This is a genomic window from Sulfuricella sp., from assembly GCF_035531155.1.
Lineage (GTDB): Bacteria > Pseudomonadota > Gammaproteobacteria > Burkholderiales > Sulfuricellaceae > Sulfuricella.
In genome coordinates this window covers 171,767-229,437 of the sequence record NZ_DATKTK010000056.1, presented here as the reverse complement: position 1 = coordinate 229,437, position 57,671 = coordinate 171,767, and the positions used below count along the sequence as shown (strand labels likewise).

At 59.8% G+C, this 57,671-nt stretch carries 53 protein-coding genes and 1 tRNA gene (2 of these 54 running past the window's edge); 24 read left to right on the top strand and 30 right to left on the bottom strand.

All coding sequences use genetic code 11. The features are described from left to right. The 10 genes from nuoG to tpiA form a co-directional block, all read right to left on the bottom strand. Positions 1-1,281: the 5' portion of an NADH-quinone oxidoreductase subunit NuoG gene (nuoG, locus tag VMV64_RS13465; protein WP_325331167.1), read on the bottom strand. The gene continues 1,011 nt to the left of window position 1, outside the view; only the first 1,281 of its 2,292 coding nucleotides appear in the window; it begins with the start codon at positions 1,279-1,281; the stop codon falls past the left edge of the window. 4 nt (positions 1,282-1,285) lie between these two features. Next, positions 1,286-2,551 (bottom strand): NADH-quinone oxidoreductase subunit NuoF, encoded by a 1,266-nt coding sequence (gene nuoF, locus VMV64_RS13460; protein WP_325331165.1) that lies wholly within the window; start codon positions 2,549-2,551, stop codon positions 1,286-1,288. Positions 2,552-2,553: 2 nt separating this feature from the next. After that, the gene (gene nuoE / locus VMV64_RS13455; protein WP_325331163.1) at positions 2,554-3,027 is read right to left on the bottom strand and encodes an NADH-quinone oxidoreductase subunit NuoE; all 474 of its coding nucleotides are present in this window, start codon (positions 3,025-3,027) and stop codon (positions 2,554-2,556) included. Between the two features lie 94 nt (positions 3,028-3,121). Beyond that, entirely contained in the window at positions 3,122-4,381 is a 1,260-nt protein-coding gene (locus VMV64_RS13450; RefSeq protein WP_325331161.1) for an NADH-quinone oxidoreductase subunit D, read from the bottom strand. Continuing rightward, positions 4,374-4,961: an NADH-quinone oxidoreductase subunit C gene (locus tag VMV64_RS13445; RefSeq protein ID WP_325331159.1), complete on the bottom strand. Its 588-nt coding sequence runs from the start codon at positions 4,959-4,961 to the stop codon at positions 4,374-4,376. The genes VMV64_RS13450 and VMV64_RS13445 overlap by 8 nt, the downstream gene beginning before the upstream one ends. Before the next feature lie 6 nt (positions 4,962-4,967). Continuing rightward, complete coding sequence (locus tag VMV64_RS13440; RefSeq protein WP_325331157.1) at positions 4,968-5,444, bottom strand: NADH-quinone oxidoreductase subunit B family protein; 477 nt, start codon at positions 5,442-5,444, stop codon at positions 4,968-4,970. Positions 5,445-5,563: 119 nt separating this feature from the next. Further along, positions 5,564-5,920, bottom strand: a complete 357-nt coding sequence (locus VMV64_RS13435; protein ID WP_325331155.1) for an NADH-quinone oxidoreductase subunit A — start codon at positions 5,918-5,920, stop codon at positions 5,564-5,566. Between the two features lie 133 nt (positions 5,921-6,053). After that, a tRNA-Leu gene (locus VMV64_RS13430) sits at positions 6,054-6,138 on the bottom strand. 16 nt (positions 6,139-6,154) lie between these two features. Then, positions 6,155-6,523 carry a preprotein translocase subunit SecG gene (gene secG / locus VMV64_RS13425; RefSeq protein ID WP_325331153.1) on the bottom strand — a complete coding sequence of 123 codons (369 nt, stop codon included), beginning with the start codon at positions 6,521-6,523 and terminating at the stop codon, positions 6,155-6,157. A 17-nt stretch (positions 6,524-6,540) separates the two neighbouring features. Continuing rightward, entirely contained in the window at positions 6,541-7,296 is a 756-nt protein-coding gene (gene tpiA, locus VMV64_RS13420) for a triose-phosphate isomerase (protein WP_325331150.1), read from the bottom strand. Between the two features lie 348 nt (positions 7,297-7,644). On the opposite strand from tpiA, the gene VMV64_RS13415 reads away from it, so the two are divergent. From VMV64_RS13415 to pstB, 8 genes are all read left to right on the top strand, one after another. Then, positions 7,645-10,587, top strand: coding sequence for a chemotaxis protein CheB (locus VMV64_RS13415; RefSeq protein ID WP_325331148.1), 2,943 nt, complete (start codon positions 7,645-7,647; stop codon positions 10,585-10,587). Next, positions 10,587-12,254 carry a PAS domain-containing protein gene (locus VMV64_RS13410; RefSeq protein WP_325331146.1) on the top strand — a complete coding sequence of 556 codons (1,668 nt, stop codon included), beginning with the start codon at positions 10,587-10,589 and terminating at the stop codon, positions 12,252-12,254. Before VMV64_RS13415 ends, VMV64_RS13410 begins: the two co-directional genes overlap by 1 nt. After that, positions 12,251-12,910, top strand: coding sequence for a response regulator transcription factor (locus tag VMV64_RS13405; protein WP_325331144.1), 660 nt, complete (start codon positions 12,251-12,253; stop codon positions 12,908-12,910). The genes VMV64_RS13410 and VMV64_RS13405 overlap by 4 nt, the downstream gene beginning before the upstream one ends. A 329-nt stretch (positions 12,911-13,239) precedes the next feature. Beyond that, on the top strand, positions 13,240-14,286 hold the full coding sequence (gene pstS, locus VMV64_RS13400; protein WP_325331142.1) for a phosphate ABC transporter substrate-binding protein PstS: 1,047 nt from the start codon (positions 13,240-13,242) through the stop codon (positions 14,284-14,286). A gap of 319 nt (positions 14,287-14,605) precedes the next feature. Then, positions 14,606-14,842, top strand: coding sequence for a hypothetical protein (locus tag VMV64_RS13395; protein ID WP_325331140.1), 237 nt, complete (start codon positions 14,606-14,608; stop codon positions 14,840-14,842). 137 nt (positions 14,843-14,979) lie between these two features. Continuing rightward, the gene (gene pstC, locus VMV64_RS13390) at positions 14,980-15,939 is read left to right on the top strand and encodes a phosphate ABC transporter permease subunit PstC (protein ID WP_325331138.1); all 960 of its coding nucleotides are present in this window, start codon (positions 14,980-14,982) and stop codon (positions 15,937-15,939) included. Positions 15,940-15,949: 10 nt separating this feature from the next. Then, positions 15,950-16,795, top strand: coding sequence for a phosphate ABC transporter permease PstA (pstA, locus tag VMV64_RS13385; protein ID WP_325331502.1), 846 nt, complete (start codon positions 15,950-15,952; stop codon positions 16,793-16,795). A gap of 274 nt (positions 16,796-17,069) precedes the next feature. After that, positions 17,070-17,843 carry a phosphate ABC transporter ATP-binding protein PstB gene (gene pstB, locus VMV64_RS13380; protein WP_325331136.1) on the top strand — a complete coding sequence of 258 codons (774 nt, stop codon included), beginning with the start codon at positions 17,070-17,072 and terminating at the stop codon, positions 17,841-17,843. A gap of 212 nt (positions 17,844-18,055) precedes the next feature. Here the strand turns inward: pstB and glmM are convergent, their stop codons facing one another. From glmM to rlmE, 4 genes are all read right to left on the bottom strand, one after another. After that, positions 18,056-19,414 (bottom strand): phosphoglucosamine mutase, encoded by a 1,359-nt coding sequence (gene glmM, locus VMV64_RS13375; RefSeq protein WP_325331134.1) that lies wholly within the window; start codon positions 19,412-19,414, stop codon positions 18,056-18,058. 175 nt (positions 19,415-19,589) lie between these two features. Then, positions 19,590-20,408, bottom strand: coding sequence for a dihydropteroate synthase (gene folP / locus VMV64_RS13370; protein WP_325331500.1), 819 nt, complete (start codon positions 20,406-20,408; stop codon positions 19,590-19,592). A gap of 70 nt (positions 20,409-20,478) precedes the next feature. Beyond that, the gene (gene ftsH / locus VMV64_RS13365) at positions 20,479-22,371 is read right to left on the bottom strand and encodes an ATP-dependent zinc metalloprotease FtsH (protein WP_325331132.1); all 1,893 of its coding nucleotides are present in this window, start codon (positions 22,369-22,371) and stop codon (positions 20,479-20,481) included. A 44-nt stretch (positions 22,372-22,415) separates the two neighbouring features. Next, positions 22,416-23,042: a 23S rRNA (uridine(2552)-2'-O)-methyltransferase RlmE gene (gene rlmE / locus VMV64_RS13360; RefSeq protein WP_325331130.1), complete on the bottom strand. Its 627-nt coding sequence runs from the start codon at positions 23,040-23,042 to the stop codon at positions 22,416-22,418. A gap of 35 nt (positions 23,043-23,077) precedes the next feature. On the opposite strand from rlmE, the gene VMV64_RS13355 reads away from it, so the two are divergent. After that, the gene (locus VMV64_RS13355) at positions 23,078-23,380 is read left to right on the top strand and encodes a YhbY family RNA-binding protein (protein ID WP_325331128.1); all 303 of its coding nucleotides are present in this window, start codon (positions 23,078-23,080) and stop codon (positions 23,378-23,380) included. A gap of 70 nt (positions 23,381-23,450) precedes the next feature. Here the strand turns inward: VMV64_RS13355 and VMV64_RS13350 are convergent, their stop codons facing one another. From VMV64_RS13350 to VMV64_RS13325, 6 genes are all read right to left on the bottom strand, one after another. Continuing rightward, positions 23,451-23,906 (bottom strand): DUF4149 domain-containing protein, encoded by a 456-nt coding sequence (locus tag VMV64_RS13350; protein WP_325331126.1) that lies wholly within the window; start codon positions 23,904-23,906, stop codon positions 23,451-23,453. Further along, positions 23,906-24,382, bottom strand: coding sequence for a transcription elongation factor GreA (gene greA, locus VMV64_RS13345; RefSeq protein WP_325331124.1), 477 nt, complete (start codon positions 24,380-24,382; stop codon positions 23,906-23,908). Before greA ends, VMV64_RS13350 begins: the two co-directional genes overlap by 1 nt. A gap of 53 nt (positions 24,383-24,435) precedes the next feature. Continuing rightward, the gene (gene carB, locus VMV64_RS13340; RefSeq protein WP_325331122.1) at positions 24,436-27,642 is read right to left on the bottom strand and encodes a carbamoyl-phosphate synthase large subunit; all 3,207 of its coding nucleotides are present in this window, start codon (positions 27,640-27,642) and stop codon (positions 24,436-24,438) included. Positions 27,643-27,663: 21 nt separating this feature from the next. Continuing rightward, positions 27,664-28,794 carry a glutamine-hydrolyzing carbamoyl-phosphate synthase small subunit gene (gene carA, locus VMV64_RS13335; RefSeq protein WP_325331120.1) on the bottom strand — a complete coding sequence of 377 codons (1,131 nt, stop codon included), beginning with the start codon at positions 28,792-28,794 and terminating at the stop codon, positions 27,664-27,666. A 101-nt stretch (positions 28,795-28,895) separates the two neighbouring features. Next, complete coding sequence (gene dapB / locus VMV64_RS13330) at positions 28,896-29,702, bottom strand: 4-hydroxy-tetrahydrodipicolinate reductase (protein WP_325331117.1); 807 nt, start codon at positions 29,700-29,702, stop codon at positions 28,896-28,898. Between the two features lie 2 nt (positions 29,703-29,704). After that, positions 29,705-30,187, bottom strand: coding sequence for an outer membrane protein assembly factor BamE (locus VMV64_RS13325; RefSeq protein WP_325331115.1), 483 nt, complete (start codon positions 30,185-30,187; stop codon positions 29,705-29,707). 293 nt (positions 30,188-30,480) lie between these two features. Here VMV64_RS13325 and fur point away from each other — a divergent pair, with 293 nt between their 5' ends. From fur to VMV64_RS13310, 3 genes are all read left to right on the top strand, one after another. Beyond that, entirely contained in the window at positions 30,481-30,906 is a 426-nt protein-coding gene (gene fur / locus VMV64_RS13320; protein ID WP_325331113.1) for a ferric iron uptake transcriptional regulator, read from the top strand. Between the two features lie 114 nt (positions 30,907-31,020). Beyond that, entirely contained in the window at positions 31,021-31,614 is a 594-nt protein-coding gene (locus VMV64_RS13315) for a cytochrome c oxidase subunit 3 family protein (RefSeq protein WP_325331111.1), read from the top strand. Between the two features lie 13 nt (positions 31,615-31,627). Next, positions 31,628-31,912 carry a cytochrome C oxidase subunit IV family protein gene (locus tag VMV64_RS13310; protein WP_325331109.1) on the top strand — a complete coding sequence of 95 codons (285 nt, stop codon included), beginning with the start codon at positions 31,628-31,630 and terminating at the stop codon, positions 31,910-31,912. Between the two features lie 121 nt (positions 31,913-32,033). Here the strand turns inward: VMV64_RS13310 and VMV64_RS13305 are convergent, their stop codons facing one another. The 4 genes from VMV64_RS13305 to VMV64_RS13290 form a co-directional block, all read right to left on the bottom strand. Then, positions 32,034-32,429, bottom strand: a complete 396-nt coding sequence (locus VMV64_RS13305) for a hypothetical protein (protein ID WP_325331107.1) — start codon at positions 32,427-32,429, stop codon at positions 32,034-32,036. Between the two features lie 66 nt (positions 32,430-32,495). Continuing rightward, on the bottom strand, positions 32,496-33,047 hold the full coding sequence (locus tag VMV64_RS13300; RefSeq protein ID WP_325331105.1) for an REP-associated tyrosine transposase: 552 nt from the start codon (positions 33,045-33,047) through the stop codon (positions 32,496-32,498). Positions 33,048-33,087: 40 nt separating this feature from the next. Continuing rightward, complete coding sequence (recN, locus tag VMV64_RS13295; RefSeq protein WP_325331103.1) at positions 33,088-34,740, bottom strand: DNA repair protein RecN; 1,653 nt, start codon at positions 34,738-34,740, stop codon at positions 33,088-33,090. Between the two features lie 37 nt (positions 34,741-34,777). After that, positions 34,778-35,650 carry an NAD kinase gene (locus VMV64_RS13290; protein ID WP_325331101.1) on the bottom strand — a complete coding sequence of 291 codons (873 nt, stop codon included), beginning with the start codon at positions 35,648-35,650 and terminating at the stop codon, positions 34,778-34,780. Between the two features lie 254 nt (positions 35,651-35,904). On the opposite strand from VMV64_RS13290, the gene hrcA reads away from it, so the two are divergent. The 5 genes from hrcA to dnaJ all read left to right on the top strand — a co-directional run bounded on the left by hrcA (position 35,905) and on the right by dnaJ (position 42,053). Continuing rightward, positions 35,905-36,924, top strand: coding sequence for a heat-inducible transcriptional repressor HrcA (hrcA, locus tag VMV64_RS13285; protein WP_325331099.1), 1,020 nt, complete (start codon positions 35,905-35,907; stop codon positions 36,922-36,924). 13 nt (positions 36,925-36,937) lie between these two features. Continuing rightward, complete coding sequence (hemH, locus tag VMV64_RS13280) at positions 36,938-38,029, top strand: ferrochelatase (RefSeq protein WP_325331097.1); 1,092 nt, start codon at positions 36,938-36,940, stop codon at positions 38,027-38,029. Positions 38,030-38,271: 242 nt separating this feature from the next. Next, complete coding sequence (gene grpE, locus VMV64_RS13275) at positions 38,272-38,856, top strand: nucleotide exchange factor GrpE (protein ID WP_325331095.1); 585 nt, start codon at positions 38,272-38,274, stop codon at positions 38,854-38,856. A gap of 68 nt (positions 38,857-38,924) precedes the next feature. After that, positions 38,925-40,841 (top strand): molecular chaperone DnaK, encoded by a 1,917-nt coding sequence (gene dnaK, locus VMV64_RS13270; protein WP_325331093.1) that lies wholly within the window; start codon positions 38,925-38,927, stop codon positions 40,839-40,841. Positions 40,842-40,922: 81 nt separating this feature from the next. After that, complete coding sequence (gene dnaJ, locus VMV64_RS13265) at positions 40,923-42,053, top strand: molecular chaperone DnaJ (protein WP_325331091.1); 1,131 nt, start codon at positions 40,923-40,925, stop codon at positions 42,051-42,053. Positions 42,054-42,167: 114 nt separating this feature from the next. Here the strand turns inward: dnaJ and cysS are convergent, their stop codons facing one another. Then, positions 42,168-43,550 carry a cysteine--tRNA ligase gene (gene cysS / locus VMV64_RS13260; protein ID WP_325331089.1) on the bottom strand — a complete coding sequence of 461 codons (1,383 nt, stop codon included), beginning with the start codon at positions 43,548-43,550 and terminating at the stop codon, positions 42,168-42,170. Between the two features lie 88 nt (positions 43,551-43,638). Beyond that, positions 43,639-45,315, bottom strand: a complete 1,677-nt coding sequence (locus VMV64_RS13255) for a glutamine--tRNA ligase/YqeY domain fusion protein (RefSeq protein WP_325331087.1) — start codon at positions 45,313-45,315, stop codon at positions 43,639-43,641. A 104-nt stretch (positions 45,316-45,419) separates the two neighbouring features. Here VMV64_RS13255 and VMV64_RS13250 point away from each other — a divergent pair, with 104 nt between their 5' ends. From VMV64_RS13250 to VMV64_RS13220, 7 genes are all read left to right on the top strand, one after another. Further along, positions 45,420-46,517 carry a tetratricopeptide repeat protein gene (locus VMV64_RS13250; RefSeq protein ID WP_325331085.1) on the top strand — a complete coding sequence of 366 codons (1,098 nt, stop codon included), beginning with the start codon at positions 45,420-45,422 and terminating at the stop codon, positions 46,515-46,517. A gap of 51 nt (positions 46,518-46,568) precedes the next feature. Then, positions 46,569-47,810 carry a L,D-transpeptidase family protein gene (locus VMV64_RS13245; protein WP_325331498.1) on the top strand — a complete coding sequence of 414 codons (1,242 nt, stop codon included), beginning with the start codon at positions 46,569-46,571 and terminating at the stop codon, positions 47,808-47,810. Next, positions 47,807-48,469 (top strand): peptidylprolyl isomerase, encoded by a 663-nt coding sequence (locus VMV64_RS13240; protein ID WP_325331083.1) that lies wholly within the window; start codon positions 47,807-47,809, stop codon positions 48,467-48,469. Before VMV64_RS13245 ends, VMV64_RS13240 begins: the two co-directional genes overlap by 4 nt. Beyond that, on the top strand, positions 48,462-48,953 hold the full coding sequence (locus VMV64_RS13235) for a peptidylprolyl isomerase (RefSeq protein ID WP_325331081.1): 492 nt from the start codon (positions 48,462-48,464) through the stop codon (positions 48,951-48,953). The genes VMV64_RS13240 and VMV64_RS13235 overlap by 8 nt, the downstream gene beginning before the upstream one ends. A 63-nt stretch (positions 48,954-49,016) precedes the next feature. Beyond that, positions 49,017-49,760 carry a UDP-2,3-diacylglucosamine diphosphatase gene (locus VMV64_RS13230; RefSeq protein ID WP_325331496.1) on the top strand — a complete coding sequence of 248 codons (744 nt, stop codon included), beginning with the start codon at positions 49,017-49,019 and terminating at the stop codon, positions 49,758-49,760. Beyond that, positions 49,757-50,875 carry a 3-deoxy-7-phosphoheptulonate synthase gene (locus tag VMV64_RS13225; RefSeq protein WP_325331079.1) on the top strand — a complete coding sequence of 373 codons (1,119 nt, stop codon included), beginning with the start codon at positions 49,757-49,759 and terminating at the stop codon, positions 50,873-50,875. Before VMV64_RS13230 ends, VMV64_RS13225 begins: the two co-directional genes overlap by 4 nt. Before the next feature lie 6 nt (positions 50,876-50,881). Next, a complete protein-coding gene (locus tag VMV64_RS13220; protein ID WP_325331077.1) occupies positions 50,882-51,409 on the top strand; it encodes a hypothetical protein in 528 nt (175 codons plus the stop codon). Positions 51,410-52,113: 704 nt separating this feature from the next. Here the strand turns inward: VMV64_RS13220 and VMV64_RS13215 are convergent. From VMV64_RS13215 to VMV64_RS13200, 4 genes are all read right to left on the bottom strand, one after another. Further along, positions 52,114-54,615, bottom strand: coding sequence for an EAL domain-containing protein (locus VMV64_RS13215; RefSeq protein WP_325331075.1), 2,502 nt, complete (start codon positions 54,613-54,615; stop codon positions 52,114-52,116). 8 nt (positions 54,616-54,623) lie between these two features. Beyond that, positions 54,624-55,796 (bottom strand): O-succinylhomoserine sulfhydrylase, encoded by a 1,173-nt coding sequence (locus tag VMV64_RS13210; protein WP_325331073.1) that lies wholly within the window; start codon positions 55,794-55,796, stop codon positions 54,624-54,626. Further along, complete coding sequence (gene purF, locus VMV64_RS13205; protein ID WP_325331071.1) at positions 55,793-57,313, bottom strand: amidophosphoribosyltransferase; 1,521 nt, start codon at positions 57,311-57,313, stop codon at positions 55,793-55,795. Before purF ends, VMV64_RS13210 begins: the two co-directional genes overlap by 4 nt. A 250-nt stretch (positions 57,314-57,563) precedes the next feature. Then, positions 57,564-57,671 carry the 3' end of a CvpA family protein gene (locus VMV64_RS13200; RefSeq protein ID WP_325331069.1) on the bottom strand. Its footprint extends 384 nt past the window's final position, so 108 of the gene's 492 nt are visible here — the last part of the coding sequence; its start codon lies off the right edge, out of view; its stop codon occupies positions 57,564-57,566.

Below are 57,671 nucleotides of genomic sequence, written 5' to 3'. Positions count from 1 at the left end.
CATCGCATCGGGCGCGACGATCGCCTGGTTGGCGACACGGCACAGCAGGTCGTCATCGACCGGGTTGATCAGGTTCAATTCGGCGCCGCGCTTGACGGCCTGGCGCAGGCGATGCGCCAGCAACGGATGGTCGGCGCGCAGCGTGCTGCCGACGATCAGGACGCTATTCAGTTGATCCAGCTCGGCAATGCTCATGCCCAGCCAAGGTGTGCCCTGCATATGGGCATCAGCGCTGAAATCGGACTGGCGCAGGCGGTGATCGACATTGCCGCTGCCGATGCCGCGCAGCAATTTCTGCAGCAGGTAGAGTTCTTCCAGGGTGGCATGCGGCGAAGCCAACGCGCCGACCTGGTCCTCGCCCTGTTCGTCGCGGACGCGCATGACTCCGGCAACCACGAATTCCAGCGCCTCGGACCAGTCGCACTCGCGCCACTCGCCGTTGCGCTTGATCATCGGGCGCTGCAACCGGTCTTCAGCGTTCAAACCCTCGTAGGCGAAACGGTCCTTGTCCGACAGCCAGCACTCGTTGATCTCTTCATTATCGCGCGGCAGCACGCGGAAAACGCGGTTGTTCCTGGTCTGCACGCTGAGATTGGCGCCCAGGCCATCGTGAGGGCTGACGGAGGGGCGCGTGGTCAGTTCCCAGGCCCGCGCACTATAGCGGAACGGCTTGCTGGTCAACGCGCCGACCGGGCACAGGTCAATGATATTGCCGGACAGTTCGGAATTGATCGAACGCTCGATAAAGGTGGTGATTTCGGCGTGCTCACCGCGGCCGATCTGACCCATCTCCATCATCCCGCCAATTTCCTGGCCGAAGCGCACGCAACGGGTACAGTTGATGCAGCGCGTCATGTCGGTGGTAATCAGGGGACCGATGTTCTTGTTGAACACCACGCGCTTTTCCTCGGCGTAGCGCGAGGCACTCGCGCCGTAGCCCACCGCCAGATCCTGCAATTCGCATTCGCCGCCCTGATCGCAGATCGGGCAGTCGAGTGGATGGTTGATCAGGAGGAACTCCATCACCGCCTTCTGCGCCTTGATCGCGGTCTCGGAGCGTGTCATCACCTTCATGCCCTCGGTCACCGGGGTGGCACAGGCCGGCATCGGCTTCGGCGCCTTCTCGACCTGAACCAGGCACATCCGGCAGTTGGCGGCGACGGAAAGCTTCTTGTGGTAGCAGAAGCGCGGAATATAGATGCCCGCCGCATCGGCCACATCCATGATGGTGCTGCCCGGTTCGACCGTTAGCTGTTTGCCGTCTATTTCGATGTTTAGCATATTCTTAAACCATGCACTTCTTGTGCTGGATGTGGTACTCGAATTCGTTGCGGAAATGCTTGAGCATGCCCTGCACCGGCATCGCCGCGGCGTCGCCCAACGCGCAAATGGTACGACCCATGATGTTGCCGGCAACCGAGTCGAGCAGATCGAGATCTTCCGGCCGTCCCTGGCCGTGCTCGATGCGGTGGATCACGCGGTACAGCCAGCCGGTGCCCTCGCGGCAGGGCGTGCACTGGCCGCAGGATTCCTCGAAATAGAAGTAGGACAGCCGCTCCAGCGCGCGCACCATGCACACCGTGTCATCCATCACGATCACCGAACCCGCGCCGAGATAGGAGCCGGCCTTGGCGATGGAATCGTAGTCCATGGTCAGGTCCATCATGATTTCGCCCGGCAGGACCGGCACCGAGGACCCGCCCGGAATCACCGCCTTGAGCTTGCGTCCGTCCTTCACCCCGCCCGCCATTGCGAGCAGTTCGCTGAATGGCGTGCCCATGCCGATTTCAAAGTTGCCCGGATTATTGACATGGCCGGAAACGGAAAAAATCTTGGTTCCGCCGTTGTTGGGCTTGCCCAGTTCGAGGAATTTCTGGCCGCCATGCTTGATGATGTAGGGAATCGAGGCCAGGGTCTCGGTGTTGTTGATCGTGGTCGGCTTGCCATACAGACCGAAGCTCGCCGGGAACGGCGGCTTGAAGCGCGGCTGTCCTTTCTTGCCCTCGATCGATTCGAGCAGCGCGGTTTCCTCGCCGCAGATGTAGGCGCCATAGCCTTGATGGGCGTGGATATCGAAATCGAAGCCGCTGCCGAGAATGTTCTTGCCGAGCAGACCGGCGGCGCGCGCCTCGTCCAGGGCCGCTTCGAAGCGCTCGTACTCCGCCCAGATCTCGCCGTGGATGTAGTTGTAGCCCGTCTTCGCACCCAGCGTGTAGCCGCCGATGATCATGCCCTCGATCAACTCGTGCGGGTTGAGGCGAAGGATGTCTCTATCCTTGAAGGTGCCCGGCTCGCCCTCGTCGCTGTTGCACACCAGATACTTGTCGCCGGGATAGTTCTTCGGCATGAAACTCCACTTCAGGCCGGTGGGGAAGCCCGCGCCGCCGCGGCCGCGCAGCGCCGAAAGCTTGACCTGCTCGATGATCGCCTCGGGAGTCATCTTTTCAGCCAGCACCTTCTTCAGCGCATCGTAGCCGCCGACTGCAAGATAATTCTCCAGCTTCCAGGATTCCGGCAGGTGGATGGAGTGGAATATCACTTTATCGCTCATGGCTACTCCAGCCCCGCCAGAATGCGGTCGGCCTCTTCGGGCGTCAGCCTGGCGCACAGTCGCACATTATTGACGGTGGCCACCGGTCCGTCGCCGCAGGCGCCCATGCACTCGCCCTCCCTGAGGGTGAACTTGCCGTCCGGCGTGGTTTCGCCGAAGCCGATGCCGAGCTTGCGTTGCAGATGCTCGACCGCCGATTCCGCGCCCATCAGGGTGCAGGGCAGGTTGGTGCAGACCGTGATCTTGTACTTGCCGACCGGTTGCAGGTTGTACATGTTGTAGAAGGTCGCCACTTCCTGTGCCGCGATCGGCGGCATGCCCAGATAGCCGGCGATGAATTCGATGGTTTCCGGCGCGAGCCAGCCCTTCTCGTCCTGAGCGATGCGCAGCGCCGCCATCACCGCCGACTGCTTCTGCCCGGACGGATACTTGGCGATCTCGCGATCGATTTTCTTGAGTGATTCAGGTGAAAGCATATTCAAAACCCACCGCAAAGGCGCAAAGGCGCAGAGAAACTGCAAAGAATCCCTAAAAACCTTTGCGTCTTTGCGCCTTTGCGGTTCAAGTCATTCATCGGTCAATCTCGCCAAACACGATATCAAAGGTGCCCATCAGCGCCACCACGTCGGCAATCATGTGACCGCGCGCCATTTCATCCATCGCCGACATGTGGGAGAAGCCCGGGGCGCGGATCTTGAGGCGGTAGGGCTTGTTGGCGCCGTCGGAAACCATGTAGATGCCGAATTCGCCCTTGGGGTGCTCCACTGCCGCATAGCACTCCCCCTCGGGCACATGCATGCCCTCGGTGAACAGCTTGAAGTGGTGGATCAGCTCTTCCATGTTCTGCTTCATTCCCTCCCGCGCAGGCGGCGCCACCTTGTGGTTGTCGGTGATCACCGGCCCGGGATTGACGCGCAGCCAGTCCACGCACTGCTTGATGATGCGGTTGGACTGGCGCATTTCTTCCATGCGCACCAGATAGCGGTCGTAGCAGTCGCCCTCGACGCCAACCGGGATGTCGAAATCCATCCTGTCATAAACTTCGTAGGGCTGCTTCTTGCGCAAGTCCCACGCCAACCCCGATCCGCGCAGCATCGGGCCAGTCAGTCCCAGCGCCAGGGCGCGTTCCGGCGTAATCACGCCGATGCCGACGGTGCGCTGCTTCCAGATGCGGTTGTCGGTGAGCAGGGTTTCGTACTCGTCGACGCAACCGGGGAAGCGGTTGGTGAAATCCTCGATGAAATCCAGCATCGAGCCGTGACGGTTGGCATTCATGCCCTCCACCTGCTTTGCGTTGTGGACCGTCATTTTCGCCGTTTCATACAGCGGCATGCTGTCGGGCAGATCGCGGTACACTCCGCCCGGGCGGTAGTAGGCGGCGTGCAGGCGCGCTCCGGAGGCCGCCTCGTAGACGTCCATCAGGTCTTCGCGCTCGCGGAAGGTGTAGAGGAAGATGGTCATCGCGCCGATGTCCAGACCGTGCGCGCCCAGCCACAACAAGTGGTTGAGGATGCGGGTGATCTCGTCGAACATGACGCGGATGTACTGGGCGCGGATCGGTACTTCGATGCCGAGCAGCTTTTCGGTCGCCATCACGTAGGCGTGCTCGTTGCACATCATCGACACGTAATCGAGGCGATCCATGTAGGGCATCGCCTGGAGGAAAGTCTTGTGCTCGGCGAGCTTCTCGGTGGCGCGGTGCAGCAAGCCGATGTGCGGATCGGCGCGCTTCACCACCTCGCCATCCAGCTCCAGCACCATGCGCAGCACGCCGTGCGCCGCTGGATGCTGTGGACCGAAATTCAGGGTGTAATTGCGGATATCAGCCACCGTAATTCTCCTCGCGCACGATGCGTGGCGTCAGCTCGCGCGGCTCGATACTCACCGGCTGATAGATCACGCGGCGCTGCTCCGGGTCGTAGCGCATCTCGACGTTGCCGGAAAGCGGGAAATCCTTGCGGAAGGGATGGCCGATGAAGCCGTAATCGCTAAGGATGCGGCGCAGGTCGGGGTGGCCGGTGAAAATAATACCGAACAGGTCGAAGGCCTCGCGCTCGAACCAGTTGGCGCCCGGCCAGATCTCGGAGGCCGAATCCACCACCGGGAAATCATCGTCACTGGCAAACATTTTTATTCGCACCCGGCAGTTGTTGCTGACCGAAAGCAGGTGCACCACCACGCAAAAACGCCGGCCCTGCCAGCGGCCATCGCCATAGGTGCTGTAATCCACGCCACACAGGTCGGTGAGCTGCTCGAAACGCAATTCGGGATGGTCGCGCAGGGCGCGCGCCGCTTCCAGCCAGTGTTCCGGCCTGATTTCAATCGCCAGTTGACCGACATGCTCGGAAAAACCGACCACCTTGTCGGCCAGCACGGCTTGCAGATTTTGCTTGAGTGTTTCCAGTTTCATCGACGTTTAGCGGGCAATGGTATGGGTGCGCTTGATCTTCTTCTGCAACTGGATCAGGCCATAGAGCAGGGCTTCCGCGGTGGGCGGGCAACCGGGCACGTAAACGTCCACCGGCACGATACGGTCGCAGCCGCGCACCACCGAGTAGGAATAATGGTAATAGCCGCCGCCGTTGGCGCAGGAACCCATCGACAACACCCAGCGCGGCTCGGCCATCTGGTCGTAGACCTTGCGCAATGCGGGCGCCATCTTGTTGGTCAGGGTGCCGGCCACGATCATCACGTCGGACTGGCGCGGACTGGGGCGAAACACGATGCCGAAGCGGTCCAGGTCGTAGCGCGAAGCGCCCGCCTGCATCATCTCCACGGCACAGCAGGCGAGGCCGAAAGTCATCGGCCACATCGAACCGGTACTGGCCCAGTTGAATACCGTATCGAGCGAAGTGGTGACGAACCCCTTCTCAAGGACGCCTTCAATGCCCATGCGTCACCTCCATTACCATCCGGCTACCGTGCAGAACACCGTGCCAGTTCAGGCATTCAACGGCAATCGCGGCCGGTCGCATCCCCGCTGCGCGGGGCCCCTGCTTCCTGCTCATGCCGTTATTCCCATTCCAACGCCCCTTTCATCCACTCGTAAACGAAGCCGACCACCAGGATGGCAAGGAAAATCATCATGGCGAAGAAACCGAACAGGCCGATTTCCTGCAGCACCACCGCCCAGGGAAAGAGGAAAGCGATTTCAAGGTCGAACAGGATGAACAGAATGGCGACCAGATAGTAGCGCACATCAAATTTCATGCGCGCATCTTCGAAGGCCTCGAAGCCGCATTCGTAGGGGGAGTTTTTTTTGTCGTCGGGACGATGCGGCGCGAGAAGGCCACCCATTGCCATCGGCATGACCCCAACCGCGAGGCCTACCATGACAAACAGCAAGATCGGAAAATAATTTTCCAGCATGCGGCCCCTTTCCCTCTGAGCTAGGCTGGCGCCCCATAATGGCAAACGACCAAGCGTTACATCAGTTATTCATTATTTACTGATTTTATTATAACCCTCCTCAACCAAAAGGCGAGCTATTTTTCAGAATATCTGGTGCCGATGAGCAGACTCGAACTGCTACGGCTTGCGCCACCGCCCCCTCAAGACGGCGTGTCTACCAATTTCACCACATCGGCATTCAAAAACAGGGTGTTACTTAGGGATTTCTCCCGCCTTCGATCCGGCAGCACCACCTTGGGCCGGAACAACTGGCACTACTTGCTTGGCAGCATCAGCTGGAACGGCGGGCTGTGCCAGGCTATGCGACTCCATCACGCCCACCGGCTTGCTCTTGTGGCTGGAAAAATAGGTCAATCCCAAGCTGGTCAAAAAGAAAACCGTGGCAAAAATCGCCGTAGCGCGGCTCAGGAAATTTGCCGATCCGGTGGAACCGAACAGACTGCCGGATGCGCCGCTACCGAAGGCAGCACCCATATCCGCACCCTTGCCGTGCTGCATCAGCACCAAGCCGATCGTACCCAGCGCCGCAATAATATGTATAACCCAAACCAGTGTTTCCATTGTTACCCTCTTACAGTTTAGCGCTTTGCCGCATGGCAGATCGCCAGGAATTCCTGCGCATCCAGGGAGGCGCCGCCAATCAGGCCGCCGTCGATATCCGGCATGCCGAACAACTCGGCCGCATTCGACCCTTTGACGCTACCCCCGTACTGAATGACCAGTCCGTCAGCAACATCCTTGTTTTGGGACGCAATCTTGCCCCGAATAAAGGCATGCACCGCCTGCGCCTGCTCCGGCGAGGCAGTCTTGCCGGTGCCGATTGCCCAGACCGGTTCATAGGCCACTACCGCTTTAGACAATGCGGCCACGCCGAATTTCCCGGTCACTGCATCGAGCTGGCGCGCCACCACCGCCTCGGTTATGCCGGATTCGCGCTCCTGCAGGGTTTCGCCCACGCACAGGATCGGGGTCAGGCCGGCCTTCTGCGCCGCCTCGAATTTCAGCGCCACCGTGGCGTCGTCCTCGCCGTAAATGGCGCGACGTTCGGAATGACCCACCAGCACGTACTTGCAGCCGAAATCCAGCAGCATCGCAGAGGAAACCTCGCCGGTAAAGGCGCCCTTGTCGTGCTGACTCAGGTTCTGCGCACCCCAGGCAATCGCGGTATCCTGCAACAAGGATTGTGCCTGAAACAGATACGGATAAGGCACGCACACCGCGCAACCCATACCCTGCACGCCGGCCATGCCAGCGATAACAGCCTCCAGCAGCGCCTTGTTCTGCGCCAGGCCGCCGTTCATTTTCCAGTTACCCGCAACCAACTTTCCCCGCATGGCTGTTTTTCTCGTTTTTGCAAAGCGGCTAATGATACTGTTTCAGGCCAGCCCGGTCAATCCTGGTTACGCGACCGCAACGCGGCATCCGCCGCGCAATGCACTACGAGTTCTTGTTATTTTCCCGGTAGAGAAGTAATGTTCAGTCAAACCGTACAATAACCTTGGAAAGAGCGGTTTATCCACGTATGAACACGGATGTACACGGATTATCAATGGTTACATAAAGTGTATAGCCCACCCTCGGGTAGCCAACGGCTTATGCTCAACCATTTGTTTTATCTGTGTTAATCTGTGTTCATCCGTGGATAATAGCGGTTTTTAGGGTAACTCAACCGAACCCGGACCATGCCCAAAAAATCCAATTCTCAACCCCATTCCGCCGAACAGGAGTTGGGCGACAAGCAGCCCGACGCTGCGGAACAAACATTTCCGGTGGTGGGCGTCGGCGCCTCGGCCGGCGGCCTGGACGCCTTCACCAAACTACTGAAGAACCTGCCCGCCGACACCGGCATGGCCTTCGTCCTGGTGCAGCATCTCGACCCCAAGCATGTGAGCCTGCTGCCCGAGTTGCTCGCCCGCGCCACCGCCATGCCGGTAGTTGAAATTAGCGACGGCACTCGGATAGCCCCCAACCACGTTTACGTGATGCCGCCCAATTACAGCCTGGCCATGCTGCACGGCGTGCTGCACCTGATGCCGCGACCGGACGGATATGGCAAGCACCTGCCGATCGACGATTTTCTGCGCTCCCTGGTGGAAGACCGGCAGAGCAACGCGATCGGGGTCATCCTGTCGGGCACGGCGTCGGACGGGACGCTCGGCATGAAGGCGATCAAGGCTGAAGGCGGCATTACCTTTGCCCAGAGCGAAGATTCCGCCGAATACGATGGCATGCCGCACAGCGCCATTGCGGCCGGCCATGTCGATTTCGTCCTGACGCCGGAAGAGATCGGCAAGGAACTGGTGCGAATCGCGCGCCACCCCTACCTGCGCCCTGAGGAATCCGGCCCCAGGGGAGAATTGCTGTCCGAGGGCGGCGACAACCTGAACAAGATTTTCGTGCTGCTGCGCTCGCGCACCGGCAACGACTTCACCTATTACAAGCACAGCACCATCCGGCGCCGCATCAAACGGCGCATGGTGCTGCACCAGCTGGAAAAAATGGAGGATTACGTCAAGTACCTGCAGAAGCAGCCGGGCGAGCTGGACGCCCTGTTTCAGGACATGCTGATCAACGTCACCAGTTTTTTCCGCGATCCCGACACCTTCGAGGCGCTGCAGCAGGAAGTCTTCCCCATCCTCATGGAAAAACGCTCCGTCGAGCAGCCGCTGCGCATCTGGGTGCCGGGCTGCTCCACCGGCGAGGAGGTCTATTCGGTGGCGATCGCGCTGCTCGAATTCCTGGGCGACCGCGCCAGCAACATCCCGATCCAGATATTCGCCTCCGACATCAACGACAAGGCCATCGACAAGGCGCGCCAGGGCGTCTATCCGGAAAGCATCCGCGACGACATTGCGCCGGGACGATTGCAGCGCTTTTTCATCAAGACCCCGGGCGGCTACCAGATCAGCAAGATCATCCGCGACATCTGCGTGTTCGCGGTGCAAAACGTGATCAAGGACCCCCCCTTCTCCCGTCTCGATCTGATCTGCTGCCGCAACCTGATGATCTATCTCGGCGCGGTACTGCAAAAGAAGGTGCTGCACACCTTCCACTATGCCCTGCGGCCGGGTCGTTTCCTGATGCTCGGCACCTCGGAGACCATCGGCAGTTTCGCCGACCTGTTTGCCACGGTGGACAAGAAGAACAAGATTTACACCAAGAAATCGGTGGACACTCTGCCGGGCTATGATTTCACCACCCTGCCCCACGCCGCCGCTATGCCTGCCGCCGACCAGACAACCCCGGCGCGTGCGCTGTCCGCACTCGATCTCCAGCAAGAAGCCGAACGCCTGATCCTGACCGCCTACGGCCCGCCGGGCGTAATCATCAACCAGGAAATGCAGATTCTCCATTTCCGCGGCCAGACCGGCCCCTATATCGAGCCCTCTCCCGGCAGCGCCAGCCTCAACCTGCTCAAGATGGCGCGGCAGGACCTGGTCATGGAGCTGCGCACGGTGGTGCGCCAGGCCATCAAGGAGCGCAACAAGGCGCGCAAAGAGGGCGTGCGCATCCGCAACGAAGGCGGCTACCGGATAGTGAATCTGCAGGTGCTGCCGCTGTCGGGAGAGGAGTCCGCCGAGCCGCACTACCTGGTGCTGTTCGAGCCCGGCAGCGAGGCGCCTGCCACAGCGCACCCGGACGCGGAGGCCCCCGATGCCACAGACCTGCGCATCCAGACGCTGGAGCACGAACTGCTCACCAGCCGGGAATACATGCAATCGATCATCGAGGAGCAGGAAGCGACCAACGAGGAACTGCAATCCGCCAACGAGGAAATCCAGTCCGCCAACGAGGAGTTGCAAAGCACCAATGAGGAGCTGGAAACCGCCAAGGAAGAGCTGCAATTCATCAACGATGAACTGGCCACGATCAACGAGGAGCACGAGAACCGCAACCTGGAGCTGACGAGTTCCAACAACGACCTCGCCAACCTGCTGGCGAGCGTGGAGCTGGCGATCGTGATCCTGAGCGATGACCTGCTCATCCGGCGCTTCACGCCGACCGCAAAATCGCTGTTGAACCTGATCGACGCCGACATCGGGCGGCCGATCGGCAACATCCGGCCCAACGTCAGCATCCCCGATCTGGAAGAACGGGTGCGGGAAGTGATCGAGACCATCGTAGCCCAGTCGATCGAGGTGCAGGATAGTGAAGGTCGCTATTATACCCTGAGCATCCGGCCCTACAAGACGCTGGACAACCGCATCGAGGGAGTGGTGATGTCGTTCATCAACATCGACAGCACCAAGGAGGCTGAACGGCTGCACCAGATTCTGCAGCAGGAACGACGCCTGGCCGCCGTGGTGCGCGACTCCAACGACGCGGTCACGGTGCAGGACTTTGCCGGCCGCATCCTGGCCTGGAACCGGCGTGCGCAGGAAATGTACGGCTATACTGAAGAGGAGGTACTTGAGTTCAACGCCGGCGCGTTGATCCCAGAAAAAGCACAGGAGGAAACGCGCGGCATGATCGAGCGGCTCAAGCGTGGCGAACATGTGCCGCCCTGCGAAACCCGCCGCCGTACCAAGGATGGCCGCGAGATCAGGATTTGGCTGACGACCTCGGCATTGCTGGACGAATCCGGCAATCCTGCTGCCATCGCCACCACCGAAAAGGAAATATGATGGCCGACGACGAAAGACAGCGAAGCGACGACCATGTGGCGCTGAGCAAATCGCAACTGCTCGACAAGATCGATCAGCTTCAGGTAGATTCGAAGACCAGCCTCGATCAGAGCAAAACGCACCTGCTGCACGAGCTGCAGATCCACCAGATCGAACTGGAAATGCAGAACCGCGAGATGAGGGAAGCGCAGCAGCGGCTGGAAGAAGCACGCGACCGCTATGCCGACCTGTACGATTTCGCCCCGATGGGTTACCTCACTCTGGAAGAGACCGGGCGCATCCTGGAAATCAACCTGACCGGGGCGGCGATGTTGGGCGACGAGCGCGCCAACATCATCGGCACACCCTTTTCCGCCCGCCTGGCCCTCAATGACAGCCAGCTGTTCTTTCTCTACTTGAATCGGGTATTTCGTTCTACCGGCACTAGCAATATCGTCACCGAGCTGAAAATCCAGCGCGGCGGCGTCGAGCACGACGTCCGCCTGGAAAGCGCCCCCATGACGGGCACTGCCGGCCAGAGCCGCACCTGCCGCATGGTAATGACCGACATCAGCGAACAGAAGCGCACGACGGGGGCGCTGCAACAGACTCGCTCGGCGCAGGAGGCGCTGCTCAACACGATTCCGGCCATGACGTACTTCAAGGATACGGATCTGCGCTTCACCGCTGTCAGCCAAGTGTTTGCGGATTTCTTCGGCCGCCCGGCGGCGGACATTCTGGGCAAGACGAGTTTCGACCTGACCCCGCGCGAGCAGGCCGAGGTGTTCCAGCGGATTGACCGCTCCGTACTACTTTCCGGCAAGCCGCTCAGGAATAGGGAACGAACGGTGTCCGATGCCAGGGGCAATCTGTTCTTCCTCTCCACCTCGCTCGCCCCTTATTTCGGCCCGGACGGTAAGACGGCCGGCCTGGTGGGAGTCAGTGTCGACGTCACTGCAATCAGGGAAGCGGAACAGCGCTCGCAAGACCTGCTGCGGCAGAACCGCCTGCTCACGCAGCGCCTGTTCAGCCTGCAGGAATCGGAACGGCGCCACCTTGCCCGGGAACTGCACGATGAGCTCGGCCAATGGCTGACTGCGATCCAGGCAGAAGCCGGGGCGATTTGCAGCAGTTCCGGCGCCGAACGGGAACCGGAAATTTATGCCAACGCCCAGGCCATCGGCAAGAGCGCTACCGAGGTCCAAAGCGTGATTCGCCGAATATTGCGCCGCCTGCGCCCCAGCCTGCTCGACGAGCTCGGCCTGACTGAAAGCCTGCAGGAGCTGGCAATACAGTGGCGCCAGCACCACCCGAAAATTGTTTGCGATCTGGAACTGGATGGCAATCTCGATGACTTGCCGGAATCCCTCAATATCACCCTGTACCGCATCGTGCAGGAAGCGCTCACCAACATCGCCAACCATGCCCAGGCCAGCCATGTTAAGGTGTGGCTGCGCCGCGTACCGGGCGAAGCATCCGCCCCGGAGCATCTGCTGTTGACGGTGCAGGATGACGGCAAAGGCATGGACCCCAGGCTGCCGCTCAAGGGCCTGGGAATGCTGGGAATACGGGAACGGGTCATCACGTCAGGGGGTGAATTCATGTCACACAGCGCGCCGGGGCAAGGGGTATGCATCGATATTCGGCTACCGGTTGCGCAGGAGATGATAGAAAGAAGAAAAACATGAATAACAAGGCCACGCCCCCGAAATCGATCACGGTCATGCTGGTGGACGACCACCCCGTGGTGCGGGACGGCTATCGCCATCTGCTGGAAAACACACCGGATATCCGGGTAGTCGCGGAAGCCAACGACGGCGAAGAGGCCTGCGCGCTTTATGCGCAATACACGCCCGACGTGGTGGTCCTCGACCTCAGCATGCCCGGCATCGGCGGCCTGGAAACCCTGCGCCGCATCAAGGCCAAAGATCCGGCAGTAAATATGCTGGTATTCAGCATGCATGACAGCGAAACCCTGGTGCTGCGCTCGCTGGAGGCAGGTGCCACCGGCTACCTCACCAAGCAGGGCGGCGTGGCACAAATGGTGGAAGCGGTACGCCTGGTGGCGCAGGGAAAATTGTTCGTCGATTCGAAGTATGTCCCGGACCTGATGCACCACCGCCTTTTTTCCACGGAAGACCCCTTACAAGCGCTTTCCACACGCGAATTTCAAATTTTCCAGCTGTTGGCGGAAGGGCATTCGGTATCCGACATCGCCGTCATGCTTTCGATCAGCCCCAAAACCGTCGGGGTACACCACGCCCATATCATGCGAAAACTCAGACTGCAAAACGCCGCCCAGCTTGTCCGGCTGGCGATCCGTTGCAACGTCGTCAAACCCTGACATCGGACCGCAGTTTTTAAAAAGCATATGAACCGCAAAGGCGCAAAGAACGCAAAGGAAAAACAATGCGCTATCAGAATCTGCCTAGTCACCAGATAGGCGAATACCAGATGGATTTTATGCCCTTGTTTTGCGAGTTGGGCAATAAAGCCGCCCATCCCTGCGAAGCCCATTGCTTTGCGCCTTCGCGTCTTTGCGGTTAATGAACTGCCTTTTTTGGTTAAACGGTTTGCTGTCCGTAATAATTCTGTAATATTTCCCCTCTATCATGGCGATCAGCCAACAGGGTAAACGCCCTGTTTTCTTTGAACCGACTTAGGAGAACATCGATGAAATTCAAACTTGGCCTGAAACTGGCCGCCTCCGCGACACTGGCCCTGGGTTTGAGCTCTGCTGCCTTTGCCGTCGACATTACCGGCGCCGGCGCTACCTTCCCCTACCCGATTTACGCCAAATGGGCGGAGGCCTACAAAGCCAAAACCGGTACCAGCTTCAACTACCAGTCCATCGGCTCGGGCGGCGGCATCAAGCAGATTCAGGCCAAGACCGTGGATTTCGGCGCTTCCGACAAGCCGCTCAAACCCGAAGAACTGGACAAGAACGGCCTGATGCAATTCCCGGCGGTAATGGGTGGCGTCGTACCGGTCATCAACCTGGCCGGCACTACGGCCGGACAAATCAAGCTGAACGGCACGGTGCTGGCCGACATCTTCCTGGGCAAGATCAAGAAGTGGAACGACCCCACCATCGTCGCACTGAACAAGGACGCCAAGCTGCCTGACGATGCGATTACCGTGGTGCACCGTTCCGATGGTTCCGGCACCACCTTCATCTTCACCAACTACCTGTCCAAAGTCAGCCCGGAATGGAAGACCAAAGTAGGCGAGGAAGCCTCGGTTGCCTGGCCGGCCGGCGTAGGCGGCAAAGGCAATGAGGGCGTGGCGTCATACGTGAAGCAGATCAAGGGCTCGATCGGTTACGTCGAATTCGCCTACGCCCTGCAGAGCAAAATGACCTATACCCAGCTGCAGAACAGGGACGGCCAGTTCGTCAAACCCGACGAGGAGTCCTTCAAGGCCGCCGCCGCCAATGCCCACTGGGATAAGGCACCGGGCTTCTACGAAATCCTCACCGACGAACCCGGCAAGCAAAGCTGGCCGATCACCGGCGCCACCTTCATCCTGATGCACAAGGTTCAGGGCAAGCCGGAAAACGCCGCGGAAGTCCTGAAATTCTTCGACTGGGCCTACACCAATGGCGGCAAGATGGCGCTGGACATGGACTACATCCCGATGCCCGACAGCGTCGTGAAATTGGTCAAGGGCGCATGGAAAGCCCAGATCAAGGATGCCAGCGGCAAGGCAATCTGGAACTGATTTTAAGTGTCCTGACAATCAAACCCCGCGGGAACGCGGGGTTTTTTTGTGAGGACATTCAAGCCACCAAGTCACTCCATTTTCGAGGAGCCAAGATAAATATCCATGAAATAATCCACACCCAACTCGAAGCAACGATTGCCGGCTTGTCCCGCGCCCGTGACAGCATCGCCAACATGAAACCCGACGAGACTCGGGAAATTGGCCGGCAAATCGAGTCAGCCGCTTTCTACCTGGAGGATATCCAGTATAATTGGGCATTCTTGGAGTGTAGCCGTGACGCCCGGCCCATACTCACCAAGCCCACTTCGGAGGCTTTATGAATAACCTGAAGAAAATCGAGAAACGCATTCTGAAAACCCCGGACGAGCCCGCTTCGCAGGTTTTCAGGGAACTGGTCAAGGCACTCGACCAGAAGGAAAATTTCAACTTAACGACGATTTACGATCTCGATTATGATGACTTCCAGTTGGTGCTGGATGTTTTGAAAGATTGGCGACTTGATCGCTACGCGAAAACCCGGAAGCGCCTGAAAGCGCTTCCTGATATACAGTAAGAATCACTGGCGCCCGGACTGAATATTGCCTCAACACTCTCCCTGGAGAATGCCGGGTTTAGCGACTAGAGAAGATGCCGTAGCATACCGGACGCGCAAAACGGCCAGGTATCCTGAACCTGTTATAATTTATCCCCATGTCCAAATTATTCTCCGACACACGCCTGAAGCGACAGCATCTGCTGGACCTGGCCTTCCGCAACACCACGCGATTATTCGCCTTTCTGGTGTTCGCCATCCTTGCCGGGATCGTAGTATCTCTGCTGATAGGCAGCCTTCCCGCCATCAAGGCGTTCGGCTCCAAATTTCTGGTCAGCTCGGAATGGAACCCGGTGACGGAGCAATTCGGTGCACTGGTACCGATCGTCGGCACCCTGGCTACCTCGATTATCGCCCTGCTGATCGGCATCCCGGCCAGCTTCGGTATTGCCCTGTTCATCACCGAGATGTCGCCGCGCTGGCTCAAACGCCCGCTCGGCATCGCGGTGGAACTGCTGGCCGGCATCCCGAGCATCATCTATGGCATGTGGGGCCTGTTCGTCTTCGCCCCGGCCTTCGCTCAAACAGAACCCTGGCTCACCGAGCATCTCGGCAATGCAGCCCTGATCGGCCCGCTATTCCAGGGGCCGCCGATGGGCATCGGCATGCTCACTGCCGGCCTGATCCTGGCGATCATGGTGATCCCCTTCATTGCTTCGGTGATGCGCGACGTGTTCGAGATCGTGCCGCCGATGCTCAAGGAATCGGCTTACGGCCTCGGCGCTACCACCTGGGAAGTAGTCTGGCACGTGGTTCTCCCCTACACCAAGATCGGCGTGGTCGGCAGTATCATGCTCGGCCTCGGCCGCGCGCTGGGCGAAACCATGGCGGTGACCTTCGTCATCGGTAACGCCCATGAGCTCAGCGCTTCCCTGCTGATGCCGGGCAACAGCATTTCATCGGCACTCGCCAACGAATTCACCGAGGCGGTCGGGCCTCTTTACACCTCGGCATTAATCGAACTGGGCCTGATCCTGTTCCTGATCACCTTCATCGTGCTCTCGCTCTCCAAGCTGCTGCTGATGCAGCTGACCAAGCGCGAAGGCAAGCAGTCCTAGGATCTTCATGATGCTCTCCCTCTACGCACGCAGACGCCTGATCAACAACTTCAATCTGACCATTTCCCTGCTCGCCATGGTATTCGGGCTGTTCTGGCTGGTCTGGATACTCTGGACGCTGGTCGCGCAAGGCTTTCACGGCCTGAGTATCGCCATGTTCACCCAGATGACACCGCCGCCGGGCAGCGACGGCGGTTTGCTCAACGCCATCGCCGGCAGTTTCGTGATGACCATGGTCGCCGCACTGATCGGCACTCCGATCGGCATACTCGCCGGCACCTATCTGGCGGAATTCGGCCAGAGAGGCTGGCTCGCACCGACCACGCGCTTCGTCAACGACATCCTGCTGTCAGCGCCATCCATCGTGATCGGCCTGTTCGTCTATGAAATCTATGTGGTGAGCGTAGGCCATTTCTCCGGCTGGGCGGGCTCGCTCGCGCTGGCCCTGATCGTCATCCCGGTGGTGGTGCGGACCACCGAGAACATGCTGCGGCTGGTGCCGAACAGTCTGCGCGAGGCAGCGGCCGCCCTGGGTGCGCCGCAATGGAAAGTAATCATGCTGGTCACCCTGCGGGCATCCACAAGCGGCATCCTGACCGGCATCCTGCTGGCGGTGGCGCGCATCAGCGGTGAAACTGCGCCGCTGCTGTTCACCGCCCTGAACAATCAGTTCTGGAGCAGCAACATGAACCAGCCGATGGCCAACCTGCCGGTGGTGATCTTCCAGTTCGCCATGAGCCCCTATGAGGATTGGCGGCGACTGGCCTGGGCAGGTGCCTTGCTGATCACTTTCATGGTACTGACACTAAATATTCTGGCGCGCATTTTTTTCCGCCAGAAGGCCCCATCGCATTGAACCTAGAAACCTCAGTTGACCGCTAGCCCTGATATTTAACAGAATGATTCAAATAAACTTTTTCATAATTCACCGTTTTACCCGGTTGGTGGATTCGCTACGGGATGGATTGCACGGTTTTTGCGGCGCATGGCGGCGTTGCAACTTCTTGGAATGGAACGACCATTCCCGCGTCGTTGCGCCTTGCCCTGCCCCCCAAAAAACCGCACACTCCACCCCCTCCAACTGAGGTTTCTAGGTTGAACGCCGCTTAACCGGTTAACAGGACCCGATAATGAACGAAGCCGTGATTACCAACCCCAAGATCATCCTCAAGGACCTGAATTTTTATTACGGCCATTACCACGCCCTGAAATCCGTCAACCTGAGCATTCCGGAAAAGAAAGTCACCGCCTTCATCGGTCCGTCCGGCTGCGGCAAATCCACCCTGCTGCGCACCTTCAACCGCATGTACGAGCTTTACCCCAAGCAGAAAGCCACGGGTGAAATCATTCTGGATGGCGAGAATATCCTCGATGCCCAGCAGGACCTGAACAGACTGCGTGCCAAGGTGGGCATGGTGTTCCAGAAACCAACGCCGTTCCCGATGTCGATTTTCGACAACATCACCTTCGGCGTGAAGCTCTATGAAAGTCTAAGCAGGCGCGACATGACGGATCGCGTCGAATGGGCGCTGCGCAAGGCCGCGCTGTGGAACGAGGTCAAGGACAAACTCAAGCAGAATGGCAACAGCCTGTCCGGCGGACAGCAGCAGCGGCTGTGCATCGCCCGGGCCATCGCCGTGAAACCCGAAGTGGTGTTGCTCGACGAACCGGCCTCGGCGCTGGACCCGATCTCCACTGCCCACATCGAAGAGCTGATCCACGAGCTGAAGAAGGACTACACGATCATCATCGTCACCCACAACATGCAGCAGGCGGCACGCGTCTCCGACTACACCGCTTACATGTATCTGGGCGAACTGATCGAGTTCGGCAATACCGACATGATCTTCACCACGCCGAAAAAGACCGCGACGGAAGACTACATTACAGGCAAGTTTGGCTGATCAAAACCTGGCCACAATAATGTAGGTTGGGTTAGGCGCAACATTTTGCGCCGTAACCCACCAGAAGTAGGCGCCTCTAGGCGACAAACCCAATCTTCCTTCTAAACATCGGTATCGCCTAGAGGCGCCTACTTTTGGTTGGGTTTGTTGGGTTACGCGATAAAGCCGCTAACCCAACCTACACTACATATACTGCGGTTTGATACCTAAGCCTACCCCGCTGCCTGGCGCACCGTATCGGCGATCGCTTCGGCCCAGTGCCGGACCTTTTGACCGGACTTGCCTTCCACCATCACCCGCAGCAGCGGCTCAGTGCCCGAGGCGCGCAGCAGCACCCGCCCGGCGCCGTCCAGTTCCTGTTCAGCCTCCGCCAGTCTCGCCTGAACCTGTGGGCTTTCTCGGAAATCGAAATCTTTGCTCACCGGCACATTGATCAGCACCTGCGGATATAGCGTGAGCTCACGGGTGAAATCGCCCAGCGTACTCCCCGCCATGCGCAGCGCCAGCAGCACCTGCAGCGCGGAAACGATGCCATCGCCGGTGCTGTGCCGGTCCAGGCAGAGAATATGGCCGGAGCCCTCTCCGCCCACCTGCCAGCCACGTTCATTGAGCATCTCCAGCACGTAGCGGTCGCCCACCTTGGCGCGGGCAAAGGAGATTTTCAACTTCTCCAGGGCATGCTCCATGCCGAGGTTGGTCATCAGGGTACCCACCACGCCGCCCTTGAGCTGGCCGTGCTTGTGACGGTGCTTGGCAATCACGTAAAGCAGCTGGTCGCCATCGAAAACTTCGCCCGCTTCGTCCACCATGATAAGGCGGTCGCCGTCGCCGTCAAGGGCGATACCGAGGTCGGCCTGGTGCTGCTTCACCGCCGCCTGCAAGGCCTGCGGGCAGGTAGCGCCGCATTCGAGGTTGATGTTGAGGCCGTCGGGCTGATTACCGATGGCCACCACTTCCGCTCCCAGCTCATGGAACACCGGCGGCGCGACGTGATAAGTGGCGCCGTGGGCGCAATCCACAACGATCTTCAGCCCACGCAAATCGAGCTCGTTGGGAAAGGTGCTCTTGCAGAATTCGATGTAACGCCCGGCCGCATCGTTGATCCGGCGCGCCTTGCCCAGTTTCTCCGATGGCATGGTTTGCATCGGCTCTTCCAGCGCCTTCTCGATGGCGCGCTCGGTCTGGTCCGGCAGCTTGGTGCCGGCCGCCGAAAAGAACTTGATACCGTTATCCTCGAACGGGTTGTGCGAGGCACTGATAACGATTCCTGCCTGGGCGCGCAGGGCGCGGGTGAGATAGGCCACCGCCGGGGTCGGCATCGGTCCGGTCAGCAGCACGTCCACCCCGGCTGCGGAAAGCCCTGCCTGCAGGGCGGATTCCAGCATGTAGCCGGAGATGCGGGTGTCCTTGCCGATGACCACTGCTGGATGATCGCCCTGCGGCAGTCTCCTCTCCTGAGCCGCCAGCACCTTGCCGGCCGCATAGCCCAGACGCATCACAAAATCCGGGGTGATCGGCGCTTCGCCGACCTTGCCGCGCACGCCATCGGTGCCGAAATATTTTCTAGTCATTGTTTTCCTTGATGCTAAAAACGGCGATTAACCACGAATGACACGAATGTTCACGAATGAACACGAATAGTTAAAGAAAACAGCGTTTCAAGCTGACTGGCTATTAGCCATATGTATCGCCGATTATTCGTGAACATTCGTGTGTCATTCGTGCATATTCGTGGTTAATCACTTTTTACAGGTTGATGGCATTCACGATCTGCAAGGCTTCTTTGCTGGCCTTTACATCGTGCACTCGGATAATTCTAGCACCCTTCATTGCCGCAATCACTGCCGCGGCGACGCTGGGAATCAGCCGCGCATCCACATCCAGACCGGTGATCTGGCCGAGCATGGACTTGCGCGACAGGCCTGCCAGCAGCGGTACCCCCAGTGCCTGGAAGCGGTCGAGCTGATGCAGCAGGGTGACATTATGTTCCAGCGACTTGCCGAAGCCGAAGCCGGGATCGACCACCAGTCGCTCGCGGCCGATGCCGGCGGCCTGTGCCGCGGCCATTCTCGCGGCCAGAAAAGCCATGACATCCGCCACGACATCCCCGTAGCGGGGAGCAAGCTGCATGGTTTGCGGCGTGCCCTGCTTGTGCATCAGGCAAACGGCCGCATTCGAGCCAGCCACCGCTTCCAGCGCGCCTTCTCCTTGCAGTGCATTGATGTCGTTGATCATGTCCGCACCGGCATCGATGGCCGCGCGCATCACCTCGGTTTTGCAGGTATCCACCGACAGCGGCACGTTGCTGCCCTGCAACGCCTCGATTAGCGGCAGCACCCGCCGCAGCTCCTCGTCGATACCGACGGGCTGCGCGCCGGGGCGCGACGATTCGCCGCCGATATCGAGGATGTCCGCCCCCTCCTCCAGCAGCCGAAAGGCGTGTTCGATCCCGGCAGCGGCGGAACCATGGCGACCGCCATCGGAGAACGAGTCGGGCGTGACGTTGACGATGCCCATGATCAACGGGCGATTGAGAGGTAGGGTGAAACGGCCGCAGCGGAGCATTCGGGTAATGTGAAATGGGTGATGAGTGATGGGTTTTTCATTCCCCATCACTCATCACCCATTACCGCTTTCAGGTTTCCTGAGCCGGATGGGGGGTAGGTGTTGCCGGTGCAGTCGGCGCACTATCCGAAGGCGGATTCGGCTTGCTCTGGCTCGGCTTGGGCGGACGCGGCGCCTTGCCTTCCATGATGTCGTTGATCTGGTCGGCATCGATGGTTTCCCATTCCAGCAGCGTCTTCGCCATCAACTCGATCTTGTCGCGGTTTTCCTCGATCAGGCGGCGCGCCAAGGCGTACTGTTGATCGATGATGCGGCGGATTTCGACGTCCACCTTCTGCATGGTGGCCTCGGATACGTTCTTGTGGGTGGTGACGGAACGACCAAGAAACACCTCGCCATCATTCTCACCATAGACCATCGGCCCCAAGGCATCGCTCATCCCCCACTGCGTCACCATGCGCCGTGCCATTTCGGTGGCGCGCTCGAAATCATTGGAAGCGCCGGTCGTCATCTGCCCCATAAACACTTCTTCGGCAATGCGACCGCCAAACAGCACCGCGATATTTTGCAAAATGGTTTCGCGGTCCATGCTGTAGCGGTCTTCCGTCGGCAGCTGCATGGTCACGCCCAAGGCGCGGCCGCGCGGGATGATGGTGACCTTGTGTACCGGATCGGTCTTCGGCAACAGCCTCGCCACCACCGTGTGCCCGGCCTCGTGATAAGCCGTGTTCTTGCGCTCGTGCTCGGGCATGACGATGGAGCGGCGCTCGGCGCCCATGATGATCTTGTCCTTGGCGCGCTCGAAGTCTTCCATGTCGACCAGGCGCTTGTTGCTGCGTGCAGCGAACAGCGCCGCCTCATTCACCAGGTTGGCCAGATCCGCGCCCGACATGCCGGGCGTGCCGCGTGCCAGGATATCCGCCTTCACGTCCGGCGCCATCGGCACCTTGCGCATATGCACCATGAGAATCTGCTCGCGGCCGCGAATATCCGGCAGCGGCACTACCACCTGGCGGTCGAAGCGACCGGGGCGCAGCAGCGCCGGGTCGAGTACGTCGGGACGGTTGGTGGCAGCGACCACGATCACGCCGGAGGTGCCCTCGAAGCCGTCCATTTCCACCAGCAGCTGGTTCAGGGTCTGCTCGCGCTCATCGTTGCCGCCGCCCAGGCCGGCACCGCGCTGGCGGCCGACCGCGTCGATCTCGTCGATGAAGATGATGCAGGGGGCATTTTTCTTGGCCTGCTCGAACATGTCGCGCACCCGGGCTGCGCCGACGCCGACGAACATTTCGACAAAGTCGGAGCCGGAAATGCTGAAGAACGGCACTTTGGCCTCGCCGGCAATCGCCCTGGCCAGCAGGGTTTTGCCGGTACCGGGGTTGCCGACCATCAGCACCCCTTTGGGAATCCGCCCGCCCAGTTTCTGGAACTTGCTCGGGTCGCGCAGGAATTCCACCAGTTCGGACACTTCTTCCTTGGCTTCGTCGCATCCGGCGACATCGGCAAAGGTCACGGTGTTGGTGGTCTCATCCAGCATGCGCGCCTTGCTCTTGCCGAACGAAAACGCGCCGCCCTTGCCGCCGCCCTGCATCTGGCGCATGAAGAACACCCACACGCCAATCAGGAGCAGCATCGGGAACCAGGAAATGAACAGGTTCATCAGGAAAGAGGGTTCTTCTTCCGGTTTGGCTTCCACCACAACGCCATTCTTGAGCAGGTCGCTCACCATCCAGGGGTCGGATGGCGCATAAGTGGTGAAGCGCTTGCCGTCGGACCTCACGCCCTTCAGCACATGACCCTCGATCGATACCTTGGCGATCTGCCCCTGCTTCACTTCTTCGAGAAACTGGGAGTATTCCAGTGGTGCCTGGACAGCCTGGCGCTGGCCGAATTGATTGAACACCATCATCAGCACCAGCGCGATCACCAGCCAGACTGCAATATTTTTCATCAGATTATTCAAAACCGCTCCTCAAGCCCACAATATGCAAGTAAATTCTAAACCCTTTATTCGGCTCGTGTCAGATCTTTTGCGAGCAGAAAGGTTTCATTGGTTCGACCGCGCGATGCTTTCGGCTTGCGCGTCGCTACCTGCCTGAAATGTCCGCGCATTGTCCGAATATACTCATCGAAGCCATCGCCCTGGAATACTTTGACCAGGAAACTGCCGCCCGGTTTCAAATGCTGCAAGGCAAACTCCAGCGCCAGCTCGGCAAGGTGCATCGCCCGTGCCTGGTCAACGAGCCCAACACCACTGAGATTGGGGGCCATATCGGAAATAACAAGGTCCACCGGACGGCCATCCAGCGCCTTGACCAACTCGGCCAGCACCGCATCTTCGCGGAAATCACCCTGGATAAAAGTCACGCCAGCCAGAGGCACCATTTCCAGAAGGTCGAGAGCGATCACCTTCCCCTGGCCAGCCAGCTTCTGCGCCACCACCTGCGACCACCCCCCAGGCGTTGCGCCCAGGTCAACCACCCTCATGCCGGGCTTGAGCAAGTGGTCGCGCTCGATAATTTCCAGTAGTTTATACGAGGCGCGCGAACGGTAACCTTCGTGCTTCGCCAGTTGGACGTAGGGGTCGGTAACGTGCTCCATCATCCAGGCCTTGCTGGTTTTAGTGCGCTTCATCGGGTAAACTGCGAACCTTTCCAAGGATGCTAAATATGATGCTATCACTCACTCCGGAGCAAAGGCGCTTTCTTCGCGCCCAGGCTCACAACCTGAATCCCGTGGTGATGATCGGCGACGCCGGCCTCACCGAGGCGGTAATGAAAGAAATCGAGCGCAGCATCGCCAGCCATGAGCTGGTCAAGATAAAATCGCACAGCCGCGACAAGGCGACGCGCGACAGCCAGATCACGGAAATCTGTGAAACCTTGAGCGCCGCATCGGTACAGCACATCGGCAAGGTTCTGATCGTTTACAAGCCGGCCGAAAAACCCAAGCTGGTACTGCCTAAAGAGTAATGAGGGAAGGGTAATTAGTAATGGGTTTTCTCATCACCCATTTCCCATCACTCATCACCAATAACAGGCCCTAACTCCGGCGCGGCGCCAGGACCAGAACCAGGCCGAGCAGGCTTTCGATCAGGTAACCGATGCTGGATATCCCGTGCCAGCGGGCGAAGCGATCGCGGAACACGCTTTCCATCACTTCTTTCGGCAACGCCTGCTCTTTCAGGCCCGCCAGTATCGGCTGGATGCCGAAGTGAATGGCTGCGGTGAGCAGCAACATCACCAGCACAGCCCAGAAAAACCCCTGCTTCAACGCACTGCCACCAAACACCGCCAGGCGGTGTATCAACAGGTAAACACCGCATCCCATGCCGACATAGGCGATCCAGGTGAACATCTTGCCCGCCAGCATGCCTGCCAGCATTTTGTCGCCCAGCGACGCAAACAGCAACGGTGCGGCCAGGTAACCGATGGCCCACAGGCCGCCCACCCACAAGGTGATGGCGAAGAAGGAAAGTTTGTCGGCGAAGCGATTCATTAAATGTACTTCACATCCAGCACTTCATATTCTCGCACGCCGCCCGGCGCCTGCACCTCGGCGACATCGCCGGCGAATTTGCCGATCAGTGCACGGGCAATCGGCGAACCGATGGAAATCTTGCCCTGCTTGATGTCGGCCTCGTCGTCGCCAACGATCTGGTAGGTCACGGCTTCGCCGCTTTCCAGATCCTCCAGATCGACGGTGGCGCCGAACACGCAACGGCCTTCGGCATCGAGCTGCTGGGGATCGATGATCTGGGCATTGGACAGCTTGAACTCGACCTCGGCAATCCGCCCCTCGACAAAGCTCTGGCGTTCCTTGGCCGCATCGTACTCGGCGTTCTCGGACAAGTCGCCGTGCGATCGAGCCTCGGCAATGGCCGCGATCACACTCGGACGCTCGACGGTCTTCAGGTTATGCAGTTCGGCGCGCAGCAATTCGGCGCCGTGTGTTGTCAATGGAACCTTGCTCATTTTCCCCTCGGATTTCTTGGATAACCAGTTTGAAGCCAGGCAGCGGCTTATGACTACTGGGGCAGCCTGGCGTGCAGGCCCTGCAGGTCATACACCTGCAGTTCCTGCATGTGCCGAATGCCGGCACAGGCGGCGCGGGCACCTGCCAGCGTGGTGTAGTAGGTGATCTTGTTCTGCAAGGCGGCGTTGCGCATGGCGTAGGAATCATGCACGCCACGCTTGTCCTCTACGGTATTGACGATCAGGTTGATGTCGCCGTTCTTGATCATGTCCACGATGTGGGGGCGACCTTCATGCACCTTGTTCACCGCCGTCACTGCCAAACCTGCTGCGGAAAGAGCCGCCGCCGTGCCGCGCGTGGCAACCAGGTTAAAGCCCTGCTCCGCCAGGATCCTGGCAATATCCAGGACCTTGTCCTTGTCGCTGCCGCGCACGCTGATGAAGGCGCGACCGCTGGAGGGCAGCTTCACCCCGGTAGCGAGCTGCGACTTGACGAAGGCCTCGGCAAAAGTCGCGCCTACACCCATCACCTCGCCGGTAGACTTCATCTCCGGCCCGAGGATGGTATCCACGCCCGGGAACTTGATGAACGGGAACACGGCTTCCTTGACGGAATAGTAAGGCGGCACCACTTCGCGGGTGACGCCCTGCTCCTTGAGGGTGCGCCCGGCCATGCAGCGCGCCGCGATCTTCGCCAGTTGCAAGCCGGCGGCCTTGGACACGAACGGCACGGTGCGCGATGCACGCGGATTGACTTCGAGCACGAACACCGTCTCGCCCTGGATAGCGAACTGCACATTCATCAGGCCGACCACCTTGAGCGCCTTGGCCATCAGCACGGTCTGGCGCCGCATTTCATCCTGGATTTCCGGCGACAGGCTATAGGGCGGCAGCGAGCAGGCGGAATCGCCGGAATGCACGCCGGCTTCCTCGATGTGCTCCATCAACCCGCCGATCAGCACGTCGGTTCCATCGCAGATTGCATCCACGTCCACTTCGGTGGCATCGTTGAGGAAGCGGTCGAGCAGCACCGGCGAATCGTTGGAAACCTTCACCGCCTCGCGCATGTAGCGCTCCAGGTCGGATTGCTGGTGCACGATTTCCATGGCGCGCCCGCCCAGCACGTAGGATGGCCGCACCACCAGCGGATAGCCGATTTCAACGGCAAGGCGGATCGCTTCTTCCGGTGTCCGGGCCGTGCGGTTGGGCGGCTGTTTCAGGCCCAGTTCGTGCAGTATCTGCTGGAAACGCTCGCGGTCCTCGGCGGCGTCGATCATGTCCGGGCTGGTGCCGATGATCGGCACGCCGTTGGCTTCAAGATCGCGCGCCAGTTTCAGCGGGGTCTGGCCGCCGTACTGGACGATCACGCCGACCGGCTTCTCCACCGCAACCACCTCGAGTACGTCCTCCAGGGTCAGCGGCTCAAAGTATAGACGATCGGATGTGTCGTAGTCGGTCGAGACGGTTTCCGGATTGCAGTTGACCATGATGGTCTCGTAGCCGTCCTCACGCATCGCCAGCGCGGCATGCACGCAGCAGTAGTCGAATTCGATACCCTGGCCGATGCGGTTCGGACCACCGCCCAGCACCATGATCTTTTTCTTGTTGGTAGGCTCCGCCTCGCACTCCTCCTCGTAGGTGGAATACATGTAGGCGGTGTCGGTGGCGAATTCGGCAGCGCAGGTATCCACGCGCTTGTACACCGGGCGCACGCCCTGTGCGTGGCGCAGGGCGCGCACCGCATGCTGGTCGGTGGCGAGCAGCCGGGCCAGGCGTCGGTCGGAAAAGCCGCGACGCTTGAGTGCACGCATTTCGTCGGCACTGATGGAATCCAGGCCGCGCCCTTTCAGAGCCTGCTCGCGCGCCACCAGGTCTTCCATTTGCGCCAGGAACCATGGATCGACGTGGGTCAGGCTGAAAATTTCAGCCTGGCTCATGCCGGCGCGCATGGCATCGGCGATGTACCAGATGCGATCCGGGCCGGGGTCGCCCAGCTCGGTTTCTATGGTTTCGCGGTCCGAGGTCTTTTCGTCCAGCCCGTCGCTGCCGACTTCCAGTCCGCGCAGCGCCTTTTGCAGCGATTCCTGAAAGGTGCGTCCGATCGCCATCACCTCGCCCACCGACTTCATCTGGGTGGTGAGGCGGCTGTTGGCACGGGGAAATTTCTCGAAGGCGAAGCGCGGAATCTTGGTGACGACGTAATCGATCGAAGGCTCGAACGAAGCCGGGGTCCGGCCGCCGGTAATATCGTTCTGCAGCTCATCCAGGGTGTAGCCGATGGCCAGTTTGGCCGCCACCTTGGCGATCGGGAAGCCGGTCGCCTTGGAGGCCAGGGCGGAGGAGCGCGACACGCGCGGATTCATCTCGATCACCACCATGCGGCCGTCGTCCGGGTTGATGCCGAACTGCACGTTGGAGCCGCCGGTTTCCACGCCGATCTCGCGCAGCACCGCCAGCGAGGCGTTGCGCATGATCTGGTATTCGCGGTCGGTGAGGGTCTGGGCCGGCGCCACGGTGATCGAGTCGCCGGTGTGCACGCCCATCGCATCGAAGTTCTCGATCGAGCAGATGATGATGCAGTTGTCCTTCTTGTCGCGCACCACCTCCATCTCGAACTCTTTCCAGCCGATGACGGATTCCTCGATCAGCAGTTCCTTGGTCGGCGAAGCGTCCAGGCCACGCTCGCAGATCTCGAGAAATTCATCGCGGTTGTAGGCGATGCCGCCGCCCGAGCCGCCCATGGTGAAGGAGGGGCGGATGATGGAGGGGTAGCCGACCATCGCCTGCACCTGCAAAGCTTCTTCCAGGCTGTGGGCGATAGCCGAACGCGGGCAGGCAAGGCCGATCTTCTCCATCGCCTTCTTGAATTTCTCGCGGTCCTCGGCCTTGTCGATCGCTTCCTTGGTGGCGCCGATCATCTCCACGCCGTATTTTTCCAGCACGCCATGTTTGGCCAGGTCGAGCGCGCAGTTGAGCGCGGTCTGCCCGCCCATGGTGGGCAGCAACGCGTCGGGACGCTCGGCGGCGATGATTTTCTCCACGACCTGCCAGGTGATCGGCTCGATGTAGGTGACATCCGCCATCTCCGGATCGGTCATGATGGTGGCGGGATTGGAGTTGACCAGGATGACCTTGTAGCCCTCCTCGCGCAACGCCTTGCAAGCCTGCGCGCCGGAATAGTCGAACTCGCACGCCTGGCCGATGACAATCGGGCCGGCGCCAATGATCAGGATGGATTTAATGTCGGTACGTTTTGGCATAACTACTTTTCACCACGGTTGCTATTTTCTTTCGCCCATCATGGCGATAAAACGGTCAAACAAGTAATCCACGTCGTGCGGCCCCGGGCTCGCCTCGGGGTGTCCCTGGAAGCTGAACGCCGGCACGTCGGTGCGGGCGATGCCCTGGTTGCTGCCGTCGAACAGCGACTTGTGCGTCACGCGCAAATTGGCCGGCAGGGTCGCCTCGTCAACCGCGAAGCCATGGTTCTGGCTGGTGATCATGACGCGACCGCTGTCGAGATCCTGCACCGGGTGGTTAGCGCCGTGGTGGCCGAACTTCATCTTGCGCGTCGTCGCCCCGGAGGCCAGCGCCAGCAATTGGTGGCCGAGGCAGATGCCGTAAACCGGTATACCGGTCTGCAAAATCTTCTGGATCGCACTAATCGCGTAATCGCAAGGCTCCGGATCGCCCGGGCCGTTGGACAGGAACACACCGTCCGGCTTGAGCTTGAGCGCTTCCTCGGCGGAGGCCTGGGCAGGCAGCACCGTCACCTTGCAGCCGCGTTCGGCCAGCATGCGCAGGATGTTGCGCTTGATGCCGTAATCGTAGGCGACCACATGAAACCGGGGGTTATCCTGGGGCGTGAAACCGCTACCCAGCTTCCACTCTCCCTCCTGCCAGACATAAGGCTGGTCGCAGCTCACCACCTTGGCCAGATCCATGCCGGCCAAGCCGGGGAAGCCGCGCGCCAGTTCGATGGCCCTGGCCTCGTCAATATCGCCAGCCATCAGGCAACCGCTCTGCGCACCCTTTTCGCGCAGCAGGCGCGTCAGCTTGCGGGTGTCGATATCGGCGATGGCGACCACATTATGGCGCTGCAGATAAGCGCCCAAATCCTCGCTGCTGCGCCAGTTGCTGGACTGGATCGGCAAATCGCGGATCACCAGGCCGGCAGCATGAATCTGTGTCGACTCAGCATCTTCGGAATTGGTCCCGGTGTTGCCAATGTGCGGATAGGTCAGGGTAACGATCTGGCGGCAATAGGAAGGGTCGGTAAGAATTTCCTGATACCCGGTCATCGCGGTATTGAAAACCACCTCGCCGACGGCATGGCCGGTAGCGCCGATGGAAATGCCGCGAAATATTGTCCCATCAGCAAGCGCGAGAATAGCGGTCTGGTGGTGCGGCACGGGGGCTCCTTGAGATTAAAGCGGATATGCAAAGCGGGGTAGGCTCACGCCATCCCCCGCTCTTCAAACTGCTGAGATTATACCGGATTACCGCGAAACGATCAACGCAAGCCGAGCACGTCCTGCATGTCAAACAGTCCCTTGCCACGCTGGGCGAGGAATCGCGCGGCGCGCAGCGCACCCAGCGCAAAGGTGGCGCGACTGCTGGCCTTGTGGGTGATCTCGATACGTTCGCCGGTGCCGGCAAACAGCACGGTGTGGTCACCGACGATATCGCCGCCGCGCACCGTAGCGAAGCCGATAGTCGAGGGGGAGCGCTCGCCGGTTACGCCTTCGCGGCCATACACCGCACATTCCGCCAGATTTCTGCCAAGCGCATTGGCTACCACCTCACCCATGCGCAGCGCAGTGCCGGAAGGCGCGTCGACCTTGTGGCGATGGTGCGCCTCGACGATCTCGATATCGTAGCCCTCATTCAAAACGCGCGCCGCCATGTCGAGCAGCTTGAGGCTGAGGTTTACCCCGACGCTCATGTTGGGAGCGAACACCACGCCGATATCACGGCCAGCGTCTGCAATCAGCTCTTTCTGCTCGGCGGAAAAACCGGTCGTACCGATGACAATATTGATGCCAAGTTCGCGGCAGGCTTTCAGATGATCCAGCGTCGCCTCGGGGCGGGTGAAATCGATCAGCGCATGGCAACCTGCGAGCGCGATCGCCGTATCTTCGCTGATGGAAACACCGCATGGCGCGCCGAAAAGTTCACCCGCATCCCTGCCGACAAACGGGCTGCCCTTCCGCTCCAAGGCAGCTGCGAGCCGCATGTCCGGCGCCTGCGCCACTGCCTCGAGCAGGGCACGGCCCATGCGCCCGGAACTGCCCGCAATCGCAATATTCAATGCACCCATGCTCAGAATCCTATTTTTTCGATCATGCTGCCGAAAAAGCCTTTTTCTTCCTTCGCCGGCGCCGTACCCTGCGCCGGCTGCTCTACAGCCTTGGCTGGCTCACCGACTGCCGCCGGCGGCTTCTTTTCTTCCGTTGCCGGACTGGCGGCCACCACGTCTCCTTCGACGCGTTGCAGCAATTCCTGATCGAAGAACAGCGCCAGCTTCCTCTCTTCAACCAGCTTGCCGGCTTTCAGGTAGCGGTAGACATAATCCCATCGATTGGCATGGAATGCGTCCGCGATGAGCGGAGTACCCAGGATAAAACGCACCTGGGCCTTGGTCATGCCGGGCTTGAGCTTCGCCACCATCTCCTGGGTGACGACATTACCCTGCTGGATGTCGATTTTGTAAGGCGTAAGCTTTTCGGTAACCTTGTCGGTCACGGAACAGGCGGCAAGGAGCAGAATGGAGATGGCAGCAAGTGCCCGCAGAACGGATTTCATAAAAATCCCGGCAAAAAACAATAAAGTGGCGGCATTATAACACCCCAGGAAGCGCTGGAAAGCGAAGGGTAAACATTATATGATTGAATCCGGAAAAATATTCTCACCTCGAATTTACACGAATACCTACAAACAATCAGTGCATTAACATAGTTTGGCCGATTCACCTGTTTGGTGACACAATATTTACCTCCAACCATTCGTAAAAATGCGTGTCGCCTGGAGGCGCCAACTTTTGGCATTTGTGGTTAATTAGCCTTTTAAGATTAAACGATTAAATTGAGGATCGACTCATGGGCGACTCGCAGGACCTGAAAAACGCCGGGCTCAAGGCCACCACCCCCCGCCTGAAAATCCTCAACCTGTTCGAGACCAGCGACGTGCGCCACCTCACCGCCGAGGACGTGTACAAAATCCTGCTGGCGGACAACGAGGACGTGGGGCTGGCCACGGTATACCGGGTACTGACCCAGTTCGAGCAGGCGGGGCTGCTGATCCGCCACCATTTCGAGGGCGACAAGGCGGTATTCGAACTCAATCAGGGCAAACATCACGACCACCTGGTCTGCCTGCAATGCGGCAAGGTGGAAGAGTTTTACGACCCGGAAATCGAAAAAAGACAGGACAAGGTCGCCAAGGAGCGCGGTTTCGTGGTCCGCGAGCACTCGCTGTATCTGTTCGCCGACTGCACCAAGCAGGACTGCCCTAACAAGACCTGATTTTGATTAATAAAAACATAACCGCAAAGGACACCAAGGTTCGCAAAGGAAGGGCAGCAACCTCCGGCCTGTCAGCCTGATAGCTTTTTCCACGCGTTACTTCACGCCCATACCGTGTTACTGACCGCCACCCGCTCCGAGCAGGACCCGATCGAAGGCCGCATCCCCGGCAATAAAGGGATCTGGGCCGGAATCCTGAGCGAGATGACTGAATTCGCGCTGCTGTTCGGCGTGTACTTTATCGCCCGCGCCCACTTCCCGGCAGCATTCCGCGAAGGCCCGCTGCAACTGAGCCTGTTCGCAGGCACCTTCAACACCGTGCTGATGATCTCCGGCAGCTACTTCGTCGCCAACGCGGTGATCTCAATCCGCGAAAATCGCCCCGAAGTCAGCCTGCGCTGGCTGGTTCTGGTGCTGCTTGCCGCCTGCGGCTATTTCGTCACCAAGTATTTCGAGTTCCGCTGGAATGTCAGCCACGGCGTCACCGGTCGCACCGGCATCTTCTTCACCGTCTACTACTACCTGACCTTTACCCATATGGTGCATGTCGGCTGGGGCATCATGGGGCTGCTGTGGGTAATGGTGCGCACCAAGACGGGTGCCTACACCCCGCAAGACCACGAAGGAATGGAAGCCTTCGCTTCCTACTGGCACGCCACCGACCTGGTGTGGCTGATCATCTTCCCGCTGCTGTACCTGCTGCGCTGAACAGGCCGACATCATGACCCACAAACAAACCCTGAACCTGTTGTGGCTCCTGCTGGTAGCGCTGACCCTGGGCGGCGCCTTCCTCGGCGAATCTTCCGAGCCCGGCCTCGGCGTCACCCTGATCATCTGCCTGACCATGGCCTTCAAGGGCCGACTGGTGATCGATCATTTCATGGAACTGAAAACCGCGAACCGCACGATACGCAACCTGATGCGCGCCTATTTTTACGTTCTGCCGCTGGTCACCGTGCTCACCTACCAATTCGGCGACTGGCTCGCCAGGCTGACGACGCTGTGAAACGGCGGCGCGACTTGGATGGTTGAAACTGGAGGAGTAGATTGGCTTGGTGCGTGGGACGCACCCTACGCTTGCTCAAATTGGCCGGGCAATCAGCGTCACCCGAAACCCTTCACATGGGTCACTTGAACTTAACCGGCTCCAATTTCATGCGCGGCAGCCTCAACGAAATAAAGGTATCCGCCTGTCCAGCCGCGGCACACTTTCTGCTCTCGTACCGATTTTTCATTGACATGGCCTGGCATATCGATAGCGCAGCTTCAAGCCTTGGCGTACTCAGGATAAGCTCACGCGTGTCGTTGGGCACCGCCGACAGGTCTTTCGCCGTATGCACGGCCCAGCATTCGACATCGTCTTGCAGAATCATGTAGCTCCCCTTGCAAGATGCGATCTTAGCGCCATATGCATCTGGACTTCGCATGTATTTTTTGACTAATTCGAGGTGCGGCAGCTCTCGAACAGCCAAAGCTGCGCTGGAAACGCCGGCGAGCAAAACAAAAAGCGTCAATCTCTTCATTTCTTTTTTCCGTTCGTAAATTGTTGGAGCAAGCGTAGGGTGCGTCCCACGCACCAAATCAAGTAACTATTCACCAAACTCCGCATCATTCCACACACCACTGAAATCCCCGCACCAATTCTGCGAATAAACCCCTCTCGCTAAATACTGGTGAAATGTTGAATATGGCCACTCCGCCACCTTCTCCACCAGACCGTGCTTCAACGGGTTCCAGTGAATATAATCGACATGCCTTGCAAAGTCGGCCTCATCTCTTATCTGGTGCTCCCAGTATCGCCTTTGCCAGAGGCTCGTTTCATTGCGCTTGCGCCGCGATTCGCTCAGCCATTCCTCGTGGTTTAACCGATCACCGCAACACTGACTTACATGCCGTTTAATCATGCCCCAGCGTTTTGCAAAATCCGCATCGCCTTCAGGCAGCATCCAGATGCAGTGCAGGTGATCCGGAAGCAATACCCAGGCCAAAATCTGAAATGGCATTACCTCTCGTGTCTTGTCGATTCCTTCCCGCAGGGCATCCCTTACATCCTCGCCAATCAACACGGGTTGACGCCGGTAGGTATTGACGGTGAAGAAATAGGTGCCGCCCTTGGTGCTGGCTCTTCGGTATTCGGGCATTATGCGTTTAATCTCGCAGGGGTGGTGCGTGGGACGCACCCTACCTTCCAAGCATCTCAGCCGCATGTTTGCGGGTGGTGTCGGTGATATCCACCCCGCCCAGCATGCGCGCGACCTCGTCGATGCGCGCCTCCCGCTCCAGCACCTGGATGCGGCTCACCACGCCGCCGTCGCGGGCGTTCTTGCTGACCTGCCAGTGATAATCGCCCTGCGCCGCCACCTGGGGCAAGTGGGTGACGCACAGCACCTGGCGCTCGGCGCCGAGCTGCTTGAGTAACTGACCGACGACTTCCGCAACGCCGCCGCCGATGCCGACGTCCACTTCGTCGAAGATCAGGGTGGGCACCAGCGACACCTTGCTGGTGATGACCTGGATGGCCAGGCTGATGCGCGACAGTTCGCCGCCGGAAGCGACCTTGGCCAGGGGTTTGGGTGGCAGGCTGGCGTGGGCGCTGACCAGGAACTCGATCTCTTCGAGGCCGTGCGCATTGCCTTCAAATGCGGTCAGCGCAATCTCGAAGCGTCCGCCCGCCATGGCGAGGGACTGCATCGCGGCGCTGACCTTCCCGCCCAGTTCCTGCGCCGCCTCTTTCCTGGCTGCACTCAGCTTGCCGGCCAGATCGAGATATTGCGCCTGAGCCGTCTGTTCACGCTGAGCCTCGTCGCCGCCGCTGTCGAAGCCGCGCAGCTCGTCCAGGCGACCGCTCTTCTCGGCCAGCAGCTCAGGCAGTTGATCCGGGCCGACACGGTATTTGCGCGCGGCATCGTGAACCTCCCCCAGCCGTTGCTCGCACTGGGCAAGGCGCTGCGGGTCGATGTCCAGGCGCTGCAGATAATGGCGCAGGCTGTAGGCGGCTTCGCGTAACTGGACTTCGGCCGGCTCCAGTAAATCCAGTATTTCCTTCAGTCCGGTGTCGTACTCGACCAGGTTGTTGAGGCGCGCAATCACACCGTTGACCTGCGCCAGGCAAGCCGCGTCATTCTCCGACAAGACTTCCAGGCCGTACTGCGCACCCTCCATCAGGCTGGCGGCGTGGGTCAGCCGGCCGTGTTCGGCCTGCAATTCCTCCCATTCTGGGACGGAAAAATTCAGCGTCGCCAGCTCTTTCACCTGCCATTCCAGGCGCTCCAGCTCCTCGGCGTAGGCGGCGGCATTCTTTTCCCGCTCCAACCGCGCCCTCTTCAACGCTTGCCATTCCTTCCAGGCTGCCGCTGTTTCCTTGGCGTGACGCCCAAGGCCGGCGTAGGCGTCGAGCAGCTCGCGCTGGGCGGCCGCCTTGAGCAGGGATTGATGGGCGTGCTGGCCGTGAATGTCGACCAGGAATTCGCCGGTCTCGCGCAACTGCTGCAAGGTGGCGGAACGGCCGTTGATGAAGGCGCGCGAGCGGCCGCCGGCATCCACCACGCGGCGCATCAGGCACACGCCGGGATCGCCGCCGAGTTCGTGCTCGTCCAGCCAGGATTGAAGCTGGGGAAGGGTGCGGGTATCGAACTCGGCCTCGATCTCGGCGCGTTCTGCACCGGCCCGCACCACGCCGGCATCGGCACGTTCGCCCAATGCCAGCGACAGGGCGTCGATCAGTATGGATTTGCCTGCCCCGGTCTCGCCGGTAAGCACCGTGAAGCCGGGCTGGAATTCCAGCTCGAGGCGGTCTACGATGACGAAATCACGGATGTTGAGGGTCAGCAGCATAATGATCGTGGAATGGGTAATGGGTGATGGTCGCTCCTCACAGTTTTTCCCCCCAGTGCAGCTTCTCGCGCAGCATGTCGTAGTAGCTGTGGCCGAAGGGGTGGAGCAGGCGCACCATCTGCTTGGATCGGCGCACGATCACCCAGTCGTTTTCCTGCAAATCGAAATGGCGCTGGCCGTCGAAATGCACGCGCGCGTCGTCGGCATGAAGCAGCAGGAGTTCGATGGTGCTTTCGCTGTTCACCGCGATCGGCCGGTTGCTCAGGGTATGCGGGCAGATCGGCACGAGCACCACCGCCTCCAGCGTGGGATGCAGGATCGGCCCGCCGGATGACAACGCATACGCCGTGGAGCCGGTTGGAGTGGAAATGATCATGCCGTCGGAACGCTGGCTGTAAACGAACTGGCCGTCGACGAACACTTCCAGCTCGATCAGGCGCGCCGTCGCACCCTTGCTTACCACCGCGTCGTTGAAGGCGCAGGCTTCGTGGACGTTCTCCCCATGGCGGCGGATGGTGACGGTGAGCAGGAAGCGCGCTTCGCTGAGGTAGTCGCCGGCGAGGATTTCCGCCATGGTTTCCAGCATGGTATCGACCGAAACGTCGGTAAGAAAGCCGAGCCGGCCCTGGTTGATGCCGACCAGCGGCACGCCGAAGGTATACAGGGAACGGGCGATATTCAGCATGGTGCCGTCGCCACCGAGCACCACGGCCAAGTCGGCCTGCTCCCCGATCTCTTCCAGGTTCGCCAGGGGATAGTCGGTCACACCGATGCTTTCGGCCGTCTGACGCTCTAACAGCACGATGTGTTCCCGCTCGACGAGAAACTTGGCCAGACGCAGCAGCGAATCGCCGATCTCCGGGCTATTGTATTTGCCAATCAGGGCAATGGTTTTGAAGAGCTGACTCATGCCGTGAATTAAACCATAATAAAACTTTTGATGGTACTATGACTCGAAGTGCAAAATCCTATAAAAGCAGTTCAGCCACGGATTACCAAAAGTAGGCGCCTCTAGGCGACACGGATGTACACAGATTATCAAAGTTACTCTTCTCATGAAGGGCGTATTCTCGGCCAGGCATTGTTTTATCCGTGTTTATCTGTATTGATCCGTGGCTAAATAGCCGTTTCTTAGGGAAATACATAACGCACAACCCTGAACGTATGATCGACAAACGCGCGCAAATCCTGCTGAAAACCCTGGTGGAACGCTACATCAGCGAAGGCCAGCCCATCGGTTCACGAACCCTGTCGAAGTTCTCCGGCCTGGACCTGAGCCCGGCCACCATCCGGAACATCATGGCCGACCTGGAAGAAATGGGCTACATCATCAGCCCGCACACCTCTGCCGGTCGCATCCCGACTCCGCTCGGCTACCGCTTCTTCGTCGACTCCCTGCTCACCGTGCAGCCGCTGGATGCCATCGAGGTGCATCAACTGGAAAACCAGCTTCATCCCAGCGATCCGCAGAAGCTGATCGCTTCCGCCTCGCAACTGCTTTCCGACCTGACCCAGTTCGCCGGGATCGTGATGGCGCCGAAGCGTCGCAGCATCGCCTTCCGCCATATCGAATTCGTGAATCTTTCCGAAAAGCGAATACTTTTGATACTGGTCACTACCGACGACAATGTGCAGAATCGCATCATCGTCAGTGAAAAATCCTATTCCGCCTCGGAACTGACCCAGGCGGCCAACTTCATCAACCAGCACTACGCCGGCTGCACCCTGGAAGAGGTGCGCAGCAAAATGCAGGTCGAACTGAAACAGTTGCACCACGACATGACCGCGCTCATGGCCGTGGCACTGGAGGCCGGCAGCGAGGCGATGAATGAAGGGGCCGACAGCTACGTACTGTCTGGCGAGCGCAAGCTGCTGCATGTGCAGGATCTGTCTTCCAACATGGCGTCCTTGCGCAGGCTGTTCGATGCATTCGATCAAAAAACCACCCTGCTGCAGCTTCTTGACATCAGCCAGCACGCCCAGGGCGTACAGATATTCATCGGCGGCGAATCCGGCCGCATGCCGCTCGAGGAATGCAGCCTGGTGACCGCACCGTACGAGGTGGATGGCCAAGTCGTCGGCACCGTCGGCGTGATCGGCCCGACCCGGATGGCTTACGAACGCATCATCCCGATCGTGGACGTCACCGCCAAGCTGCTGTCCAGCGCGCTGTCCTACCACTAAGGGCTAGCTAATCGTGTCCTACCGCACCGAACTGGCTTACCGCCACGGCACTGCCGCAAAAACCGGCGTCCTCCTGATCAATCTCGGCACCCCGGATGCGCCCACTGCCGCAGCGGTGAAACCTTATCTCAGGGAATTCCTCAGCGACCCGCGCGTGGTGGAAATTCCCCGCGCGCTGTGGTGGCTGATTCTGAACGGCATCATCCTGAATATCCGACCGAAGAAATCGGCGGAAAAATACGCCCAGATCTGGATGACGGAAGGTTCGCCGCTGCTGGTTCATACCCAGCGCCAGGCCAAGATGCTTAAGGGCTACCTCGGCGAATCGCTGGGCAATGCTGCCCCGGTGGTGGAATTCGCCATGCGCTACGGCAATCCTTCGGTTGCCTCGGCGCTGGAGAAACTCAAGCAGCAGAACTGCGATCGCATCCTGATTCTCCCGCTCTACCCGCAGTATGCTGCCAGCTCCACGGCTACGGCCATGGACGCGGTGTTCGACGCCCTGCGCAAGATGCGCAAGATGCCGGAAATCCGCACCGTCCAGAGCTTTCACGACCACCCCGGCTACATCGCGGCGTTGGCGCAAAGCGTGCGCGACGACTGGATGCGGAATGGTCGCCCCGACAAGCTCGTCATGAGTTTTCACGGGGTACCGCGCTACACCCTGGACAAAGGCGACCCCTACCACTGCGAGTGCCAGAAAACCGGTCGGCTGCTGGCAGAGGCGCTGGAGATGAAACAGGATCAATACCGGATCAGCTTCCAGTCGCGCTTCGGCCGTGCCGAATGGATCAAGCCCTACACCACGGCGACCCTGGAAGAACTCGGCAAGCAGGGCGTAAAGCGGGTGGACGTCATCTGCCCTGGCTTCGTCGGCGACTGCCTCGAAACCCTGGAGGAAATTGCGCTGGAAGGCAAAGCCTCCTTCCTCGGCGCCGGAGGCAAGGAGTTCCATTATATTCCCTGCCTGAATGAACGCGACGACTGGATTCTCGCCCTGAGTCATATCGTCTCCGCAAACCTGCAAGGCTGGATAGCGACGGAAGAGAAAGAAGCCTGCGCCGCTTCTCGCAACTGCGCGCTGGCGATGGGTGCAAAAGACTAAAAGCCTTCATTTCAAGATCAAGCCGCCCCAATCAAATCATCCGGCGTCTATAATCAGTGCAGATGGCGGGATCGGCACGATGCAACAGATCGACCTGGCCGTTTAGTTCCCCCTCATCCCTTCCCTGCATTCCACGCAACTGCGGCCTCGACGAGACCGTGGCGCGACATTTTTGATCGCCCTGCTCTTGAAAAAAATGCCCCTACCCCCATTAAGGGTTGCATTGTCATCAGGAGGACGTCATGCAACCCAAAGATCAAAAAAACAAAGTCGAGCAGGAAGAGTTTCTCGAAAAGCTGGATGAAGCTTCGGCCGTGAGCGAAGCCTTCCAGGCGGGTGTCGAAGGCGAAGCGACCGAAGTCATGCCCAGCCTGGAAGAAATGCTCAAGCAGGCCGAACTTGCCTCCCAGGAACACCACGATGCCTGGCTGCGCGCCAAGGCCGATGCGGACAACATCCGCAAGCGCACCCAGGTGGAAATCGCCAACGCCCACAAATTTGCCGTCGAGGGTTTCTCGTCCGAGCTGCTGGCCGTCAAGGACAGCCTGGAAGCCGCCATCAAGGTGGAAACCGCCGATCTGGCCAGCATGAAGAGCGGTGTCGAGCTGACCCTCAGGCAACTGGTGTCGGTATTCGAGAAATTCAATCTGAGTGAAATCGACCCGATGGGCGAAAAATTCGATCCCCACAAGCACCAGGCCATCAGCATGGTGGACGCCGACGCCGCTCCCAATACGGTAGTCGGCGTCCTGCAAAAAGGTTATCTGCTGCACGACCGGGTGCTGCGCCCGGCGCTGGTGATGGTGGCCAAGGCCAAAGAGTCTTGAAATAGCCGCCAGCAACCCCATCTGGGAAACAAGGTTAATTCTTAATCATTCGTTACAAAGGAAGAAACATGGGAAAAATCATTGGTATTGACTTGGGCACCACCAACTCGTGCGTGGCCGTAATGGAAAACGGTCAGCCCAAGGTCATCGAGAACTCCGAAGGCGCACGCACCACGCCTTCCATCGTCGCTTACGCGGAAGACGGCGAGATCCTGTGCGGTGCGCCGGCCAAGCGCCAGGCCGTCACCAACCCGAAAAATACCCTGTATGCAGTGAAGCGCCTGATCGGCCGCCGTTTCGAGGAAAAGGAAGTGCAAAAGGACATCAACTTGATGCCCTACAAGATCCTCAAGGCCGACAACGGTGACGCCTGGGTCGAAGCACGCGACAAGAAAATGGCACCGCCGCAGGTTTCCGCCGAAGTGCTGCGCAAGATGAAAAAGACCGCCGAAGACTACCTCGGCGAGGAAGTCACCGAAGCCGTGATCACCGTGCCGGCGTACTTCAACGACAGCCAGCGCCAAGCCACCAAGGACGCCGGCCGCATCGCCGGTCTGGAAGTCAAGCGCATCATCAACGAGCCGACCGCGGCCGCGCTCGCCTTCGGCATGGACAAGAAGGAAGGCGACCGCAAGATCGCGGTGTTCGACCTCGGCGGCGGCACCTTTGACATTTCCATCATCGAAATTGCCGAGATCGAGGGCGAGCACCAGTTCGAGGTGCTCTCGACCAACGGCGACACCTTCCTCGGCGGCGAAGACTTCGACCAGCGCCTGATGGACTACCTGGTGGACGAATTCAAGAAAGAAAACGGCATCGACCTGAAGAACGACGTGCTCGCCCTGCAGCGCCTGAAAGACGCCGCGGAGAAGGCCAAGATCGAGCTGTCCTCTTCGCAGCAGACCGAGGTCAACCTGCCCTACATCACTGCCGATGCGGCCGGCCCGAAACACCTGGCCGTGAAAGTCACGCGCTCCAAGTTCGAGTCTCTGGTCGAGGAACTGATCGAGCGCACCATCGAGCCCTGCCGCATGGCCATCAAGGATGCCGGCGTGAAGCTCGACGACATCGCCGACGTGATCCTGGTCGGCGGCCAGAGCCGCATGCCCAAGGTGCAGGAGAAGGTGAAGGAGATTTTCGGCAAGGAGCCGCGCAAGGACGTCAACCCGGACGAAGCCGTCGCCATCGGCGCAGCGATCCAGGGCGGCGTGCTGCAGGGCGAAGTGAAGGACGTGCTGCTGCTCGACGTAACGCCCCTGTCCCTGGGCATCGAGACCATGGGCGGCGTGATGACCAAGCTGATCCAGAAGAACACCACCATCCCGACCAAGGCGAGCCAGGTGTTCTCCACCGCCGAGGATAACCAGAACGCGGTGACCATCCACGTTCTGCAGGGCGAGCGCGACGTGGCCTCCGGCAATAAGAGCCTGGGCCAGTTCAATCTCTCCGACATCCCGCCGGCATCGCGCGGCATGCCGCAGATCGAGGTCACCTTCGACATCGACGCCAATGGCATCCTGCACGTTTCCGCCAAGGACAAGGCCACCGGCAAGGAGAACAAGATCAAGATCCAGGCCAGCTCCGGCCTGTCCGAAGAGGAAATCCGCCGCATGGAGCAGGACGCGGCCGCCCACGCCGAAGACGACCGCAAGACGCTGGAGCTGGTCAACGCCCGCAACCAGTGCGACGCGATGGTGCACTCGGTGAAGAAATCCCTGACCGACTACGGCGACAAGATCACGGCCGATGAAAAAGCCGCGATCGAGGCCGCGCTGAAAGAAGCCGAGGAAGCGCTCAAGGGCAACGACAAGGACACCATCGAAGCCAAGACCAAGGCGCTGGGAGAAGCTTCCCACAAACTGGCTGAGAAGATGTACGCCGGGCAGGCCCAACCAGAAGCGGGCGGGCCAGAAGCCGACAAGATAGAGGCTGACGACAACGTGGTGGACGCCGAGTTCGAAGAAGTCAAAACCGAGAAGAAATAAGACCTAACCGCAGAGGCGCAGAGACGCGGAGAATTCCCCCGATCCTCTGCGCCTCTGCGTCTCTGCGGTAAAGAAAGCATTATGTCCAAACGCGACTACTACGAAATTCTCGGCGTCAACAAGGACGCCAACGACGACGAGATCAAGAAGGCCTACCGCAAGCTCGCGATGAAATTCCATCCGGATCGCAACCCGGATAATCCGAAAGCGGAGGAGCATTTCAAGGAAGCCAAGGAGGCTTACGAGATGCTGTCGGATGCGAGCAAGCGTTCCGCCTACGACCAGTACGGCCATGCCGGTGTCGATCAGCAGGCCGGCATGGGCGGCGCGGGAGGATTCGGCGGCGGTTTCGCCGATGCTTTCGGCGACATCTTCGGCGACATCTTCGGCGGTGCCGGCGGTGGCCGTGGAGGGCGATCCAATGTCTACCGTGGCGCCGACCTGCGCTACAACCTGGAAATCTCGCTGGAAGAAGCGGCACGCGGCACCGAAACCAAGATTCGCATCCCCACCATGGCAGAGTGCGACACCTGCCACGGCAGCGGCGCCAAGGCCGGCTCCAAGCCGGAAACCTGCCCCACTTGCGCCGGCCACGGCCAGGTGCGGATGCAACAGGGATTCTTCTCGATCCAGCAGGCCTGCCCGAAATGCCACGGCAGCGGCAAGGTGATCGCGCACCCCTGCCCGACCTGTCAAGGCAGCGGGCGCGTCAAGCAGTACAAAACCCTGGCGGTGAAAATCCCTTCAGGCGTCGACGAAGGCGACCGCATCCGCCTCTCTGGCGAAGGCGAAGCCGGTGTCAACGGCGGTCCGCCGGGCGACCTGTACGTGGTCATCCAGATCAAGCCCCACTCGGTTTTCCAGCGCGATCACAATGACCTGCACTGCGAAATGCCGATCAGCTTCACCACGGCAGCGCTGGGCGGAGAAATCGAGATCCCGACGCTGGACGGCCACGCCAAAATCAAGATCCCGGCGGAAACCCAGTCCGGCAAGGTGTTCCGCCTGCGCGGCAAAGGCATCAAAGGGGTGCGCAGCAACGCTCACGGCGACCTGATGTGCCACATGGTGGTGGAAACACCGGTTAGTCTGACCGAACGCCAGAAAGAACTGCTGCGCGAACTGGAGACTCTCAACGAGCAGGACGGCGCCCGGCACAACCCGCGCACCAAATCATGGATGGACAAAATGAAGCAGTTCTTCGGGCAGTAGCCCTTGCACTGACTCAAAGCAGAAAGCCAAGGGGCAGGAATAATCTTCCTGCCCCTTGGCTTTTGTAGTTCATCGCAGCTGGATGATGGGTAATCGCTACGCTCAACCCATCGGCTAGGCCCGCCGCCAGACCGTGCCCTGCGGCGTATCCTCCAGAACGATGCCCGCATCCATCAATTCCTTGCGGATGCGATCGGCGGCGGCATAATCCTTGGCTTTTTTCGCGTCATTCCGTTCCGCGATGCGCTGCTCGATTTGTTCCGGCGCAAAGGCCGACTCCCCCGCGCCGCCCTGCAAAAATTCACTCGGGTCGCGCTGCAATAATCCCAGCACTCCGCCCAACGCCCTGAGCAGACCGGCAAGTTGCTTATCGTGGGTCTTGTTGGCCTCATTGGCCAGGTCGAACAACACTGCAGCCGCCTCGGCCGTATTGAAGTCGTCCTCCATCGCCGCCTTGAAGGCAGCGGCATAGGGGTCGTGCCAATCCAGGTGATGGGTAATGGGTAATGGGTGATGAGAAACGTTTTTCAGGGCGGTGTAGAGCCGGGTCAACGCCCCCTTGGCATCGTCCAGGTGCTGGTCGGAGTAATTCAGCGGGCTGCGGTAATGGGCGCGCAGGATGAAGAAGCGCACCACCTCGGCATCGTAGCGCTCCAGCACTTCGCGGATGGTGAAGAAGTTGCCGAGCGATTTCGACATCTTTTCGTTGTCCACCCGCACGAAGCCGTTATGGATCCAGTAGTTGACGTGCTGGTGGCCGTGCGTGCCCTCGGACTGGGCGATCTCGTTCTCGTGGTGGGGGAACTGCAAGTCCGCGCCGCCGCCGTGGATGTCGAAATGCTCGCCGAGCAGGGCATCGCTCATCACCGAGCACTCGATGTGCCAGCCGGGGCGACCCTGCCCCCAAGGCGAATCCCACTGCGGCTCGCCGGGCTTGGCCGACTTCCAGAGAACGAAGTCGAGCGGGTCGTCCTTGCCCACGGCGACATCCACCCGCTCGCCGGCGCGCAGATCGTCCAGCGATTTGCCGGAAAGCTTGCCGTAGCCGGGGAACTTGTGCACCGAGTAGCACACGTCGCCGCTCTTCGCCACATACGCCAAGCCGTTGTCCATCAGGGCCTGGATCATGGCGATCATGCCCGGCACGTACTGGGTGGCGCGCGGCTCGTAGGCGGGCTTTTCCACGCCGAGTTTCGCCGCATCCTCGTCCATCGCCGCGATGAAGCGGCCGGTCAGGGCGTCGATAGTCTCGTGGTTCTCGGCCGCGCGCTTGATGATCTTATCGTCGATGTCGGTGATGTTGCGCACGTAGGTAACATCGAAACCATCGGCCCTAAGCCAGCGCTGGATCATGTCGAATACCACCAGCACGCGGGCATGGCCGAGGTGGCAATAGTCGTACACCGTCATGCCGCAGACGTACATGCGGACTTTGCCGGGTTCGATGGGGATGAAGTCCTGCTTGGAGCGGGAAAGGGAATTGTAAATTTTCAGCATCGTAAAATCCTTCAACCGCAAAGGCGCGAAGGCGCAAAGGTTTCCAATATCTGGTTTTCTTTGCGTCTTCGCGCCTTTGCGGTAAAAATCAGCCCTGCTCCTTGGTCCAAGAATCCTTCAGCGTCACCGTGCGGTTGAACACCAGCTTGCCGCCAGGCTGGTGGTCGCGGCGGTCGGCGCAGAAGTAGCCGAGGCGCTCGAACTGGTAGCGGGTTTCGGGCGCAGCATCGCGCACGGCGGCCTCGACCCAGCCCTGCACCACGGTAAGCGATTCGGAATTGATGAATTCTCGGAAGTCGCGCGCCTTGTCGCTATCCGGCTCGGCCACGGTAAACAGGCGGTCGTACAGCCGGATTTCCGCCGGCAGGGCATGCTCGGCGGAAAGCCAGTGGATCACGCCCTTGACCTTGCGCCCCTGCGGGTTCTTGCCGAGGGTATCCGGGTCGATCGAGCAGCGCAGCTCGGTCACCTTGCCGGCAGCATCCTTGATCGCTTCGTCGCACTTGATGACATAGCTGTAGCGTAACCGTACTTCACCGCCCGGCACCAGACGCTGCCAGCCCGCTGGCGGGGTTTCGGTGAAATCGTCGGCCTCGATCCAGATTTCTTTCGAAAACGGCACGACCCTGTTGCCGAATTCGGGGTGGTTGGGATGGAAGCCCGCTTCGCGCGACTGCGTTTCGCCCTCGACGAAGTTGGTGATCACCACCTTCAGCGGCTTGATCACCGCCATCACGCGCGGCACGCGCACTTCCATGTCCTCGCGGATACAGCCTTCGAGCACACTCATGTCGACCACGTTGTCGCTCTTGGAGATGCCGATGCGCCGCGCGAACTCGCGGATGCCCTCAGGCGTGTAGCCGCGCCGGCGCATGCCGGTGATGGTGGGCATGCGCGGATCGTCCCAGCCCGAAACCAGCTTTTCCGTCACCAGCTGGTTCAGCTTGCGCTTGCTGGTCAGGGTGTACTGCAGCTCCAGGCGGGAGAACTCGATCTGCTGCGGATGGCACGGCACCGGCAACTGGTCCAGCACCCAGTCGTAGAGCGGGCGGTGGTCCTCGAACTCGAGCGTGCACAGGGAATGGGTGATGTTCTCCAGCGCGTCGGAAATGCAGTGGGTGTAATCGTACATCGGGTAGATACACCACTTGTCGCCGGTGCGGATGTGATGGGCGCGGCGGATGCGGTAGATCGCCGGGTCGCGCAGGTTGATGTTGGGCGAGGCCATGTCGATCTTGGCACGCAGCACCTTGCTGCCGTCGGGAAATTCTCCGCCGCGCATCCTGGCGAACAGGTCGAGATTTTCCGCTGCCGGGCGATCGCGGTACGGGCTGTTCTTGCCCGGCGCCGTGAGCGTGCCGCGATATTCGCGCATTTCATCGGGGCTGAGGTCATCCACATAAGCCTTGCCCTGCCTGATCAGCTCGACCGCGTAATCGTAAAGCGCCTCGAAATAGTCCGACGCCCAGCGCACCTCGCCATCCCATTGGAAGCCCAGCCAGCGCACGTCGTCCTGGATCGACCTGGCGTATTCCTCGCTTTCCTTCTCCGGGTTGGTGTCGTCGAAGCGCAGGTTGCACTTGCCCTGGTAGTCCAGCGCCAGACCGAAATTCAGACAGATCGACTTGGCATGGCCAACGTGGAGGTAACCGTTGGGCTCGGGCGGAAAGCGGGTGACGATGCTCTTGTGCTTTCCGCTGGCAAGATCGGCCTCGATGATGTTGCGTATGAAATGGGGAACGGGGACGTTATCGCTGCTGCTCATAAACTTGGGTCATTCTGAAAAGATTCGAAGCAAAGGGTTTGGTGAAAAGGGCGGTTCTTGTTAGAATTCAGCCTGTTTGCAATATAGCGAAAAGTATACTACCAATGAGCCGTTTCCGCATTGCCACGATCTTAGCCTCCCTGTCCTGCACCTTGTTCTTCACCTTCGGACAGCCTGCACGCGCCGATGAGCTGCAAGACATCAACAAGCTCTACAAACAGGGGCAGAATGACAAGGCTCTGGAACGTCTCGAAAGCTACCTCACCAGCCGCCCCAAGGACGCCCATGGACCGAAAATCGCCCAGGGCCAGTTCCTCAAGGGGCTGATCCTGGCAGAGCAGGGAAAGAATGCGGAAGCGATCCAGATATTCACCCGGCTTACCGAGGAATACCCCGAACTACCCGAACCCTACAACAACCTGGCGGTACTCTATGCCTCCCAGGGTCAGTACGAGAAATCCCGCCAGGCTCTTGAAATGGCGATCAGCACCCACCCCAGCTATGCCACAGCGCACGAGAATCTGGGCGACATCTACGCCAAGATGGCAAGCCAGGCCTATGACAAGGCGCTGCAACTGGACAAGGGCAATGTCACTGCGCAAACCAAACTTGCGCTGATAAAAGATCTCTTTTCCGCTCCCGGGAAAATGAATCGTGCGCCAGTAAAATCAGAAGCGCCCAAGGTTGTTGCGCTTGCACCGGCAACTTCAGTTCCCGCAATCGCGCCAGCGAAACCTGAGCCGCCCAAGCCCGCCCCGGCAGCTGTCGTCACACCCGCTCCGGCGCCAGCCAAACCGGAAGCAGCCAAGCCCGCACTCGAAGCCAAGCCGGCTCCCGCCCCTGCGGAGATCAAAGCCGATGCCGAAGCAGCCGTACTGAAAACTCTCAACGACTGGGCCAAGGCCTGGTCGAGCAAGAACGTCTCCGGCTACCTCAGCCATTATGCCAAGGACTTCAAGGTTCCCCGCGGCGAAAATCGCGCCGCCTGGGAGAAGAACCGCAAGGAACGCATCGGCAAGCCTAAATCCATCCACGTCGCCATCGAATCGCCGCACGTTACTTTTAGCGATGCCAGTCACGCCAGCGTCACTTTCAAGCAAGCCTACAAGTCCGATGCCCTCTCGACCTCTACCCAGAAAACGGTTGTCTTGGTCAAGATTGGAGACAAGTGGCTGATCCAGCAAGAGCGGATTGGCCGGTAACCGTTCTTGAACGCCTTCACGAGTCAAAGAGGAGTTTTCTATTTGTACGGCATGACCAGGCCAACTCCGGGCCGACTCTTCGCGGCCCTCTCCCTGCTGTGCGCCTTTCTGGCCTCCCTGCTGGCGCCATCGGCAATGGCGATGGGCAGCAAACCTGCCGCACAGAAACGCGAAGCATCGCAAGACCAGAGCCCAAGCGACCTCGAGTCGATGCTGGTCAAGAGTCTGCTCGAAGTCCGACAGAACCATCTGGATATCGCCATGAAGGATATCGAGGCCCTGCTCAAAATCTACCCTAATTTCAAGCTGGCCCACCTGATCCGGGGCGACCTGTTGATGGCGCGGGCGCATCCGCTCAGCTCCATCGGCAGCGCTGCTGGTGCCTCCCAGCAACAAATCTCCGATCTGCGCGAGGAAGCCCGCGCCCGTCTGCTGCGTCACTTGGAGCAGATGCCGGTCAATCGTGTGCCCAAATACCTGGTCCAGTTCCAGCCGGAACAACATCACGCGATCGTGGTGGACACCAGCAAATCCCGGCTTTACCTGTTCCAGAACGACAACGGTACGCCACGCTATGTGGCCGACTACTACATCAGCAGCGGCAAGGCCGGCGCCGAAAAAAACAAGGAAGGCGACCAGAAAACACCTCTGGGCGTGTACTTTGTCACCGCCAGCCTGCCCAAAACCCAGATTTCCGATTTTTACGGTACCGGCGCCTTTCCCATCAGCTATCCTAATGAATGGGACCGTCAACAGGGCAAGAACGGCCACGGCATCTGGCTCCATGGCGTGCCCAGCGACACCTACAGCCGCCCGCCGCGCGCCAGCAACGGCTGCGTGGTGCTGGCCAACCCCGACATGGATAAAATCGGGAAGAACCTGCAGGTGGGTCTGACCCCGGTAGTAATCGGCGACAAGGTGGACTGGGTCGACCCCAAGGAACTCGCCGCCCAGCGCAGCGAACTCAGCCAGCGCGTAGAAAACTGGCGGCGCGACTGGGAAAGCGTCAATACGGACAAATATCTGCAGCACTATTCCAGGAACTTCCGTGCCCCCGGCCAGAATTACCAATCCTGGGAAGAACAGAAGCGCCAGGTCAATGCCAGCAAAACCTGGGTCAAGATCAAGCTGTCGAATATCAGCATCTTCGGCTACCCGGGCAATGAAAACCTGATGGTGATAACATTCAACCAGGATTACAGCAGCAACAATCTGAAAAACCAGATGAAGAAGCGCCAGTACTGGAAGCTCGACCGCAACGAATGGAAAATAATCTACGAGGGGGCCGCATGAAATTCCGTCTGACCATGATAATCGTTGGCTTGCTCATCAGCACCGGCGCGCTCGCCACTAATCCGCACGTCAAAATGCGTACCAACCTGGGCGAGATCGTGCTCGAGTTGTATCCCGACAAGGCGCCAAAAACCGTCGCCAACTTCCTGAAATATGTCGGCAACGGCCATTACAATGGCACCCTGTTCCACCGTACCATACAGAAATTCGTCATCCAGGGCGGCGGCTTCACCCCGGATTTCCAGTACAAACCGACCCTCGACCCGGTTCCCAACGAAGCCACCAACGGCCTCAGGAACGAGCCCGGCACGCTCGCCATGGCGCGTGCCTATGACCCGGACTCTGCCACCGCACAGTTCTTCATCAACCTCGATGACAACAAGTTTCTCAACCACCACCGCCCTCAACCCGATTACTACGGCTATTGCGTCTTCGGCAAAGTGATCAAAGGCATGGATATCGCGAAAAAGATCGGCGCCCTGCCCACGGCGGCCGGCGGTCCGTTTACTGCCGACGTTCCGGTTGAGCCGGTGGTCATCGAGGAAATGGTGCTGGCTACAGAATCCGCAACGGACAACTCCGGGGTCGCGGAAGCGGCCAAGCCGGTAAAATCCCGCAAGAAAACCCCAAAGAGCAAAAAGGAAAAGACCCATGGTTAAGCTTCACACCAATTTCGGCGACATCACCCTCGAACTGGATGCAGAAAAAGCCCCAAAGACTGTTGCCAACTTCCTGAAGTACGCAGAAAAAGGCTTTTACGACGGCACGATATTCCATCGCGTCATTGATGGCTTCATGATTCAGGGCGGCGGTTTCATGTCTGGCCTGATCCAGAAGGAAACCATGGAAGAGATCGAGAACGAAGCCGCCAACGGCCTGAAGAACGAAACCTACACTATCGCCATGGCTCGCACCCCCAACCCCCATTCGGCCTCCAGCCAGTTTTTCATCAATACGGCCAACAACAGCTTCCTCAACTACACTGCATCAACCCCGCAAGGCTTCGGCTATTGCGTGTTCGGCAAGGTCACCGCAGGCAAGGAAGTCGTGGACCGTATCGGCAAGGTCAAGACCGGCAGCCAGTCCGGCTACCAGGATGTGCCTCTTGAAGATGTAGTGATCGAGAGCGTCGAAATTTGCTGATGAGTCATGGGTAATGAGCAACGGGCCACTCCCCATCACTCATCCCTCATCCCTCATCCCCCCATGACCCACAGCCTGTTCGTCGCCGACCTCCACCTTAGCCCGGAACGCCCGCAGACCACGCGAGTATTTGAAGATTTCGCACGCCGCACCGCATCCCGGGCCGAGGCGCTTTACATCCTCGGCGACCTGTTCGAGTTCTGGCCAGGCGACGACGACTTGGCCGACCCCCATCACGCCGCGGTCGCAAACACTCTGGCGGAATTAAGCCGGAGCGGCACGGCGGTTTTCATCATGCACGGCAACCGCGATTTCCTCATGGCCGAGGGCTTCGCGCGCGCCGCCCACGCCCGCCTGATCCCCGACCCCACCCTGATCGACCTTTACGGCACACCGTCCCTGCTGATGCATGGCGACACCCTTTGTACCGGCGACACGGCTTATCTCGCCTTCCGTGCCAAGGTCAGGCAACCAGCATGGCAAATGAAGTTTCTCGCCCGACCTCTGGCGGAGCGCAAGGCCGAGATCGAGGCACTGCGCCAGCGTAGCGCAACCGACAAACAGCTGAAATCAATCGTGGAGATGGATGTCCATCCAGACGCGGTCGCCGCCGCCCTGCGCGAACACGGCTACCCCCGTTTGATCCACGGCCACACACACCGCCCTGCCCGTCACCTGCACCGGGTCGATGGCCGCGACTGCGAGCGCTGGGTACTGGATAGCTGGTATGATCATGGCAGCTATCTGCGCTGCGATGCGGCGGGATGCGAACCCATTCAAATTCGAGATTTGGAGTACCCATCATGATCCTGATTCTCTCCCCCGACACCCAGCCAGACAGCCCCGAATACAACCAGTTGCTCGGCCATCTGGCGCAGTTGCCCAAGATCAAGACCCGCATCCACCAGGAAAAAGGCGCCCAGCTGACCTTGACGGAAATTTACCTGATCGGCGATACCGCCTCGCTCGCGCTGGAAAACATGGAAAGCCTGCCCGGCGTCGAGCGTGTGGTGCGCATTTCCGAGGAATACCGCATACTGGGACGGCACAAGGACGACCATCGCCCCACCCACTTCGAGTACAACGGCGTGCGCTTCGGTCAGGACAACCTCAACGTCTTCGCCGGCCTGTGCGCGGTGGACACGCCCGAACACGTCGAGATGATGATGAAAGCGCTACGCGATCACGGTCAGGTCTGCACCCGGATGGGCGCCTATAAGCCGCGCACCAGCCCCTACGCCTTCCAAGGCCACGGCAAGTCCTGCCTGCCCTGGGTGTTCGAGCTGGCGGGCAAATACGGCATCAAGGTGATTGCCATGGAAGTCACTCATGAATCCCATGTCGACGAGATCCGTGAAGCGCTGAAGCAGACCGGCAGCCCCACCGGGGTCATGCTGCAGATCGGCACCCGCAACACCCAGAACTTCGAGCTGCTGAAAATTGTCGGCCGCCAACGCGAATTCCCGGTGCTGCTCAAACGCGGCTTCGGCATCACCCTGGACGAATCCTTGAATGCCGCCGAATACCTGGCCTCGGAAGGCAACCGCAACGTGGTGTTCGGACTCCGGGGCATGAAAACCAACATGGGCGACCCGCACCGCAATCTGGTCGATTTCGCCCATGTACCCGTGGTCCGGCGTCTCACCCGGATGCCGGTATGCGTCGACCCGTCCCACTCGGTCGGTACACGCAACCGCGCCCCGGATGGCCTCCTGGAAATCTTCCACGCCACTCTGCAAGGCGTGATCGCCGGCGCCAACATGATCCTGGTGGATTTCCACCCGGCGCCCGCCAAGGCGCTGGTGGATGGCCCGCAAGCACTGCTGATGGAGGAGCTGCCGCTGTTTCTGGAGTGCGTAAGGAATGCGCGCGAGGCCTATGAGAAGAATGTCAGGCTGATGGGTGAAGCGAAACGCAGCTAATGCCCCGTGTCGAACACATCTGATCTCTCTGACGATCCACTTCTTAAAGCTCTAGCGCAAAGCGATGAGCTGATCAGGTCGAAACGTGCCGAGCGAATTCGTTGGCTCTCTGGGTGCAGAACAGATGTCGGCGTGATTCTCGGACCTATAGAAACAATGGCGCTTCTTAGCGAGGCGGGGGAATGCTTTATCAATGGCCATTTCATCGCCACTATCTTGCTGGCGGTGGCATTCATTGAACACACGCTCACAGACGAGTTGTCGGCAAAAGGTGCTGCTGCGCCCTTTGCATCGGCAATTAAGGCCGCACGAGAACAACAGTTGTTTCCCGAGGCCATCTTGGAGTGGACAGACAAGCTACGATTGAGAAGAAACCCGTTTTGTCACCGCAAGCCGGAGGGGCATAAACACAGCTTCGGCGCCCGATTCCTAACTCGCCGAGAACACCCTCAGAAGATTCTTGAAGAAGATGCAAAGGAGGCATTGTCACTTATGTACGCGTTCTTTCAACTCACAGTTAAAATCGGCGTCTAATATTTCAGCGATCGTAGAATGGGTTAGGCGCTAGCCGTAACCCGCCGAATAACCTTGCCGAAAGCCAGCCCCACATGTTTTTGTGTGCGCTTCGCGCAGTTTATTTGATGCCGGGGGCTGCCCGGCAGCAGGTTACTTTATTTTGCTTGCCCAAAATATAAGTAACCAAACAAAAGGGCACCCCGCCGCACCGGCCCTTCGGGCTTCCCTCGGTTTTCCGGGCAAATCGGGTGGCTGCGTAAAACTCGGCCTTTGGCCTCAGACAAACGCAGCCGACGGCCCCCGATTTCCCCGGAAAACCGAGGCGGTGCAGAGGGGGACGGGGTGGTGGTGCATAGTGGGTCGATTCTCTCCACTTTCGCCCCTCTCTCCAGCTCTCTCCCCACCGGGGAGATGGTGATAAGCGGTTCCTTCCCCTTCAAGGGGAAGGCCAGGATGGGGATGGGGTGCTTGGTTTAACTTCCCCTTGATTCGCCGCCGAGTAGCGCAGACAAGCCGGGGGATTTCGGCGAGGACTGTCTGAGCGCATAGCGCGAGTTCCGCAGCCGCCCGGTTTGGCGAGCAACGCAGGGAACCCCGCAGGGGCGGTGGATGGGTGTCGCCTTCTTTGGGTTACCTTTCTTGGCGAAGCAAGAAAGGCAACCAGCCGCCGGGCTGCCCCCGGCAATCAAATCAACCGCGCGCAGCGCACAAAACCCCGACACCTAACCGAAGGGTAGCTTGCTCCGCAGCAGATCGGCAAAAGCATCGGCCGGCAGCGGGTGGCTGAAATAGTAGCCCTGTACTTCGTCGCGATCATGCTCGCGCAAAAAGCCTACCTGCTCCTTGGTTTCGACGCCTTCCGTCACCACCTTCATTTTCAGGCTGCGCGCCATGGTGGTGATCGCCGCCGCAATCGCTGCGTCCTGCGAATCCAGCAGCACATCCTGGACGAATGACCGGTCGATCTTCAGCGTATCGATAGGGAAACGTTTCAAATAGCTGAGCGAGGAATGGCCGGTGCCGAAATCGTCCATGGAAATCGACACGCCCATCGCTTTCAGCTCATTCAGCCTGGCGATGGTTTCCTCGGCATGTTCCATGGCGATGCTTTCGGTGATTTCGAGTTCGAGGTAGCGCGGCTCCAGCCCGCTGCCGGCCAATGCCTGGCTCACCATGTTGACCAGGTTGGGCTGCTTGAACTGGCGTGCGGACAGGTTTACCGCCACGTGCAAGCACGGCATGCCGGCATCCTGCCAGGCCTTGTTCTGAAAGCAGGCGGCGCGCAGCGCCCATTCGCCTATGGGAACGATCAGGCCGGTTTCTTCGGCAATGGGGATGAAGCGGGACGGCGAAACCAGCCCGAAATCCGGATGCTGCCAGCGCAGCAGCGCCTCCATGCCGGTGATGGTGCGGGTTCGGAGGTCCACCTGCGGCTGGTAGTAGAGCATGAACTCGTTGCGCTCCAGCGCGTGACGCAGGCTGTTCTCCATGGTCAGCCGCTCGAGGGCGCGGGTGTTCATATCCGCTGTGTAAAATTGGTAGTTGTTGCGGCCTTGTTCCTTGGCGCGGTACATGGCCGTATCGGCGTGCTTGATCAGGATATCGGCGCTGTCGCCGTCGTCGGGATAAACGCTGATGCCGATACTGGTGGTAACGAACATCTCCTGACGCTCCAGCATCACCGGCCGTTCCAGGGAGTTGATCAGCTTCTGCGCCACCCCGGCCACGTCCTGAACGCTGGACACCCCCTCCAGAATGATCACGAACTCGTCGCCGCCCAACCGCGCCACGGTATCGTCCTCGCGCACACATTCGGAGAGACGCTTCGCCACGCTTTTCAGCAACTGGTCGCCGACCATATGGCCGAGGGTGTCGTTGATATTCTTGAAGCGATCGAGGTCGAGAAACATCACCGCCACCCTCTGTTCATGGCGGTGTGCATGGGCGAGAGCATGGCTGAGCCGCTCCATCAGCAGCATGCGGTTGGGCAGGTTGGTCAGGGCGTCATGGTGGGCGAGGTGGCGAACGTGGTCTTCCGAGGCCTTGCGCTCGGTAATGTCGGAGAAAATCGCGACGTAGTTGGTGACCTGCCCTTCCTTGTTTTTCACCGTGCTGATCGAGAGCCATTCGGGGTAAACCTCGCCATTTTTCCTGCGATTCCAGATTTCACCCTGCCAGCAACCGTTCTTCGCCAATTCCAACCGCATTTTCCGGTAATACTCCGGATCGTGCTGGCCCGAACTCAGAATATCCGGCTTCTTTCCCAGCACTTCGTGCAGTTCATAGCCAGTGATCTTGGTAAAGGCGGGGTTGATGGATTCGATCGCCGAGTGGGCGTCGGTCATCATGATGCCTTCGAAGGTGGTTTCGAAGACCTTTTCCGCCAGGCGCAAGTGCCGGTTAGAGAAATTCAGGAGCTCTTCACGCTCTTTCAGCATGTCCTGCAACTCACGCACATAGGCGTGCTCGATACTCGCCAGGATGTCGGAATAGGCGATGACGCCGAAAAGGTCGCCGCTCTTGCTGGTCACGCCGAGATGGCGAATGCGATTTTCGGAGAAGATATTGCGCGCATGGTACAGACTGCTATTTTCAGGCACCGTGATCAGCGGCTTGCTCGCAACTTCCCAGACATCGGCGTGGGGCTGGCGATCGCTGATGAAACGGAGTACGTCCCGTTCGGTGAGGATGCCCAGGGCGCCGTCTTTCCCCTCCACCACCAGGGCATCCAGCCGCAACTCGTGCATCCTGCGCGCGGCATCCCTCAGTGACAGCGTGCCGGGAATCATCAAGGGAGCCGATTTGACGATGGTTTTGACTTCGCGCAACAGGACAAAGTACTCGATGCCCTGATTCCGTATTACGTCGGTCTGGGTGATCACCCCAACAGGGCGGCTCGAATCGTCCACCACCAGGAAGTGCCGCAACCCTTCCTCACGGAAGCGCACCGCAGCCTCACCCAGAGAGCACTGGTGATGCAAGGTCTTGACCGGCGCATTCATCACCTCTGCAATCGGTCTCTCGAAAGCAACCGGATCGGAAAAATCCATCGCCAGCGCATCGCGCTCGGTCCAGATTCCGACTGCCTTGCCTCCATCCATCACCAGGATCGAGCTGCAGCGCGCCTCATTCATGCGCCGCGCCGCCTCGGAAACGGATACGTCCGGTGGGCAAGCCAGGATTTTAGGCTGGACGATACGCCCAATCGGCAGTTCGGAGGACATGAGCTTGATTATCTCAGGCCGCGCGCGAGATCGGCCTGGATGTCGGATACGGCTTCCAGCCCGACCCCTACCCGCAGCAGGCCGTCGCCTATCCCCGCTGCAGCGCGCTGCTCCGGCGTGATGCGGCAGTGGGTAGTAGTGGCGGGATGGGTCAGGGTGGTTTTGGTGTCGCCCAGGTTGGCGGTGATCGAGATCATGCGGGTGGCATCCACCACGCGCCAGGCGGCGTCCTTGCCGCCCTTGACCTCGAACGCAACGATGCCGCCGCCGGTCTTCTGCTGCTGCTTCGCCAGCGCGTACTGCGGGTGCGAAGGCAGGCCGGGGTAGTAAACCCGCTCCACTTGCGGCTGCTGTTCCAGCCACAAGGCCAGTTCGAGCGCGCTGCGGGAATGGGCTTCCATCCGAAGTGACAGTGTTTCCAGCCCCTTCAGGAAGATCCAGGCGTTGAAAGCGCTCATGGTCGGCCCGGCGGTGCGCAAAAAGGTGAACACCGGGTCGATGACTTCCTTGCGGCCCAGCACCGCGCCGCCCAGCACCCGGCCTTGGCCGTCCAGGTATTTGGTGGCGGAGTGTATGACGAGGTCGGCACCCAAGTCGAGCGGCCGCTGCAGGATCGGGGTGCAGAAGCAGTTGTCGACCGCCAGCAAGGCCCCGGCCTGTTTGGCAACCTGGCTCAGGGCGGCGATGTCGCAAATCTCGGTGAGCGGGTTGGAGGGCGTTTCGGCGAACAGCAGCTTGGTGTTGGGCTGCACCGCCGCGCGCCAGGCCGCCACGTCGGTCTGGGAAACAAAGGTGGTTTCGATGCCGAAGCGTTTCATGATGTTGCCGAACAGCTGCACGGTGGCGCCGAACAGGCTGCGCGATGAGACGATGTGGTCGCCGGCGGAGAGCAGACCCATCACGGTGGCCAGGATCGCGGACATGCCGGAAGAAGTGGCGACGCAGCTTTCCGCCCCTTCCAGCACTGCCAGGCGTTCCTGGAAAGCGGTAACGGTGGGATTGGTGAAGCGCGCGTAGATGTTGCCCGGCGTCTGGCCGGAAAAGCGCGCCGCCGCTTCGGCCGCGTTTTTGAACACGAAGCTGGAGGTCAGGTAGAGCGCCTCGGAATGCTCGTTGAACTGGCTGCGCTCGATGCCGGCGCGCACCGCCAGGGTTTCCAGTTGGTAGTCTGGTTCGTTCATTCTGCCCTCGCCAGGTTAAGGTCCAGCTGCTTGCTCGATGAGGAATCGCTCGATGGACGCGGAGTGTTGCGGGCATGCTCGATCTTGGCCAGATACTCCGGGGTGATGTCGCCGGTGATGTAGCGGCCGTCGAAGCACGAGGTGTCGAAACTGGTGATCGCCGGGTTGACCATCCGCACGGCGCGCTCCAGCGCATCGAGATCCTGGTAGATCAGCGCGTCGGCGCCGATCTCGCGGGCGATCTCTTCATCGTTGCGGCCGGTGGCGAGCAATTCCTGGAGCGTCGGCATGTCGATGCCGTAGACGTTGGGGTAGCGCACCGGTGGCGCGGCCGAGGCGAAGAATACCTGGGTGGCGCCGGCTTCCCGCGCCATTTGCACGATTTGCTGGCTGGTCGTGCCGCGCACGATGGAATCGTCGACCAGCAGCACGTTCTTGCCCTGGAATTCGATGCCGATTGCGTTGAGCTTCTGGCGCACCGACTTCTTGCGCATCGCCTGGCCCGGCATGATGAAAGTGCGGCCGATATAACGGTTCTTGATGAAGCCCTCGCGGTACGGCACGCCCAGCGCGTTCGCCAGTTGCAGGGCGCTGGGGCGGCTGGTGTCGGGGATCGGGATCACCACGTCGATTTTCAGGTGGCCGAAGTTGGTACGGATTTTCTCGGCCAGGCTCTCGCCCATACGCAACCGGCTTTCGTACACCGATACGCCGTCGATCACCGAATCCGGCCGCGCCAGGTAAACGTATTCGAAAATGCAGGGATTGAGGGAAGCCTTGGCAGCGCACTGTCGGCTGTGGAACTGGCCATCCACATCGACCAGGATCGCCTCGCCCGGCGCCACGTCACGCAGCAGCTTGAAGCCCAGCACATCGAGCGCGACGGATTCCGATGCCACCAGATATTCGCGCCCCAGTTCGGCATCGCAATAGCCAATCACCAGCGGGCGGATGCCGTAGGGGTCGCGGAAAGCGATCAGGCCGTATCCGGCAATCATCGCCACCACCGCATAGGCGCCGCGGCAGCGCCGATGCACCCCTGCCACCGCGGCAAAGATGGCAGCGGGATCGAGCCGGTGATTGGAAACGTTTTCCTGCAGCTCGTGCGCCAGCACGTTGAGCAGAACCTCGGAATCGGAGCTGGTGTTGACGTGGCGCAGATCCTGGCGGAACAGATCTTCCTGCAACTGCTCGGTGTTGGTGAGATTGCCGTTGTGGCCGAGGACAATGCCGAACGGCGAATTAACGTAGAACGGCTGCGCCTCGGCGGAGGAAGAAGCGCTCCCCGCCGTGGGATAGCGCACATGGGCGATCCCCATGTTACCCAGCAGATTGCGCATGTCGCGGGTGCGGAACACGTCTCGCACCAGGCCGTTGGCCTTGTGCATGTGGAAGGTGTTCCCCTCGCCGGTGACTATCCCCGCCGCATCCTGACCACGGTGCTGCAGGACTTGCAGGCCGTCATAGAGCAACTGGTTGACCGGGCTTTTCGCCACTATTCCTAAAATTCCGCACATGGTTCGATTATCCTAGAAACGGCAGTTGGACGGGGTGGAGTGTGCGGTTTTTGGGGTGCAGGGCAAGGCACAACGACGCGGAATGGTCGTTCCATTCCAAGGAGTTGCAACGCCGCAATGCGCCCCAAAAACCGTGCAATCCGCCTCGTAGCGGCGCTCACCAAAAAGGCGAACGTCAAAAAACGGAAAAAGCACTTCGTGTTCCATTGATTAAATCTCCATAAAGAGCGGTCAACTGCCGTTTCTAGGATCATTCGTAACTGATTCGTTTAGACAAGCCTTCAGGCAGCCACGGCTTCACATCCGCCGCGATCGCTTCCAACGGCGCACTGAACATGGCATTGCGCCAGAACCCCTG

Excerpts from the sequence above, each read along its gene's own strand:
- nuoF (WP_325331165.1), bottom strand. The coding sequence starts at position 2,551 with ATGAGCGATAAAGTGATATTCCACTCCATCCACCTGCCGGAATCCTGG.
- nuoE (WP_325331163.1), bottom strand. The coding sequence starts at position 3,027 with ATGCTTTCACCTGAATCACTCAAGAAAATCGATCGCGAGATCGCCAAG.
- VMV64_RS13445 (WP_325331159.1), bottom strand. The coding sequence starts at position 4,961 with ATGAAACTGGAAACACTCAAGCAAAATCTGCAAGCCGTGCTGGCCGAC.
- VMV64_RS13440 (WP_325331157.1), bottom strand. The coding sequence starts at position 5,444 with ATGGGCATTGAAGGCGTCCTTGAGAAGGGGTTCGTCACCACTTCGCTC.
- VMV64_RS13435 (WP_325331155.1), bottom strand. The coding sequence starts at position 5,920 with ATGCTGGAAAATTATTTTCCGATCTTGCTGTTTGTCATGGTAGGCCTC.
- secG (WP_325331153.1), bottom strand. The coding sequence starts at position 6,523 with ATGGAAACACTGGTTTGGGTTATACATATTATTGCGGCGCTGGGTACG.
- tpiA (WP_325331150.1), bottom strand. The coding sequence starts at position 7,296 with ATGCGGGGAAAGTTGGTTGCGGGTAACTGGAAAATGAACGGCGGCCTG.
- VMV64_RS13415 (WP_325331148.1), top strand. The coding sequence starts at position 7,645 with ATGCCCAAAAAATCCAATTCTCAACCCCATTCCGCCGAACAGGAGTTG.
- VMV64_RS13410 (WP_325331146.1), top strand. The coding sequence starts at position 10,587 with ATGGCCGACGACGAAAGACAGCGAAGCGACGACCATGTGGCGCTGAGC.
- VMV64_RS13405 (WP_325331144.1), top strand. The coding sequence starts at position 12,251 with ATGAATAACAAGGCCACGCCCCCGAAATCGATCACGGTCATGCTGGTG.
- pstS (WP_325331142.1), top strand. The coding sequence starts at position 13,240 with ATGAAATTCAAACTTGGCCTGAAACTGGCCGCCTCCGCGACACTGGCC.
- VMV64_RS13395 (WP_325331140.1), top strand. The coding sequence starts at position 14,606 with ATGAATAACCTGAAGAAAATCGAGAAACGCATTCTGAAAACCCCGGAC.
- pstC (WP_325331138.1), top strand. The coding sequence starts at position 14,980 with ATGTCCAAATTATTCTCCGACACACGCCTGAAGCGACAGCATCTGCTG.
- pstA (WP_325331502.1), top strand. The coding sequence starts at position 15,950 with ATGCTCTCCCTCTACGCACGCAGACGCCTGATCAACAACTTCAATCTG.
- pstB (WP_325331136.1), top strand. The coding sequence starts at position 17,070 with ATGAACGAAGCCGTGATTACCAACCCCAAGATCATCCTCAAGGACCTG.
- glmM (WP_325331134.1), bottom strand. The coding sequence starts at position 19,414 with ATGACTAGAAAATATTTCGGCACCGATGGCGTGCGCGGCAAGGTCGGC.
- folP (WP_325331500.1), bottom strand. The coding sequence starts at position 20,408 with ATGCTCCGCTGCGGCCGTTTCACCCTACCTCTCAATCGCCCGTTGATC.
- rlmE (WP_325331130.1), bottom strand. The coding sequence starts at position 23,042 with ATGAAGCGCACTAAAACCAGCAAGGCCTGGATGATGGAGCACGTTACC.
- VMV64_RS13355 (WP_325331128.1), top strand. The coding sequence starts at position 23,078 with ATGATGCTATCACTCACTCCGGAGCAAAGGCGCTTTCTTCGCGCCCAG.
- VMV64_RS13350 (WP_325331126.1), bottom strand. The coding sequence starts at position 23,906 with ATGAATCGCTTCGCCGACAAACTTTCCTTCTTCGCCATCACCTTGTGG.
- greA (WP_325331124.1), bottom strand. The coding sequence starts at position 24,382 with ATGAGCAAGGTTCCATTGACAACACACGGCGCCGAATTGCTGCGCGCC.
- carB (WP_325331122.1), bottom strand. The coding sequence starts at position 27,642 with ATGCCAAAACGTACCGACATTAAATCCATCCTGATCATTGGCGCCGGC.
- dapB (WP_325331117.1), bottom strand. The coding sequence starts at position 29,702 with ATGGGTGCATTGAATATTGCGATTGCGGGCAGTTCCGGGCGCATGGGC.
- VMV64_RS13325 (WP_325331115.1), bottom strand. The coding sequence starts at position 30,187 with ATGAAATCCGTTCTGCGGGCACTTGCTGCCATCTCCATTCTGCTCCTT.
- fur (WP_325331113.1), top strand. The coding sequence starts at position 30,481 with ATGGGCGACTCGCAGGACCTGAAAAACGCCGGGCTCAAGGCCACCACC.
- VMV64_RS13310 (WP_325331109.1), top strand. The coding sequence starts at position 31,628 with ATGACCCACAAACAAACCCTGAACCTGTTGTGGCTCCTGCTGGTAGCG.
- VMV64_RS13305 (WP_325331107.1), bottom strand. The coding sequence starts at position 32,429 with ATGAAGAGATTGACGCTTTTTGTTTTGCTCGCCGGCGTTTCCAGCGCA.
- VMV64_RS13300 (WP_325331105.1), bottom strand. The coding sequence starts at position 33,047 with ATGCCCGAATACCGAAGAGCCAGCACCAAGGGCGGCACCTATTTCTTC.
- recN (WP_325331103.1), bottom strand. The coding sequence starts at position 34,740 with ATGCTGCTGACCCTCAACATCCGTGATTTCGTCATCGTAGACCGCCTC.
- VMV64_RS13290 (WP_325331101.1), bottom strand. The coding sequence starts at position 35,650 with ATGAGTCAGCTCTTCAAAACCATTGCCCTGATTGGCAAATACAATAGC.
- hrcA (WP_325331099.1), top strand. The coding sequence starts at position 35,905 with ATGATCGACAAACGCGCGCAAATCCTGCTGAAAACCCTGGTGGAACGC.
- grpE (WP_325331095.1), top strand. The coding sequence starts at position 38,272 with ATGCAACCCAAAGATCAAAAAAACAAAGTCGAGCAGGAAGAGTTTCTC.
- dnaK (WP_325331093.1), top strand. The coding sequence starts at position 38,925 with ATGGGAAAAATCATTGGTATTGACTTGGGCACCACCAACTCGTGCGTG.
- dnaJ (WP_325331091.1), top strand. The coding sequence starts at position 40,923 with ATGTCCAAACGCGACTACTACGAAATTCTCGGCGTCAACAAGGACGCC.
- cysS (WP_325331089.1), bottom strand. The coding sequence starts at position 43,550 with ATGCTGAAAATTTACAATTCCCTTTCCCGCTCCAAGCAGGACTTCATC.
- VMV64_RS13255 (WP_325331087.1), bottom strand. The coding sequence starts at position 45,315 with ATGAGCAGCAGCGATAACGTCCCCGTTCCCCATTTCATACGCAACATC.
- VMV64_RS13250 (WP_325331085.1), top strand. The coding sequence starts at position 45,420 with ATGAGCCGTTTCCGCATTGCCACGATCTTAGCCTCCCTGTCCTGCACC.
- VMV64_RS13245 (WP_325331498.1), top strand. The coding sequence starts at position 46,569 with ATGACCAGGCCAACTCCGGGCCGACTCTTCGCGGCCCTCTCCCTGCTG.
- VMV64_RS13240 (WP_325331083.1), top strand. The coding sequence starts at position 47,807 with ATGAAATTCCGTCTGACCATGATAATCGTTGGCTTGCTCATCAGCACC.
- VMV64_RS13235 (WP_325331081.1), top strand. The coding sequence starts at position 48,462 with ATGGTTAAGCTTCACACCAATTTCGGCGACATCACCCTCGAACTGGAT.
- VMV64_RS13230 (WP_325331496.1), top strand. The coding sequence starts at position 49,017 with ATGACCCACAGCCTGTTCGTCGCCGACCTCCACCTTAGCCCGGAACGC.
- VMV64_RS13225 (WP_325331079.1), top strand. The coding sequence starts at position 49,757 with ATGATCCTGATTCTCTCCCCCGACACCCAGCCAGACAGCCCCGAATAC.
- VMV64_RS13215 (WP_325331075.1), bottom strand. The coding sequence starts at position 54,615 with ATGTCCTCCGAACTGCCGATTGGGCGTATCGTCCAGCCTAAAATCCTG.
- VMV64_RS13210 (WP_325331073.1), bottom strand. The coding sequence starts at position 55,796 with ATGAACGAACCAGACTACCAACTGGAAACCCTGGCGGTGCGCGCCGGC.
- purF (WP_325331071.1), bottom strand. The coding sequence starts at position 57,313 with ATGTGCGGAATTTTAGGAATAGTGGCGAAAAGCCCGGTCAACCAGTTG.